This is a genomic window from Carboxylicivirga sp. (genome assembly GCF_982718395.1).
Window position 1 is genome coordinate 1 of the sequence record NZ_CEXQWX010000035.1, and the last position, 42,877, is coordinate 42,877.

The following is a 42,877-nucleotide window of genomic DNA, read 5'->3' on the forward strand; positions in this document are numbered from 1 at the left end:
TTGCAATGTTCTCTGTCGAAAATGCAAAATACAGCCTGTTAAATGGTGTTGACATGCGAAAAGCTCTGGCTACCAGGCTGGGAATTGAAGAGAACAAAATTCGCTTTATCAATGATGCTACTGCATTTGCCATTGGAGAATACTTTAATGGACAATTGCAAGGTGCAGAAAAAGCTTTAGCAATTACACTTGGTACCGGATTCGGATCTGCTTTTCTATGGGATGGTAAGCCGGTTATTTCAGATAATACGGTGCCTGAAGGTGGAGTGCTTTGGAATGAGCCTTTTGCGGATGGCATTGCCGACGATTATTTTTCAACCCGTGGATTAATCTCCCGCTTCAGTGATCAATCAGGTGTAGTTGTGGAGGGCGTCAAGCCAATAGCAGAGTTATACAATACAAACAGCCATTCCAAAGATGTTTTTGATGATTTCGGGACGCAATTGGCAGTATTATTAAGCCCTTGGTTGAAACGCTTTGATGTGGAAAATCTGGTGATTGGTGGAAATATTTCAAAAGCATTTTCATTGTTTGAGGGCAGTTTTATTACAGAGCTAGATAAAGAAGGAATAAAAATAAAAGTTGCTCCTTCAATTCTATTGGAAGATGCCGCATTTGTTGGAGCAGCATCGTTGATGAATGATCAGTTTTACAATTCTATAGAAGAACAGTTAGAACAAATGTAAATAATATGAACAAGGAAACATTAAGATATAAAACACTCTTACCTGTCATTACAACCTTCTTTGTTGTAAGTTTTGTTGATTTAGTTGGAACAGGGGTGGACGAATTAAAACAAAGTACCCAGACACCAACCTACTTATTACAGCTCATCCCTTTTGTAGCATTTATCTGGTACTTTATATTATCCGTTCCTGTAGGAATCTGGCAATCGCGCGTTGGTAAAAAGGAAGTATTAAGCATCTCATTAATAATTACAACCGTTGGTTTATTTGTGCCACTTCTTGGAAATTCCTTGCCTGTTATTTTACTTTCTTTTTCCTTGCTGGGAATCGGGAATACAATTATGCAGGTTTCTGCTAACCCACTATTGATTGATGTGGTGCCAGAATCAAAAGCGTCTGGGTTTTTAAGTTTTTCGCAGTTTATAAAATCACTGGGCTCTATGGCCGGGCCTTATATCGCAGCAGTTGTAGGACCATTTTTAGCAGCTACCATTGGTTTCGGAGGGGAAGGAGCCTGGAGATTTGGGCTGTACCTGTTTGGAATTGTCTCATTCCTGGTTTTTTTATGGCTGAATGCTACTGATATTCAAGAGTCAAGCCAGAACAAAGAAACGGTCACGCTGTCATCGTGTTTCAGACTACTTAAAAATAAATACATAGCATTAATGGTACTGGGTATTTTTGCTGTAGTTGGCATAGATGTAGCCATCAATTCGAATATCGGTAGTTTTCTTCATCTCAAATTAGGTGTTGGTGAAGAAGCTTCAAAGTATGGTAAAACTGTTTATTTCTTTGCAAAGATGTTGGGTACATTGGCAGGAGGTATTCTTTTATTGAAGTATAATGCGAATAAATTTTTGCGTTTTTCAACCATTCTTGCCATTTTGTTTGTAATCGTTTTAAGCTTTGTTCAGAACCAGTTAGCAGCATGGATATTGGTTGGATTGGTAAGCATTGGTGTTTCAAATATTTTCCCTTTGATTTATTCCATAACAGTAGGGAATTACCCTGAACGATCAAACGAAATCTCAGGTCTGATGATGATGGCAATTTCAGGAGGTGCTATATTCCCAATGCTTGTAGCTTTTGCAATGGAAATTAACCTAAATGGAGGCCTATGGATCATTCTTGGACTCCTGATATTTATACTCGTTCTGGCAGGTATTAAATCTCAAAAATAAAAACTCATTAATACTAAAAAAGATGAAATCATTTATATGTTCAAACATATCAACAAAGTTATTCTACTTGTTTCTGGTTTCAATTTCATTGTTAGGTTTTACTTCATGCGAAAAGTCTAAAATCCCTCTGGATTATGTGAATCCTAACATTGGAACTGCACATAGCCGATGGTTTTTTTACACACCGGCTGCATTGCCATTTGGAATGGCCAAACCCGCACCATCAACCAACGGTCACTACGGTAATAAATCAGGATGGGAAGCCGTTGGTTATGATGATCGGCATACTTCCATCGAAGGATTTGTAAACATTCATGAGTTCCAATTGGGTGGTATTTCATTAATGCCAACTTGTGGTGAGTTAAAAACACAGCCGGGTAAACTGGAAGATCCGGATTCGGGTTACCGTTCGCGCTTCAATAAGGCCACCGAAGTTGCCAAGCCCGGGTATTATAAGGTTAAGCTCGATGATTATGATATTAAGGTAGAACTGACTTCTGCAAAACGTGTGGCGTTTCATCGCTATACTTTTCCTGAAAATCAACAAGCACACATTATTTTTGATATTGGCAGACGACAGGGAGAGAGTGGAGCTGTGATTGATTCCAAAGTCTATAAAAAAGATGATACAACCATAGAGGGGTGGGTAAGGACACTTCCTGAATATGTCAAAAAGTATCAGAATGGTTCGTTTGTAGATATGTATTTCTCGGCCCGATTGGATCATAAGATTGAGGAGTTCGGCACTTTCATCGGTGATACAGTTAAGCCAATGAATGCAAAAGTTAAAGGAGTCGGGTCAGGCGCTTATGTTACATTTGATACCGGGAATGTGAAGGAAGTTGAAGTACAGGTCGGGTTATCCTATACTTCTATTGAGAATGCACGAAATAATCTGGAGGCAGAATCGATGCCTTTTGATGTTGCCCAAGAGAATGCTCAAAAAGTATGGACAGAAGAATTAGGCAAAATTGCAGTTTCAGGTGGCGAAGAGGACGATAAAGTAAAATTTTATACTGGTTTATATCATGCTCTGTTGGGACGCGGTTTAGCCAGTGATGTTAATGGAGCCTATCCAAAAAATGATGGTTCAATTGGTCATATTCCGTTGGATGAAGATGGCAAGCCTGAATTCAGCTTTTACAATACCGATGCCGTTTGGGGCGCCTTCTGGAACCTGACTCAATTATGGACTTTGGCCTGGCCCGAATATTATAATGACTTTGTACAATCGCATTTGTTGGTTTATAAAGATACAGGCTGGTTGGGCGATGGCTTGGCAAACAGCCGATATGTTTCTGGTGTTGGTACCAATTACGTTGGATTAATAATAGCAGCGGCCTATAATTGCGGCATCCGAAACTATGATGTGGATCTGGCTTTTGAAGCGGCCTTGAAAAATGAACTGGAGTGGAAAGGCCGTCCTTTAGGTGCCGGAAAGTTGGATGTTGAAGAATTTGTTAAAAAAGGAACCATTGCGCACACCGATGAAGTAGGTGAAATACCAGAGGCCACCATGTTTTCAGCCTCTCATGTTTTGGAATATTCGTTTAGTGCCAACGCTGTAGCAAATATGGCTGCAATGTTGGGTAAAGAAAAAGAGTATGAACAGCTGATTAAATTGTCAAAGGGTTGGCAAACACTGTTTAATGATCAGAATGGTTTTATTCACCCCATTGATTCTGTTGGTGAATTTATCGCTGATTTTAATCCTTTTCAGGCTTGGAGAGGTTTTCAGGAAGGTAATGCCTGGCAATATAGTTTTTATGTGCCTCACGATTGTGAAGCTTTGGTTAATCGGATTGGAAAAGGGCGTTTTATCCAGCGCCTTGACTCTGTGTTCTTGTCTTCTCGTGAAATGGCTTTTGGTGGAGGAACGGAAATTGATGCATTTGCCGGAGTTGAAACATTATACAACCATGGAAACCAGCCAAGTTTGCATATACCATGGTTATATACTTGTGCAGGAGTACCGGAGAAGACACAATTCTGGACCCGAACCATATGTAATGAGTTTTACGGTACAAACCCTATACATGGCTATGGTTATGGTCAGGACGAAGATCAGGGGCAATTGGGTGCCTGGTATGTGATGGCTTCCATTGGCTTATTTGATGTAGCCGGATTGACAGGTGAAAATCCAGAAATGCAGGTTGGAAGTCCGGCTTTTGATAAGATAGATATTCGCTTAAACCCTGAGTTTTATAAGGGCGATTATATCCGTATTAGATTGCATAATAACACTCGTGAAAATATGGTGGTTGAATCCATTAAGATTAATGGTGAGACAATGGAAAGTAACTTAGTTCCCTTTAAGCACCTGGTAAATGGTGTAGAAATTGAAATCAATAAGAAACCTTCAAAATACTTATACAATGATTAGAAAAAGTTTAAAAGTGAATTGGCTTTGGATATTGGTTGCATCCCTTTTGTTTAGTTGTGCCCCAAAGCCTAAAATTAACCAGGAGTTAAAAACGGCAATAGAAACCAACGAGAGTTTCGCGTTTGTTAAGCAAAAAGCCCTGGAGGTAGTCAAAACCGGATTTAATGCCGGCGATGGATATGGAGAAGTTTGGATTCGGGACTATAACACCTTTATTGAATTATCAGCAGAGGTTTATCCGAATGAGACACTCAAGGAAAATCTGCGGGTATTTTTCCGCTTGCAAGGAGATGATGGTAATATATTAGATGGTTTTATACCACAAAGCAAAGCGGTACAAACCGAAGGAGGTTACCAGTATTTCTATAGTGATCTGGAGCCCGATTATTGCGGTCATAAGAACACAGTGGAAACTGATCATGAAGCATCATTGGTGCAGGCAGTTTACAAGTATGTTACGAAAACGGGTGATGTAGATTTTCTAAATGAGAAAATTGGCGATAAAACCATTGCCGAGCGGCTGGAGTGGTCCATGCAGTTTTTGCTGGATCATCGCTGGAGTGAAGAGCATGGATTGATTTACGGTGCCACCACGGCTGATTGGGGCGATGTTCAGCACAGTCATCCATGGGGAGTTTATATAACAGATGATACCAAATACTGTCTGGATATTTACGATAATGCCATGATGATTATTGCCTTAAATAACATTATGGAACTGTTGCCGGAGACAAGCAAGAAGTGGAAACCTGTCAGAGACAATATGGTAGTAAATGTGGAGAAACACTTGTGGGACGAGTCGAATCAAAAGTATATACCGCATGTTTATCTCGATGGCTCACCATACCCTGATGATTTTAATGAGAATGAGATATTCTATCACGGAGGAACAGCTGTTGCTATAGAAGCTGGACTATTGAATAAACGCCAGATTGAGGTGTCACTTGAAAAAATGATCGCCAATGTAAAAGCTTCGGGAGCCGGATCAATAGGCCTGACCATGTATCCGCCATATCCGGATTGGGCATTTGAAAACGAAGGCATGTACCCTTATGGTTATCAGAATGGCGGTGACTGGACGTGGTTTGGTGCGCGAATGATTCAGCAATTAATCAATAACGGGTTTTATCAGGAGGCCTACGATAATTTACTGCCAATGACCGAAAGAGTTGTTGCGAATGATGGCTTCTTTGAGTGGTACACAATTGATAATGAACCAACAGGTTCAGGTACATTTAGAGGCTCAGCGGGCGTGCTTTTCAAAGCAATAGAGATGTTGGAAGAATTAACGAAGGAGTAATGAGTAAGAAAAGAGAAACAAAGCAGTTTTTATTGCCGACTGTCAAAGAGGACACCTCAACCGGGGTCTATGATATATACCCCAGCATGAAGTTGGAATCTGGCGTAATAAGTAATGAAGTACGTCAGTTAGCATCAGTTCTGAAGGATCATTCAACTTTAATCATCGACGGTTATGTAGGTGTTTTTTTTGATGAACTGCTTCAATTATTAAGCAATGAATTCAGGCAGCTTGGCAAAAGTGTTAATGCCATCGCCGTTGAACAGGCTTTGAAATCAGGGTCTGAAGTTTATCAAATGATTGAGCCTTTTTTAGGAGGAGATGATCCAATTTTCGGAACACGCACAAGTCTTGATCTGATTGATTTCTTTGACAATGACAAACTATCGAAGATCAAACCGGACAACAATTTTGATATCAACATTATTTATGGTGCAGGGGCTGGCTTAACGCAGCATAAAGGCGCTTTGATTTATGTTGATCTGCCAAAGAATGAACTTCAGTTCAGAGCCCGGGCTGGTTCGGTAACTAACCTGGGTGCATCAGCTCCGGTGTCCATCAAACCCATGTACAAACGATTTTACTTTGTTGATTGGGTGGTGTTAAATGCTCATAAAGCATCAATTCTCGATAGCATTGATATAGTCATTGATGGGCAACAAACCAACGAAGTTGTTTGGATGAATGGTGATGAATTACGCGCCGGACTTAAATCCATGTCACAAAATGTATTTCGTGTGCGTCCATGGTTTGAACCAGGTGCATGGGGCGGGCAATGGATCAAGGATAAAATCAAAGAACTGAATCAGGATGTGATCAACTATGCTTGGTCCTTTGAATTGATTGTCCCCGAAAACGGACTTTTGTTTGAAAGTGATAGCAAGTTATTGGAGGTGTCATTCGACTGTTTAATGTTTCAGGAGCATAAAGCTATAATGGGACAACATGCCGAAAAGTATCAATATGAATTCCCTATACGCTTTGACTTTCTGGACACTTTTGATGGTGGGAATTTATCAATCCAGTGTCACCCTCAACTAGAATATATTCAAAAGCACTTTGGTGAAACCATCACTCAGGAAGAGACCTATTACATTCTGGATGCCGGTGCAGATGCTAAGTGTTACTTAGGCTTTCAGGATTCGATTGATCCAGAGGAATTCGAGAAAGACCTGAAGTACAGTTTTGAAAAGAAAGAACCGATTGATATCACCAAACATGTTCAGATACATGACTCTAAGAAACATGATTTGTTCCTGATTCCACCAGGCACTATTCATGGATCGGGTACGGATAACCTGGTGCTGGAAATTAGTACCACGCCTTACATCTTTACCTTTAAAATGTATGATTGGCTTCGAGTGGATCTGGATGGAAAACCACGACCGATAAATGTGGATCGAGGTATGGAAAACCTGAATTTCGATCGTAAAGGACAGTATGTGAAAGATAATCTGATATCGAAACCAGCATTGCTGAACAAAACAGAAGCATACGAACATTACCATCTGCCAACGCATAAAAACCATAGTTATGATGTTGAGCGCTACTCAATCAGTGAACAAGTTGAGATACAGACCGGAGATAAATGCAATGTACTGTCTTTGGTTGAGGGTAGCAGTATCATTGTAGAAACAGCAAACGGCAGCCGTCAGCGTTTTAATTATGCTGAAACTTTTGTTATTCCGGCAGCGGCAGGATCTTATAAAATCATTAATGAATCAGGTGCAAATGCTGTTGTTGTTAAAGCATTTATGAAATAAATAAGGCTCAATATGATTGTTAGTGGGTATTGGTCGGCCTCAAGCAAGAAGCCAAATAACAAGGTGAGATTGACGTTAAAAACGGTGCTGTTTGAGCGTTAGCGAGTTCAGCGTTTTAGCCAATGAACCGTAGTTATTTGAGCTGAGAGCTTGTAGCCGTGATTTTCTTTTGCTTCTGTTTTCTTGTATCAAAACAAGAAAATGAAGTGGGGTTTGGGGCAAAGCCCCATAATTGAGAAATGAAGTTACCCATTGTATTTTGTATAGAACCATAAATTAAATTGTATGAAAATTAATATATCCATAATTGTTTTGGCTATGTTTCTGTTTAGCTCTTGTAAACAAGAGACAACAGTTGTGTGGCAAATAGGAGATAACAATGGTTCAGGTTCTGACTTTGCACTGTATCCCGGCGATTATAATGATTTTATTGCCAGTGATTTTGGTTGGGAAGATAAATACTTTCTGATCGGCCATTCAAAGGCAAAGGAAAACTGGCCATATATTATTCCCGGAACAAGTGATACTTGGGGAGGAACCTGGGGAACGTCAGGATGGCGCTCAAGTACCCTGAATATTCTATTTGGGGTTGATAAACTACCATCCAGAGGTGACTTTAAGTTAACGATTGATATGCTGGATTGTAACCCCGAGGATTTACCATTATTTAAAGTGTTGGTGAATGGTAAAGCCTGGAAATACAGGGTACCAGAAATCAGTTCAGGCAGCCCAATTGATTCAATTCCCTCAAACTCGGAATATTTGCTGGAAATACCTCTTCCTTCGGGACTAATAAAAACCGGAGGTAATGAAATCAGTATGACCACACTGGAAGGATCGTGGATCAAATTCGACCAAATTAAGTTGGAAGGTCCTGCCGGAATTCAGTTAACCCAGCCAGATCAGGTGCATATCAGAAAGGTGGAAGTTGCAGACTACGAGCTTAATGGAAACCAAGCATTACTGGTTGATGTTGAGCATCTGGAAGAACGACCGGAGTTAACCGTTTTATTGGATGGTGAGAAAATATTCAAAGCTGATGTTGAGCAAGGACGTTACATATTTGAAGCTCCCATGCCGGCAGTAGAAGTGAATAAAACAAGTAGCTATGAAATTCTGGTTAATGATGTGAGCATCTCAAAAGGGAAGGTGGAGCGATATGCAGCTAGAGATGTAACACCCGCCGACTATGTAGACACAAAAATGGGAACCGGTCATTCACGCTGGATGATTGCTCCCGGTCCGTGGATGCCATTCAGTATGGTAAAACTAAGTCCTGACAACCAGAATCCAAGCTGGCAGGGAGGTTATGAACCAGTATTTGAATCCATTGGAACCTTCTCTCATATTCATGAATGGACAATGGCCGGATTGGGAACCATGCCAACTAATGGCCCCTTGCAGGTTGAGGTGGGTGATGAAAAAGATGCCGACAGTGGTTATCGTTCGCGCATTAATAAGGAAACCGAGAAAGCTCCGATTGGTTATTACAGTGTTGACCTGACGGATTATGATATACATGCCGAGCTGACATCAACCACCCGTTGCGGTTTTCAACGATATACATTTCCAAAAGATCGTGATGGTTCGCGTGTTTTGCTCGATTTGGTGATACCGGCCGAATATTCCTATAACTGTTTGGATGCCTACATCAAAAAAACAAGTGATTACAGAATTGAAGGCTATAGCCATCAGATAACACCAGATACCTGGAGTGGAGGAATATCACAGGAATACATTGTTCATTTTGTGGCTGAATTTGACCAGCCCATCAAAGGCTTTAAGGTTTGGACAGAAAATGGTGTGCAGGAAACAGATGAATTTAAAGTAACTGCGCCCAAAGATGCCGGGGCGATAGTGGAATTTGATACCCGCGAAAACAATGTTGTACAGTTGCGGACTGGGATTTCCTATGTAAGTATTGAAAATGCACAACAAAACCTTGAAGAGGAAATTATCAATGCTCATAACTGGGATTTCGAGTCAGTTCGGCAAAGTAATGTTGATACATGGAATGATATCTTTGCCCGAGTTAAGATTGAAACAGACAACCAGTTAGAGAAGAAACGCTTTTATAACAGCATGTATCGTTCCATATGCAGCCGCAATATTTTTAGCGATGTTAATGGCGAGTGGCGCGATGCTGATGAGCGAATTCAGAAAATGGAAGACCCTTCATCTCCTGCATTAGGTTGTGATGCCTTCTGGAATACTTTCTGGAACTTGAATCAATTCTGGAACCTCGTTACTCCTGAATGGAGTAATCGATGGGTAAACTCACAACTTGCTATGTACGATGCCAATGGGTGGCTCGCAAAAGGTCCGGCAGGTATGGAATATATACCCGTTATGGTGGCCGAGCATGAAATTCCAATGATTGTTGGTGCTTACCAGATGGGCATTCGGGATTTTGATGTTGATAAAGCTTATGAAGCTGTGAAGAAAATGCAAACAACACCTGCACAGGAAGTAGGTGGTGGTTTTGCAGGAAATCGTGATCTGATACCTTACCTGAAATATGGTTACGTTCCTTATGATTTAGGGCGGTTCTCCAATTCATTGGAATATGCCTATGACGATTGGACTGTGTCTCAGTTTGCTAAGGCATTAGGAAAAAAAGCAGATTACCGTAAATTTAAAAAACGTGGGAGCTATTGGCGAAATGTGATTGATACCGAAATGGGCTATGCACGAATGAAAGATTCGAAAGGGCAATGGAAAGAGGATTTTGATCCTTATAAATCAGGAGCCAACCACCATTATGTGGAAGGTAATGCCTGGCAGCTGACTTATTTTGTGCCGCAAGATGTGCCTGCACTGGCTGATGTGATTGGTAAAGATCGTTTTATTGAGCGTTTGGATTGGGGCTTCGAAGAGAGTGATAAGACACGATTTAACGGGATGAATGACCAATACTGGGATTATCCTGTAATACAAGGGAACCAGCAATCTATGCACTTCGCTTTCTTATTTAATTGGGTTGGAAAGCCTTGGTTAACACAAAAATGGAGCAGAGCCATTATGGATCGCTATTATGGCTATGGAATCTCCAACGCCTATTTAGGCGATGAAGATCAGGGACAAATGAGCGCCTGGTTTGTGATGGCATCTCTTGGTCTGTTCCAAACCGATGGTGGATGTAGTGTTGACCCGGTATATGAAATAGCCAGCCCCTTGTTTGAAAAGGTAGAGATTGAGCTTGGAAATCGATATGGGAGAGGAGATACCTTTATTATTGAGGCCAAAGGAGCTTCCCGACTCAATAAATATGTTCAATCTGCTCGTCTCAATGGAAAAGAGCTTAATGATTTTAAATTTCCGGCAAGCGAACTGTTAAAAGGTGGCAGACTGGAACTGGAGATGGGAGATAAGCCCAATAAAAACTGGGGTGTCAATTAACTATTGTTCGTTAAGTAGTATCACTCGTCGTCCGACTAATTATGCGTCAACTAAATCAGTCGGGCAAAGAGTATTGTAATGATATACTTTATTACTAGTCCGATAAATATTTGCATATCGTTTATATTCATCGGACTAGTAGTTTAAAGTTGATAATGGCAGTATAATATATATCAATCCGGTTTTGCACCTTGGTCGATATAATTTGTATCGACCCTTTTTTATAATACCACGTTACAAATTGTATCAATCATTTTATCTCGACGATACGATACAATCTGTATTTCATTGTTTTGGTGCTGAGTGGAGTCGGTACAATTTGTACTTGCTTGTTTTAGTGTTTGGTGGGGTCAGTACAATTTGTACTTGGCTGTTTTGGTGTTGAGAGGAGTCGGTATAATTTGTACTTGCTTGTTTTAGTGTTAGGTGAGGTTAATACAATTTGTACCGGCTTATTTTAGTGTTGAATGAGACCAGTATAACTTGTATTTGGAAAATGGAATGTTTGGCAATTATCTGAACTAAAAAAGCCCGAACATTCAAACGTTCGGGCTAATACTTTTTAAGTAGTAATGACTTATAACGAATTGTTTTTCACGAAATCGATAATTTCCTGTAAGTATCCGAATGCTACACCTACAACCGTATCTGCAGCACCATAATAAACCACTACTTTTTCATCGTCATTTAAAGCTGCACAAGGGAAGACAACATTAGGTACATCACCAGCCAGTTCATATAGCTCAGCAGGTGCTAATAAATAAGGCTGTGTGCGGTAAAGTACTTTATCAGGTTGCTCTAAATCCAGAAGTGCAGCACCCATCGAGTACCTGAAACCATTACAGGTATTGATCACACCGTGGTAGAACATCAGCCATCCGTCCTTCGTCTTAATAGGCACCGATCCTGCACCGATTTTGGTGCATTGCCAAGCGCTATCTTCAAAAGGAGTTACCTTCATCACACAGCGATGTTCACCCCAATATTTCATATCCGGACTATAACTCAGGTAGATATCTCCAAAAGGCGTGTGTCCATTATCACTTGGGCGACTCAGCATACAATATTTACCATTTATCTTTTCAGGAAATAACACGCCATTACGATTAAAAGGTAAAAAGGCATTTTCACACTGAAAAAACTCTTTAAAATCAAAAGTATATGCAATGCCGATTGTTGGTCCGTGATAACCGTTACACCAGGTAATCCAATAGCGGTCTTCAATAAATGTAACGCGAGGATCATACTTATAATCTGACTCGATCATTTCTGTATTACCAGCCTGCATTACAATCGGCTCATGGTTGATGTCCCAATTGATACCATCCTTGCTAAAGCCGGCAAAAATGTTCATCTGAACCGCTTTGTTATCACAACGAAAAACGCCGGCATAACCATCGCCAAATGGCACCACCGCACTGTTAAATATACTGTTCGAGGTGGGGATATGATAGCGACCGATAATCGGATTTTTGGAGTAGCGCCACATCACTTCACTACTGTCTGCAGGACGCTCTTCCCAAGGTATAGATACTTGATTTTGCATATTTTAAAGTTTTATATTTTTTGTGTTTTAATTTCGATTTAGTACCCAGTTCAACTTATTAAACTTAGAGACTATTCATCCTCTTGCTCCATCTCTTTTAACTCCTTCTCGCTATAAATAAATGGTACGAATTTACAAACGAGTAAAGCCGGAATGGTACCAACTAAAACCAAAATAAAGTAAGGTTTGTAGCCCATCATATCGCTCAAATCACCACTAATCATAGACGGAATCATAACGCCTAAATTCATAATGGCACTCGCGAATGCATAATGAGCCATTTTATACTTACCAGGAGCAATTTGTTGCATCATAAAAAGGGTTAATCCTACAAAACCAAATCCATAACCTAACCACTCCGTTAAAACGGAGGCATATACCCACGCAATGTTTTCAGGTCTGAATAATGATAACAGGAAATAACAAACAAACGGAACATTAAATGCCATCGCCAGATACATCAAAGAGCGTTTTAATCCACGCCCAGAAATAAAATACCCGCCTAATAATGAACCGGCAACAAATGATATACTTCCTGCCCCATATACTGAAGCAACAGTGGAAGTATCAAGTCCTAACCCTCCATCTGCATAAGAGGTCTTTAAAAACAAGGGCACTATTTTTAAAGCCAGTCCTTCAGCAAATCGGTAAAGGATAATAAATACGATATGCCAGATAATCAGCTTCTTTTGAAAGAAAGTTTTGATAACATCCCATAAGGTATCAAAACCGTCTTGTAAGGAAGTTACCTTATGAGTAGCACTTCCACCGGATGGAAGCATTTTTAGATGGTAGAAACCTAAAAATATCATTAATCCGCCACAACTAACCATTGCCCACATCCAGGCATTAACGGCTCCCATTGTTTTTGTTAATTCACCTGCCAGATATGCAAATCCAGACATTGATAAGAATTTGGCAATATTATAAGCTGCTCCTTGCCAGCCAATATACCTGGCCTGATCTTGAGATGAAAGAGCATTAATATAAACACCATCAGTGGCAATATCATGTGTAGCGCCACTAAATGCCAATATTGAGAAGAGCGCTATAGAGTACTGAAAGAAAGAAGGTAGCTGTAGTGAAAAAGCAATAAACATTAATGATATGCCAGTCAGCCATTGTGTTGCAAATACAAAATGCTTTTTAGTCTTGAACATTTCCAGTACCGGACTCCATAATGGTTTTAACGTCCAGGGTAAAATTATTAATGAGGTCCAAAAGGTTATTCTGGCATCACTTACGCCTAAGTCTTTATACATTAAAACTGAAGTCATCGACACAAGGGCAAAAGGCAAGCCCATTGCGAAATATACAGATGGTATCCAAAAGGCAGGATGTGCTTGTTTAGTTTTATTCATTAAATAAGAATTTAGTCTTTATAAAGATGACGGGTAAAAAGACATGTGCCCTTACCCGATCCGTAATTTTTTCTCTTTTATATGTAAGATGAAGCAAGCGGTTCAATATTATTATAAAAAATCGATGGTATTGTTATCAGGTTTGGCGATATTGCAGTACGTATGTTTAACTAATCAAACAAATGTTTATGGATGTTAGCTTTTTTGAAGCCAACTTACTGAATTTGGGCAGTTTACTGCACCTTATTTTTCGTTTTACATTTAACCTGATTGTTGCTTTAATTTTAGTGCGGGTTCTTTATTACCAAAATAATCGCAGAAAGGATTACCTATTTACTTTCTTATTAATAAGCACAATCGTTTTTCTCCTATGCATTTTGTTGGAGAATGTTAACCTGCAGTTGGGATTTGCTCTTGGGCTGTTTGCTATTTTTGGTATTATCAGATATCGGACTACCCAGATCCCGATCAAAGAGATGACCTATCTGTTTATTACAATTGGTGTATCGGTCATTAATGCACTTAGCGGTTCGTATGTAAGTTTTATTGAGTTATTTGTAACCAACTTGTTGGTTATTGGTGTTACATTCGGATTAGAGCGTATTTGGTTGTTAAAGCACGAATCCAGCAAATTAGTTATCTACGAAAAGATCGAACTTATAACACCGGCACGATACGAAGAAATGCTTAATGATCTTAGAGAAAGAACAGGCTTAGATATTCATCGGGCTGTGGTTGGAAAAATCAATTTCTTACGTGACACCGCTGAGGTTATTATTTACTATTATAACACAGAAGTGAGTAATGTAACAGTCTATGATGAAGGAGATGACGATGATTAATTTAAGACATAAAAAAGCCGTCACATGACGGCTTTTCTTTTTATCTCGTTATCAAATTGATGTCATCCATTAGCTTATCTTTATACGATTTTCCTATTGGAATTATTTTTGAACCACCTTCGTAATTTATAATTACGGAGTTGTCTTCAATTACCTTTATCTTATTAATATTTACAATGAAAGAACGGTGTACTCGAACATAACGTTCAGGTGGCATTTTCTCAGAAATAGCCTTCATTGTAAAGTGAATGGTAAACTTGTCTTTAAAAGTATTAAGAACAACATAATTTTCTAATGCTTCTATCCAAAGTATATCATCGTACTTTACCCGAACCAGCGAACTGTTGTTTTTTACAAATATCTCATTGGTCTCGCGTGTTACAGATTCCTTTTCTTCAAATCGCTCACGAGCACGCTTAACAGCTTTAATAAAGCGGCCATACTGAACTGGTTTAAGAAGGTAGTCCGTAACATTGTATTCATATGAATCAATTGCATATTTTTCTTGCGACGAATAAACAATGACTTGGGGTAATTCATCCAAAGATTTTAGGAAGTCGATGCCGCTCATCTCAGGCATCTCAATGTCTAAGAATATTAGATCAATTGCCTCTATATCTTGTTTTGACAGGTAATTAATGGCACTCACTGCACTATCAAAAGTTCCCGCCAGATTCAAACCATCCGTTTTCTCAACAAATTCTTTAATAATTTTCGTCGAGAGTTTGTCATCATCAATAATAATGCAATTCATAGACTCTGATTTTCTTCAAAAATAAAAAAATATCATCATTAATAATTGTATCTCATTGAAAAATTTAACGTTTAAAACGAAGTATTGTTTCTTTTATTGAACTCTTCAATCAACAAGTCACTTTTTTTAATCGATTTTTTAAGCCATTCCAGGTATAGCTCATTAAACTCGTTTTCGGGAAGTTGCCATTCTGTATTTCCAGATCTTAACTGATTGGTAATGTGCTGTAGTGTAATGGCCGCACATACTGAAATATTAAGGCTTTCTGAAAAACCATACATAGGAATTTTCATAAATTCATCTGCTTCCTCCATTACAACATCTGATATACCTTCTTTTTCGTTGCCGAAAACAAAAGCTGCTTTTCCTGCGGAGATATCAAACTCATTAAGATTAACATCATCTCTGTGGGGGCTTGTTGCAACTATTCTATAGCCTTCAGATTTAAGTTTTTTTAAAGCTGAACGAGTGTTATTATTTTGTTCATTGTATTGGTGTAAATGCAACCATTTAGTTGCACCAATTACAACTTGCGGGTTGATATTAAATGTATTATTATTTTCTATAATATGAACATCTTGAACCCCAAAGCAGTCACATGAGCGAAGAACAGCACTGGCATTTTGTGTTTGATAAATATCCTCTAGAACAACAGTGATGTGTCTGGTTCTTTGCCTTACAACCTCAGACAATTGATTAATTCTCTCTTCGGTTGAAAATTGCTCTAGAAAATCTATCAGCTGATCGATCATAATTTTGAAATTTATACAACTGAAAATAGCAAAAAAAAAGAGTGCCAAAGCACTCTCTTAATATTTTTAGCTTGATTAAGATTAGTTGATAGAGTCACTTAATTCGCTACCAGCCTTAAACTTAACAACTTTTTTAGCAGGAATTTCAATTTCTTTACCAGTTTGTGGGTTTCTACCGGTACGAGCGCTTCTTTCAGAAACACCAAAAGAACCAAAACCTACTAAAGCAACACGACCACCGTCTTTTAATGCATCACCAGTTACTTTAATGAATGCGTCTAAAGCTTTTTTTGCATCAGCTTTTGTTAATTCTGCTTCGCCAGCAATTGCATCAATTAATTGAGCCTTGTTCATAATACTCCTTAATTTTAGGGTTCTATAAATAAATTCTTAAACTTTCCTCTACAAATATAGAGTATTTCCGGTGTTTACCAAATGTTCAGCAAAAAAAGAATAGGAAAAATCAGCACTAAAAAGACATATTATAATAGCTACTCCTTTTTTTTAGTATTATCTGTTTTTTTATTGATGAAATGCTTGTCTCATTATTTAAATTCTCTATATTTGCACCCGCATTTAAGGAAATGCATTTAATAAGAATACTGGAGAGATGGCAGAGTGGTCGAATGCGGCGGTCTTGAAAACCGTTGTACCGCGAGGTACCGGGGGTTCGAATCCCTCTCTCTCCGCATAAAAAGGAGTTCGTTTGACGAACTCCTTTTTTATTTACTTAGCTATTCTTGGATAAAAACACTCCAGTTGGCAGCATATTATCAGGCGGTGGTGTACCATTCTTCATTTTATATGCTTTTCTTTTACATTGTCCCTGCAGTTCACCTTTACAATACCTGTTAATAAAGCCACGGCAGGCTAACTCGTTTGTAGGACTATAGCGGATTAGAAAACCGCATTTGTCAATCATATCACATGCTTCCATTTTAGAGTAGTTTGAGTTAATTATTGGTTTAGTGAAAATACATGAATTTAAATGATTTATTATCGGGTGTTGATTTTTTAATGCTGAATAGTTGATGAATGCATGTGTTTTGATTATTAATTACAGGAATTTGTCTTCAAACGTTAAAGGTGTTATTTTCGGTCTGAGAATTTTGAGCTTATAATGGACACAGTTGATTTATCGAAATATAGTAACGATTGGTTTGATGAAGGTGCGGGAACATTAAAACGTAGCATTTGGTTTATGGTTAATGCTATTTTTCTTATTAATCCACTCAACCCTTTATCAGGCATTAAGGTATGGTTACTTAAGAGTTTTGGTGCTAAAATAGGAAAGGGTGTTGTAATTAAACCTGGTGTAAATATTAAGTACCCCTGGAATCTTGAAGTTGGAGATTATTCATGGATAGGGGAGCGGGTATGGATTGATAATTTGGATAAGGTTGTTATTGGTTCTCATTGCTGTTTATCGCAGGAAGCTTTGATACTTATTGGTAATCATAACTATAAGGAATCAACTTTTGATTTACAGGTTGCACCGGTAATCATTGAAGATGGAGTTTGGTTAGGAGCGAGGTCTGTTGTTACAGGTGGTGTTACATGCGAAAGTCATTCTGTCTTATCAGTTAATAGTGTGGCTTCCAAATCACTTGAATCATATTCAATATATAGAGGGAATCCCGCTGTTAAGGTTAAGGACCGAACTATATCTTAGTGTCAGTCTTTGTCATTAACCAATCTGGTAGTTTTCCGGGAGATGCTTTTCTTCCATAAAAGAAATCATCCATTTTTACTGCCCAATATCTAAAGTTTGGAAATTGCCGGATGCACCACCGAACCATTTTATGCATTAAGTTATTGGGATGAGAATATGGGCATGTGCTCATACAGCGACCACAATCGGTGCCGGCTATACACCAATAATTAAAGCACTTTTCCGAATCAATCTGCCATCGATTCACACCATTAATTAGTTGAGCATTCCGACCTGAAATGGCTGATGCCGGGCAGTTTACAGCACATTTTAAGCATCTAGTACAAAAATCTTCGTAACTATCGTCATAATGTCTTTCGACAACAGGCAATGGCATGTTAGTGGTTACAACCCCAACTCTTACTCGTGGACCAAGTTCCGGAGTCATTAATAATCCCATCCGGCCAATCTCACCCAAATTAGCATCTCTTGCTACCAATGGAGCAACAATTTGGTAATTACCATCAATATGGGCTCTTGCATCAAACCCGCAATTACGAATAAATTGTGCCAGCTGCACAGCAATAATGCCTGCATTCAAGTATTGTGTTGCAGATTCCATGATGATGGATGCCTTAGGAGCTGCATGAATCATTTCATGATCCATCTCAACTGTGAAGGCAATACCAATCTGATGATTTTGATTAATTTTTTTACCAAAACGATCACCGCGACCGCCAACAGAGTACCAGTGATAATCTTTCATTTTAGTAAAACCGATAGATTTAACTCCTGATTTATCAGCCCATGATTTTATGAAGCGACCGCATTCTTCCTGAGATAGATTAAGCGAATGATCTTTTGCTTTACCTTCAACGTAGTTGTGAAGACCATCAACAATAGTAAATATGGATTCGGTTGCTTCAAAGGAAAGGGAATTATGGAATTTAGATTGCTTTCCTAAGAGACCGGGTAACTTTCTGAAATTATCGTCATTTTCTTTATGTGATGGAAATTCTTTGTAGTAACTGTCAAATCGGTCGGTACCTGGTTTTAACTCGTTTCTGGCAAACATGATTGTTCGCTCATCAATATTTCCTTTGGGCTGGTTCTCTTCCCTTTTTCTAAATAAGAATCTGGGAGCAAATATGTACAATCCTATAACGACAAATAAAGCATTAATGCTTGCAATTATCCAATTAACACTGGCAGGTAAATAGTATGGCACTATAGTGATTGTTAAAAAAGGCAGCATCAGAGTAAGAGCTTTAAAGGCTGCTCTTCTCTTTCGTTCATAAAAGCTTGTGATGACCATCAGAAGCAAGAGTGAGGTAAAGATTGCGCCCAATATGGAGAGAAGGATTGGTTGAACGATCATTGTTATTTGTTGATTGTAAGTTGGTGTTGCTGTATTGCTTTATGGGTATTGTCTGGCAATTTTATAGACCGGTTTTTTCAAACATAGATTCGAAATCCTGACGAGAAATATAAGGAACTGTGCCACCAGCAATCGTTGTTGATAAGGCTGCATTCTTGCAAGCCAATTCAATGGTTTCAGCTGTAGATTTATTCTCAATGAGTGCAGCAAGATAGCCAGCTGTAAAAGCATCTCCAGCCCCGATACAATCTATCGGATTGCTATTATGAAACGATTCATAGTGTTTAATTTGTCCATTGGATATTAAGCGTACCCCTTCGCTTCCAAGTGTATTGGCAATTGTGTTTTGACTGAGGTTTACCAGATCTTTCATTGACATTTGATTACCAGTCAGTAATTTTTCTAATTCAACCGCATTAGGAAAGAAAACATCCACGTAAGGCAGCAAGGTACTTAAATTAGTGTCCCATTTTTCTTCAACATCCCATTGCGGATCTAAAGAAGTGTGCGTTCCTATGGACTTGATATGCTTATAAAAATCGGGTAGCTTATTTCTAAAGTGAGGGAGTACATAAGGATTTGAGAGATGAAAACGTTTACTCTTTTTTAAGAGTTCATCTGTAATGTCTTTTGGTTTAAGAGAAGCCATAGCACCTGCGTGCGTTATGTTTGCCCTGTCTTCATCTTTATTCATCACAACAGTGACACCAGTTTTTAAACGGGGTTGGACAACCAGGTGATCGGTACAAACATCATAATTGCTTAACAAGGACTTAAATAGTGTACCAAAATTATCTTCTCCAACAGCACCTACATATGCTACTTTTATTCCTAAAGTTGCTAAATGTGCCGCAGTAATGCCGGCTGAACTGCCCAGAGCAATATCAAACTGATCAGCCAATACTTCTTCTCCAAAGTTTGGAAGTTTATTAAAGTGATTAAATATCAGATCGATATTGCAATCACCTGCTACTATAATATCATATTTATGCATTCTGGTCAATCCTTAAATTTTACTACACGGTTTTGAGATATTCAACTTCTACTGATTCAATTTTCTGGAGTTTTGTTACGATTCGTTCAACCATGGATTGCCGGCAGCTCCATTCAATAGAGCATCGTAGGTTAAAATCCTGATTAATAATATTTGGGTTTTCATCTTTCATGATCTTCATGATATCATTCATTACCCCATAATCAAAGTTGACCCGATAGATATCGTTAACAGTTTTTTCAACAATCGTTGTATTGTTCAATGCATCAATGGAGGCTTCCCTGTAGGCATGAATTAAGCCACTGGTTCCAAGTTTTGTTCCTCCAAAATACCGGACAACAACTATTAAAATATTAGTTAAATCATGCGAACGAATCTGTCCATGTATAGGTTTTCCAGCTGTTCCGGATGGCTCCCCATCATCATTAGCTCTGAACTTACTCTCATCCAAACCAAGTTGCCATGCGAAGCAATGATGCCTTGCATCGTAGTATTTTTTCTTGATATCTGCTACGTGTGATTTTATTTCTATTTCAGAATAAACAGGAAAAGCATAACTTATAAATTTGCTTCCTTTTTCTTTATAAATGCCTTCCGAAGCAGTTGCAATTGTTTTATATTTATCTGCTTTAATCATTGATTGTTTAACTCATTATTTGACCGTGAAAATAGCAAAAATTTCAAAGGAGGCTCTGGTGTTGATTATTGTTAGTTTTAATCATTGTAAAGGATAATGGTAAAGCTATCGTATATGAATGTATGCATTTGTACCTCGAAATTAATAGTCAATTGTTACCAGGTTGATTTTATTAATTTTAGCACTATACACAAAAAAAGAAGATAACATGATTAGACTAAAGTTTGTGGCTTTATTGCTGCTGCTTAGCTGTGGACTGTCCATTGCTCAATCAAAAGAAGAGGAATCTTCATTCCCAACTAATTGGTATGAAAAAATTAAGGTCAGTGGTTATACTCAATTAAGATACAACGACTTGTATAAAACTAATCCGGAAATGGAAAACCCGCAGGGTGACAGGACCTATGGAGGATATGATGGTTTTTCACTTCGCAGGGCACGCGTAAAACTGTCTGGTCAAATTCATCCGCGCATGTATTTTTACTTTCAGGCTGATTTTGCTTCTGATGGTAAAAACCTTGGACAATTAAGAGATGCTTATTTTGATTATTTTCTCGATCCACAGGGCGAATGGCAAGTACGTGGGGGGCAAAGCAAGATCCCATTCGGGTTTGAGAATTTGCAATCATCACAAAACCGCCTGGCACTAGACCGAAATGATCCATTAAACAGTGCGGTCAAAGACGAGCGTGATATGAATATTGGATTGCATTATGCGCCAAAGAAAATTCGGGATCTTTTTAAAACAATAAAGAATCAAGGTTTAAAAGGTTCAGGTGACTATGGGATGGCTTATGTAATGTTTTATAATGGCCAGAGAGGAAACAGTATAGTGCCGGATGCTGAAAAGTTTCCACACGTTGCCATGCGTTTTGCTTATCCATTTGAATTAGTTTCAGGACAATTTATGGAGTTGGGTATTCAAGGATATACAGGTCAGTATGTTATGACATCTGTTACTGAAGGTGTTGTTGTTAGAAATGACGATGGCACTCTATCAAGTACTTTCGCAGAGGGACAACTTTTTAGAGATCAGCGCTTAGCGGGAACAATTGTGTGTTATCCGCAACCTTTTGGTTTTCAGGCTGAGTATAATTTTGGTGTTGGTCCTGAGTTTGCCTATGATGCAACAAGTGAAACGGGATCAATTGGGAAAGAAAACCTTCATGGTGGTTATTTACAACTCATGTATAGAATACAACATAAAAAACAGGAGATTTTCCCGTTTGTGAAAGGTATGTATTATGATGGTGGTAAAAAGTTTGAGCAAGATGCCCGAAGCTACTCCATGAAAGAACTCGAATTAGGAATTGAATGGCAACCCATCAGTGCTTTTGAAGTTGTAGCCATTTATACATTGGCTGATCGCCGTTATGAAGATATGACGGATTTTATGGGGGGCAATAATGGAAATCACCAAAAAGGACAGTTGTTGCGTCTGCAGTTTCAAGTTAATTTCTAATTGTATCAAGATTGAATATGAAATATATTTTTTACATCACTTTGATGAGTTTACTATTAAGTTCTTGTAAGGAACCAACGAATAGTCGTTTGGTGATTAACGAAGTTGATTCGTCTGTTAAAACAAATATTCTTGAACAAATGGAAGCTTCAAGGCAGTGTTGGAACCGAGGCGATTTAGAAGGGTATATGCAGGTTTACTGGCAATCAGACTCGTTGTTATTTATGGGTCTAAATAGCATGACAGGTGGATGGCAATCAACATTAAAGAATTATAAAAAAGGATATCCTACAAAAGCACACCGTGGTGTTTTAACCTATACTTTTCAGCATTTTAACCAGTTGGCACCTGATTGTGTTCTGGTTATTGGTAGTTTTTATCTGGAAAGGGAAGTAGGGAATGCGCAGGGAAACTTTTCTTTAATCTGGAAAAAGATTGATGGAGAGTGGAAAATCATTTTTGATCACACCTAAAGTTTAAAAATATTATTCTGATGTTGAAACAAAGGTCCGTCATCATGTTGATGAAGGGCCTTTTTTTTATCTTCGCGATAAATAAAAAAGGAGAAATGAGCAATTTCAAGGAAGATTTGATGAAAGTGAAGGCATTTGTCTTCGATGTGGATGGTGTTTTATCATCTCAACTAATTCCAATGCATCCAAGTGGTGAACCAATGCGAACAGCGAATATTAAAGATGGGTTTGCTTTACAATTGGCCGTTAAGGTAGGGTATCCTGTGGCTATTATTTCAGGAGGCAATACGCAGGCTGTTAAAAAGCGCTATGAAGATTTGGGATTAAAACATGTTTACCTTGGAGTTTCTGATAAATGGCCGTGTTTCGAAAAGTGGATGGAGGAAACAGGAATTAAAGCAGACGAAGTGATGTACATGGGCGATGATTTACCTGATTATCCGGTTATGAAGCGGGTGGGTATTCCCGTTTGTCCGGCTGATGCGGTTGAAGAAATCAAATCGCTCTGTAAATATATATCTGACAAAAAAGGAGGAGAGGGTGCTGTTCGCGATGTGATGGAGCAAGTATTGCGCGCACATGGTAAATGGGCTTTGGATTATATCTGGTAAACCATTAACTTCAACCCAAACAGTTGGCCAGTATGGATTATTTAAGACTCATCCGTTACAAAAATTTATTGATGATTGGTTTAATGCAATACGCATTACGTTATGGTTTGATTTTACCAATCTTAAATCATTTCGAGGTGAGTCCAGTATTGTCTCATTTGCGTTTTGCACTGGTGGTATTATCAACGTTACTGCTGGCTGCATCTGGTTATATTATCAATGATTATTTTGATATTCGAATTGACAGGATCAATAAACCGCAAAAGATTCTGGTAGGAAAAAGAATTACCCGACGGACTGCTTTGTTCCTGCATGTTTTATTAACAGTTTTCGGAATTCTCACAGGTTTGTTTATCGCATACGTTGCGCGAAAGGAAACCTATGCCATTATGTTTATTGCAGTGCCAGTTTTATTGTGGTACTACAGTACTACCTTTAAGCGCCACATTGTAATAGGTAACCTGTTGATATCTTTTTTGACAGGTATTATTGTTTTGTTGGTGGTATCAGTTGAATTTGCCATGTTGGTGAGGGTTCACGGACAGGCAATCGTGCGAACCGAAGCATGTTCTCTGGCCTGGTTTTGGACGAGTGGATTTGCTATTTTTGCATTTCTGACCAATTTTATAAGGGAGATTGTGAAAGATACAGAAGATATTAAAGGAGATAGAGCTGTTGGTTGTAAAACTTTACCAATTGCCTTAGGTATTCCTTTAACAAAAGTTTTTGTGTTAATCTTGATAAGTGTTTCGTTAATGGCTTTGTGGCTAATATATTTTGGCGTTGATGCCGTTAGTCATATTCCCTATGCACTACCATATTTTATTATTGGGTTTACGGTTCCTCATCTTCTTATGATGTATAAATGGGTTAAGGCTCAAACAAGTTCTGATTACCACTTGGTTAGTTCTATTAGTAAAGTCATAATTCTATTAGGAGTAATCTTTATTGTTCTAACAGGTCAGATGTTTTAGAACACATCTTTTATCTTCCATTTGAAAAGACATTAGTTAAGTGTGCAATTATTATATATTTGCCATTCGTTTGAATTTTAAAATGAGAGATTATCATTAAAATGCCTGAATATAAGATTCTATTAGCATCGCAATCGCCCCGGAGGAAAGAGCTAATGTCGCAATTAGACATTGCTTTTGATGTGTTGGTAAAAGACAGTGGAGAGGAAGTATATCCAAATGAATTATCTTATTCAGAGGTGCCTGTCTATCTGGCCAGGCAAAAAGCGCAAGCATACAAGGACGAATACAGGAATGGCAATGTTTTGGTTATTACAGCAGATACGATTGTATGTTGTGATAACGAAGTTTTGGGCAAGCCCAAAGATAAAAAAGATGCTGTCAGAATGTTGCAAATGCTTTCAGGCAATGAGCATGAAGTGATCACCGGTGTCGTTTTAACCACAGCGGATAACCAACACACTTTTACCGTAAGTACCAAGGTGTTTTTTAAGACCTTAACAGGTGATGAAATAGAATTCTATATCGAAAACTATAAACCTTTTGATAAGGCAGGAGCTTATGGTATACAAGAGTGGATTGGTATGATTGGTATAGAACGAATTGAAGGCTCATACTTTAATGTGGTTGGACTACCTGTACAGAGATTATATACTGAAATTAAGAAAATTATAAATGTCCTATAAATCAACAAAAATGATTAAAAGAATAGTATTGACATTGGTTGTTGCCTTGTTTTTACAAACAATGGCGAAAGCTGATGAAGGGATGTGGATTCCAATGTTGCTCAAAAAATATAACATCGAGCAAATGCAGGAGATGGGATTCAAGCTAAGTGCGGAAGATGTATATAGTGTTAACCAGGCTTGTCTGAAAGATGCAGTTGTTATTTTTGGACGCGGATGTACTGGTGAGCTTATTTCAGATAAAGGTTTAATTGTAACCAACCACCATTGTGGCTATGGTCAGATACAATACCATAGTTCGGTTGAAAACGATTATCTCACCAATGGTTTTTGGGCGATGTCGCAAGAAGAAGAGTTGATTAACCCTGACTTGACCGTTACTTTCCTTAAGCGAATGGAAGATGTAACGAATAGGGTGTTGGAAGGTGTTGATGATGATATGAAGGCCGATAAGCGCCAGGAGATAATTAATAAGAATATTGCTCAAATTAAAAAGGAAGCTATAAAGGATACGCACTATTCAGCTGTTCTAAAACCATTTTTCAATGGAAATCAATACTTCTTATTTATCAACGAGATCTTTAAAGATGTTCGTTTGGTAGGAGCTCCTCCATCGGCTATTGGTAAATTTGGCGGTGATACCGACAACTGGATGTGGCCACGTCATACTGGTGATTTTTCAATGTTCAGAATTTATGCCAATAAGGATAACAAACCCGCTGAGTATTCAAAAGACAATGTACCGTATAAACCGGCTAAGCACTTTCCTATTTCATTGAAAGGTGTTAACGAAGGCGATTTTACTATGGTATTTGGTTATCCGGGAAGCACATACCAGTATGTGCCATCATATCACCTGGAGATGCTTACTGAAACAATTAATCCAAAGTTAATTGATGTTCGAACGGAGAAACTGGCGATAATGAATCGTTACCAGGAGGCAGATCCGGCGGTACGTATTAAATATGCTGCCAAGAATGCACGTATTTCAAATAGCTGGAAACGATGGATTGGTGAAAATCGCGGATTGGAAATTTTGGATGCTATCAATAAAAAACAACAGTTCGAGGCTGATTTTAATGAATGGTCAAAAGCAGAAGCACCTGAGTATGCTGAGTTATTGAATAAATACAAGGCTGTTTATAAAGATTACACCAATTACAACCTGACCTATGGCTATTACCGCGAAATGATTCGATCAAACGGAATGGAGATTGCTCACTTGGCCAGTCAGATTGCAGGGTTAAAAATTATTTATGAGGCTGATGATGCAAGTGAAGAAGTAGCTCTGCAAGTAAAAAAGAAACTGACTGAAAAGGCTGAATTATTCTTTAAAGATTATTACAAGCCATTGGATAAAGAGCTTTCGGCTAAGCTGTTGACCATGTATTCAGAAAATATTGACAAAGCCTTTCAGCCAGATATTTATAAGGTGATTAATGGTAAATTCAAAGGAGATATCAATAAATATGTTGATCGTTTATTTGCCAAGTCGATTTTTGATGATAAAGAAGCAGTTTTGGCCTTTATTAATGATTTCACTGCCAAATCAATAAAGAAATTGGAAAAAGATCCGGCTTATGTTTTAAACAATAGTTTCAAGTCGGTATACGAAGATAAGGTGTACCCTCAAATGAAGCAATATTCGTCGGAGCTGGCCGAATTAAATAAAGCTTACATGGCTGCACAGATGAAGTTCGAATCTGATAAAGTATTTTATCCAGACGCTAATTTTACCTTGCGTGTATCTTATGGTCAAGTAAAAGGATATACCGCTCGTGATGCGGTTTACTACAAGCATTTTACAACTCTCGAAGGTATTATGGAAAAAGATAATCCGGATATCTACGATTATCGAGTGCCCAAGAAATTGAAGGAATTATATAAAAACAAGGATTATGGTCGCTATGAAGTGGATGGAACTATTCCGGTTTGTTTTGTGGCAACTAACCATACCACGGGCGGAAACTCAGGTAGTCCTGTTTTAAATGCCGATGGACATTTAATTGGAATTAATTTTGATCGTGCATGGGAAGGTGTGATGAGTGATTTGATGTTTAACCCGGAACAGTGTCGAAATATTTCACTTGATATGCGTTATGTGTTGTTTATAGTAGATAAGATGGCAGGTGCCGGATATCTTCTGGATGAAATGACGATTGTGGAATAAGCAATCCGAAGGATATAGAAAGGGGTGACGCATTGCAGTCACCCTTTTTTCTTGCTATTTATTCAAGTCCCAAAGTAAGGAGTGAATTAATTTTGTCGTTCGCTGCTTCATGAATTCTTTTGAGCCATTGTTAAGTGTATTTAAAAGCTGAATTGTGAATAGTTTGCTTAAAAAGTCGCTGTACATTCTGTTTGATTCTTATTAAATTGTAGGGAGCTTGTAATTAATTAAAAATCAAATGGTATGTTAAAAGACAATGTTTTAAAGAAATTGAATGAGCAAATTCAATTGGAGCACTATTCTGCCAATTTATATCTGTCCATGTCCTCATGGTGTAATGTCAATGGATTAGGTGGTTCAGCTAAATTTTTGTACGCGCATAGCAGCGAAGAAATGATGCACATGCATAAACTGTTTAACTACATCAATGAAACTGGCAGCATGGCATCGGTAAGTGCAATTGAAGCCCCACCAATTGATTTTAAAAATTTAAGGGATGTGTTCGAACGAACTTTTGAGCATGAGAAACATGTTAGCTCAAAGATTAATGAATTAGTGGAGTTAACATTTGCAGAAAAGGATTTTTCCACTTTTAATTTCTTACAGTGGTATGTGGCTGAGCAGCACGAAGAAGAAGCACTCTTTATGGGGATTCTTGATAGAATGGATGTTATTGGTTTTGATGGTCGCGGGCTTTATATGGTAGATAAAGAAATAGGTAAACTAACAACTGTAACTCCTGAAGGGTGAAAAAACTAATAAAAAATCCCCGTAACTCTTATCTAAATTACGGGGATTGATATTTTAAATATCTTGCTTTTTAGAATCCAAGTCCGAATTTAGCCCAGTATTTCTCCTCTAATTCTTTCCATCGTAACATAGTTGCTCCGGTAAAATCCTTGGTGTATTTATTTAGCAACTCTTGTGCTTCTTTTTTCTTTCCTTCCTTGATGAGCTTGTCAAGCCTGGCCTCCAATTCCTTAGTTTCAGTTTGGCCTTTTTCTTCAAAGTAAGCCACCTCATCTAATAAGCCTTCTTTTGTACTTTGCCACTCAAGTGTTGCCAGTTTATTGGCCTTACGGTATTGCCAGATAGCGGCATCTTCACGGTAACGCTTTTGCCCGCAATAATTAAAGCTTTCAGGTAATTCTGTAGTTCCCGAGTAGATAGGTACACGCGGCGATTGCCCCGGATTATCGAAGCTGAACCATGCAATACCACCAATTTCGTCAGGTAGCCAGGCGCGCAACTGAATGATTTCGGAATAGGAGCACCATGACACGGCTACTGTGCGCTGAAACTCGATGGTCTCCTCTTTAAGAGCATTGTAGAGGTTACGCTCGTTACGTCCTAACCAAGGATTGGCAATTGGCGATTTAATGGTATCAACACCAATTTCCTCCTTTTTATCGTTGAACTTCTTTTTAGCAACTAATAAATTTTGTGTCATGTCATATTCAGTTCCTTCATAAGTTTCGCGGTAAAGTGCCATAATATCCTGTACCGATACTTTTTTATCGGGCTTAACCGAGAATGGAATTTCATCTGCTTCAAAGTCAAGATTTAAAGAAGGAGCCAAGGCATTTAAGATAAAATACTCACGAATTTTAAATGGCTTTTCAACACCTCCGTATACCTTCCAGAATTTAAATGTTTCCTTGCCATCCCATCGATCCAGCTTTTTAGCAGCCGAGAAGATGTTTTTAGAAGCCATAAAATGATCTTTATCCTTCAGGTTTATTTCTCCAATGCGCGCAATATTGGCTGAAACACCAACATGACCTTCTGGTATACGCTGAGCTGCCCAAACGCCGCCAATCATATCCGGACCTTCGCCAACGATTTCCAATTGCCAAACCTCATATTTGTCGGCAATTGTGATGCACTCGCCCCAATCACCATAGCCGTATTCTTCAATAAGCTCACCAATTAGCTTAATGGCACCACGGGCTGTAGAGCATCGTTCAAGGGCAATACGTTCCAGTTCTTCAATCAGGAACATGCCATTTTCGTTAACCAATTCTTTTGGCCCCACAAAAGTAGTTTCACCAATAGCCAGCTGCTTTTCGTTTAAGCAAGGGTAAGCGGTATTCAGGAAATTAAAGGTCTTTTTAGCCTGCGGAATAGTGCCCACTTGCTTTACCTTACGCATATCCCAGGGTGTTTCCGTCTTTAGTTTTCCTTTGTAAATAGGGGTTGTGGTATCATTATCAAATGATTGACCTTTTTCAATGCTTAGCCAGGTTCGATAACGGCCGTCGCATGTATGAGAGGTGATCACCGAACCATCGGTAGTGGCTCCTTTACTCACCATTATACTGGTGCAGCTTTCACCAAAATACGGATCATTAACCTGATCGAATATACTTTGCGCCTGCATGCCAAATATCGAACCAACAAGCATGATGACTAATGAAACTTGTTTCTTCATGAGAATTTAATCTTTTTAAACGTGTTCTATTGAGGCTAAAAATAATAAAAGGTACATTTATTGTTGCTAACAAAGGTCATGTATAGGATTTTGACCAGTTAATTCTGAATGTTAATTTTTTTGTATCGATCACACTCATGAAAACTAAGTTTTTTTTAATCGTAACTATAATATCTATAGCCTTATCCAGTTGTTCATTACTAAAGTTTCAACCCCAGTTTGCCAGTGAATCTCTTCCAAAACAAGATTTAAACACCCGTTTAGCAGTTCGATCGTATTATAAAAGTTTTAGTGGAAAAGTGATTCAGGCAGCTGATTCTATTGTGACTCTTTCAGATGATCTGTCAGTGAAGGCTCAGGCCATCAAGTGGAAAGGAGCAGCAACCTCCGCTTGTGCACGAACAGCTTTTCAAACGGATGCTGAAATATCGCTGGTTGACACCTGGATATTAGTCCGGCAAATGGATGAATATTTAAATAGATATGGAGTCGAAAAATTTGGTTCCCATAGTCATATTGCAACAGATGCAACAAAGGAACTTTATGAACAGATCGATGAAATTGCTAAGCGTAGTAATACAAAGAGTCATTATCAATCATTGGCCGAATTTGTAAAAAGCTATCCTTTACCTGATGATATATATGAGTGGCAATTCTCAAAAACCGACGTACGACCGCTTTTGATCGAACATCTACAAATTCCCGATTCATTATATACCTCTACCATTGGAACAGGTGCAGAGGTAATGAATGACTTTACGGATCGGATTAGTGTTTATAACGATCAGATTAAATCTCAACTGGCGTGGGAAAAGGAGCTACTGTTATTGACATTCGAGAATGATAGTTTGGTGGAACCATATCTTGCACGAATCGATTCATTGTCGCAAATGCTTAATCGTTTAGCAATTGTAGCCAAGGAATCACCAGAGATGATGGGTGTGATAGCAGTTCGTATGCGAGAAGAATTATCGCCCATCATGTCTGATTTTAATACGGGGATGCGTTCAAATATTAATGAGTTATCGAAAGAGCGTGAATATCTGCAAAATTACCTGAACCAACAGCGTGAACTTTTACGTGACGATATGACTCAATCGGGCAAGGTTTTGATTCAGGAAACAACCGATAATCTTATTCGTTTTATGAGGCAGATATCCTGGCTGATTGTTTTTGTTGTTATTGTGCTGGTTGCTGTTATCTTTGGATTGCCGTTTACTTTAGGGTATTTATTGGCAAAGGCACGATTTAAAAACAAAAATGCGAAGCCAGATAAATAATACCAATTATTCTATGATAATAAGATCTGGAATATACAGGTGGAAGTTTAGTGTAACGAACCATAAAACCAATGAAGAAAATTATTCATTTAATGCTAATGGCCGGCTTATTAATGGCCTGCACGGCAAAAGAAGAATCAAAAAACTACCCATTTTACCTGGGAACCTATACCGATGGCGATAGCAAAGGTATCTATAAAGGAGTGCTAAAAAGCGATGGTACATTTGATTCCTTGCAACTAGTAGCTGAAACAACCAACCCTTCATTTTTGTGTTTTGCCAACAGTCAGCAGACACTATTAGCAGTAAGTGAAGTGGACATAGAAGGAACAGGCACCGTTGAATCATATCAAATTACGAATGGAGGATTATCACACTTATCAACATCATTGAGTGGAGGAGCGCACCCTTGCCATGTGCTTGCCAGTGCTGATGGGGATGTGTTGATGGCGAATTATTCTGGTGGTAATATTGGTTACTTGCGAGTGGATGCTTCCGGGAAACTGAGCGACTTGCTCGCAGTAGGTCAGCATAGCGGGAAAAGCATTACAGATCGGCAAACCGGTCCGCACGCACATTCAGCATGGATGCTGAATGAAAATGAAGTGGTAGCTGTAGATTTGGGAATTGATCAGCTGATATTTTATAAAATCAAAGATAATCAGCTTCTTAAGATCGATAGTTTGCTGGTGGAAGCAGGAGCGGGACCACGCCACTTAACTTTTCATCCGTCAAAAGAAGTGATGTATGTGATTAATGAGTTAAACAGCACTGTTTCAATTATTGCGAAAACTAATGAAAGTTGGCAGCTTATCAATTCTGTATCCACGCTTCCAGAGGAATATATTGAGGTTAATTATTGTGCTGACATTCATATTTCGAATGATGGACGTTTTTTATATGCTTCAAATCGCGGACATAATTCATTGGCTATTTATCAGGTGGATAAGTCGGGCAAGTCCTTAAAACTGATAAGTCATCAACAGGTGAAAGGCAACTGGCCGCGTAATTTTTCATTAACTCCTGATGGTGAGATGTTAGTTGTAGCGAACCAACACTCTAACAACCTCGTGGCATTTAGGCGAGACAAGCAGACTGGCCTATTGTCTTTTGCAGGCGAAATAAGGGGAGATAGTCCGGTTTGTGTGCTGTTTGAATCACTATAGCTTAAATCAGAAACTAACAGACATGATTTAACGACCGGTACATGTCATTATTTGACCGATACTTTGTATTTAAGGAGTGACACTTTTTATTTAGGGAGTGACACATTGGATTTAATGACTCATTATAGCTTAGCACCTTTTCCAAAGTTTTAAAACTTTGGAAAAGATCATCTATTCGATCTGCAAAATGATCTACTAATCTAATGACCTAATAACCTCTTAATCTACCAACCAATTTAACTAATCAACCTTTTCCCTATCTTTGCCGACTAATTATTTTGAAGCAATGCAATATCACTGGGGACACAACAAACGATATAACGATTATAGCTCATATATTAAGCGAACGTTTGGAGAGCGGGTACAAAAGGTTTCCATTAATGCGGGCTTTACCTGTCCAAACCGGGATGGATCAAAAGGAACCGGTGGGTGTGCATTTTGTAACAACAGTACTTTTAATCCTTCATATTGTGGTCCTGAATTGAGTGTTATTGAGCAAATCGAAAAGGGCACATCCTTTTTTCGCCCTAAATATCAGACACAGCAGTACCTGGCTTACTTTCAGGCCTACAGCAATACCTATGGCGAAACAAGTTATTTGATCGAACAATATCAACAGGCTTTAAGCCATCCCAAGGTTACAGGTATAGTCTTGGGGACTCGTCCCGATTGCATCTCTGACGATTTGTTGAAAGTATTGAAGGAGTGGCGAAAAGAATATTATATTGCCATTGAGTTGGGTGCCGAATCAACATCGGATACGACTCTTAACTTAATAAATCGTGGGCACTCTTATGCAGAAACAATTGACGCAGCCAATCGCATTTCAGATGCAGGTATTCCTGTGGGTTTGCATATGATCTTGGGCTTACCGGGAGAAGGTCGCGAAGCATTGTTAACTCATGCCGGTGAAGTATCGAAATTGCCCATTAGCTTCCTGAAATTACATCAATTACAAATAGTTAAAGGCAGTGAGTTTGGGAAGATATATCTGGATCAGCCGGAGTATTTTAATTTATTTACAGCCGCAGAGTTTATCGAATTAGTGGTTGACTTTCTGGAGCTGATGAATCCGGCCATTGTTATGGAGCGTTTTATCAGTCAGGCTCCGCATGACTTATTGATCGCACCACGTTGGGGATTGAAAAATTTTGAGTTTGTTGCCAAAGTAGAGAAACGGCTGGCCGAACGAAATACCTGGCAGGGGAGAAGGTATCAACAGTAAGATAGAGTATGTGGTTAAGGGATCCATCACTTGGCACCGATGAACCCTTATTCAATTATCTTTCGCTGCCAATTTTAATCACCATACCCATTTTGCTCATTACGTGATCATAACCGCCTTTGCTATGTGGTACTGTGCATTCACTGCAATCTTTTATTCCATTCTTATACTTAAAGTTTCCACCACACTGATCTTTTAGCATATATAAAGGACAGTAGCAAAACAAGCAGTTAAATTCTTCGATATTATTTACTTTATGACAAGGGAAAAACTCACATTTGGTGTGTTGTGTAAATTTATAGTTTTCGGTTTTTAGTTTTTTCATTGCATTTTTATTGCCAAGATTTACAAGTTTTTTCCGCAGATTTTCATTTGCCAATATGGATGGAAATATTTTCAGCGTTATCTGCGGGCTATAAAATTCCGCGTGCGGAATTAATGAATTGTTCGGATTTATATACCTGAATTTTTTCTTCTTATTTTAATACGCATAGCTCCTTTGATAGGCTTTTCGGCAACCAATATCAGGTAGCCACCTCCACCTGCACCGGCTAGTTTCCATGCCAATGCATCCTCTTTGTACTTTGCTATGGTCGAATTGATTTCGTCATTTATCATTGCAGGGAACATGGTGGTTTGTGCATCAAAAGAGTTTTTAAAAGCCTTTGCAAAATCCTTTAGGTTCTTTTCTTTAATGGCTTGCCAGGCATTATCTGCCGCTGTAGCCAATGCCTTTACATTTGTTTGGTTGATGTATGTCTCTTTCAACAAATCCAAACCGTTTTTTCGTGGCCATAAAAGCACCATATAAATATGTTCTTCCAACCAGGATAATATAGACTCATCGTGGATGGATTCAAACTTTGTTGGCCAATAAGCATTATCATAGTGATGCCTTACCAAACCAGGCATGCATATGCCAATAGAATCTTGCGCACCAGAAATCAATTCAGAACCTGGCGAGTTTTCGTATTTAAACAGTATTTCGGCCAGCTTTTCAGGGCGATCAATAGGCAGGAAGTATGGCCATATCTTTTTCGCGGCATTTCTGGTCGATGTTGACATGCCACAACGCTCATTATATTCAATAATGGGCTCGAGAGATAAGGTAATAGCCCATCCCGGGTAGTGTTTGGAAACATATGGTTGATCGATCCATGTGCCGGCCAAGTCAATGCGATAAGGTAAAAGACAATTGTCCGAAGTTCGAATATCAGTAGTTGATCGCTTTGGTAAACCAGCTTCAGGAACACGTTCAAGTACTTTAAGTTCAATGCCTAATTCATTACACAAAGTTTCTTTAGCAGGAGAGTATCCATCTTCATTAACCACAAAGAAATCTGGCTTAAGTTGCTTTACTTCGTTTTCAAAATCCATAATACCCGAACCTGAATTAACAAAGGCATCTTTCACATGCTTAATAGCCTTAATCATATACAGACGTTCAGCCTCACAGTTAATCGTTTCTCGTCCTTTAAGGTCTCTGATCGTGCTGTCAGAACCAATTCCGACATACAATTCCCCATGTTGTGCAGCTTCTTTAAAAAAAGCTACATGACCGCTATGAAGCATATCAAAACAACCGGATACAAAAACTTTTTTACTCATTCTGGATTTGCTTAGAGATTCGATCTCAAATATAATTTATCGTTTTCGTTTAAAGAAATCCTGAATAATATCCTGACACTCGTTACTCATGATGCCAGAGCATATTTCAGTTTTTGGATGCAGCAAAGAAGGTTGACATCGGGCAAAACCTCTTTTATCATCCCTGGCGCCATAAACAACTCTTTTTATCTGTGACCAATTAAGCGCACCGGCACACATGACACATGGCTCAAGCGTAACATAAAGGGTACATTCGTTCAGGTATTTGCCGCCCAGAAATTCAGCTGCTGAAGTTATGGCCAGCATTTCGGCATGAGCTGTAACATCATTGAGTGTTTCAGTCAGGTTATGAGCCCGGGCAATAATTTGATTATTGCATACAACAACAGCCCCCACTGGTACTTCATTTTTCTCTTTAGCTTTTTGTGCTTCCAAAAAAGCTTGTTTCATGTAATATTGATCTGAAAAATTGATTTCACTCATGAAAGTTAATTGACTGATTGAACGATTAATTTGTTGACAAAAATCATGTATTGAAGCAACGTGGCTAAAAAACTACAGCCTAAAGCACTCAACATCTTTTTTGTATCCTTTTTCTTACTATTTTCGCAAAGATAATTTTAAACGTCAATATCGTTGCATACATTTGGCAACTGGCAACGATAAATATGTAATTACAATGTATAGGACACATACGTGCGGAGAATTAAGAGTTGAGCACATAAATCAGTCGGTAACCCTTAGTGGCTGGGTGCAAAAGGTGAGAAACCTTGGAGGAATGACCTTTATCGATCTGAGAGACAGATATGGGATTACCCAATTAGTTTTTAACGAAGAAACGCATAAGGAACTTTGTGAACAAACTTCTGAACTAGGACGCGAATATGTGATCCAGGTGCAAGGTCAGGTGGCTGAGCGTAGCAACAAAAACAGCAAAATTCCAACCGGTGATATTGAGATATTAGTGGACGGTCTGACGATATTAAACTCATCAGAATTGCCTCCATTTACCATCGAGGACGAAACAGATGGCGGTGACGAATTGAGAATGAAATATCGTTACCTTGATTTGCGTCGTAATCCGGTTCGTGAAAATCTGGTATTGCGCCATAAAATTGCTTTTGAGGTTCGTAACTACCTGAATAAAGAGGAGTTTATTGAAACAGAAACACCTGTTTTAATTAAGTCAACGCCTGAAGGAGCTCGTGACTTTATTGTGCCTTCGCGTATGAATGAGGGGCAGTTTTACGCATTACCACAGTCGCCGCAGGTATTTAAGCAATTGCTGATGGTGAGTGGTTTCGACCGCTATTTCCAGATTGTAAAGTGCTTCCGCGATGAAGATCTACGAGCAGATCGTCAACCAGAGTTTACACAGATCGACTGTGAAATGTCATTTGTTGATCAGGAAGATATCCTGAATACTTTTGAAGGAATGACCAAGCATTTGTTTAAGACTATTAAGAATGTGGACATTGATTACACATTCCCACGTTTGTCTTATGCTGATGCTATCAAATATTATGGTTCAGATAAGCCGGATACGCGTTTCGATATGAAATTTGTTGAATTAGCTGAGGACGTAAAAGGTTCAGAATTTAAACTATTCAACGAAGCGGAGTATGTAGGTGGTATTTGTGCCGAAGGTTGTGCGAGCTACTCACGAAAGCAATTGGATAAGCTGACTGATTTTGTGAAGAAGCCTCAGATTGGTGCTGGTGGATTAATTTATATCAAATTTAATGGCGATGGTTCTGTTAAATCATCTATTGATAAATTTTTCTCGGCCGAGCAGTTAAAAGAGATCGGTGCTAAATTTAATGCTAAAGAAGGTGACTTGGTATTGATACTTGCTGGAGCCTTAAATAAGACATTAAATGCCCTTTGTGAGCTTCGTCTCGAAATGGGTGAACAAATGGGCTTACGTGATAAGAATAAGTTCTCTCCATTATGGGTGGTTGATTTCCCATTGTTGGAGTGGGACGAAGATTCAAAACGATTCCACGCCATGCACCATCCGTTTACATCGCCAAAGGCAGAAGATATGAACAAGCTGGAAAGTGCTCCGGGTGAGGTTCGTGCCAATGCCTATGATTTGGTAATTAATGGTGTTGAGATTGGTGGAGGTTCGGTTCGTATCTTCAACGACGAGTTGCAACAAAAAATGTTTAAGCTTTTAGGTTTCACCGAAGAAGAAGCAGAAAACCAGTTTGGTTTCTTAATGAATGCCTTTAAATATGGTGCACCTCCACATGGTGGCGTGGCATTTGGTTTCGACCGTTTGGTTTCTTTGTTTGCTGGTTTGGATTCCATCCGTGATGTTATCGCATTCCCTAAAAACAATTCGGGACGCGATGTGATGATTGATTCACCATCGCCAGTTGCAACAGAGCAATTGGATGAGCTTTGCATTGCATTAAATATGAAAGAAAACGTGTAATCGTTATAAAATAAATAGGAAGGGGCATCTGGTTCAGATGCCCCTTTTTTAGTGGTATTGCCGAACGATTCTTCTCTGCTGCCGCAAGTCTCGGCGATACCGAATAATGCTTCGGCAGAGTCGCTGAACGATTCTTCCCTGTTGTCGAACGACAATTCCCTGCCGCCGCAAGCCTCGGCAATACCGAATAATGTTTCGGCAGAGTCGCCGAATGATTCTTCCCTGTTGCCGAACGACAATTCCCTGTCACTGCAAGCCTCAGCAATACCGAATAATGTTTCGGCTGTATCGCCGAATGATTCTTCCTTTGTGCCGCAAGATAATTCCTTATCGCCGCAAGCTTCGGCGATGTCGAATAATGCTTCGGCTGTATCACCGAATGATTCTTCCCTATTGCCGCAAGACAATTCCCTGTCGCCGTAAGCCTCGGCGGTGCCTAATAATGCTTCGGCGGAGTTGCCAAATTATTCTTTAATAACGTCGTTTTTTGCTAAATAAAAAACACTTATATTTGCGCATCTAACCGGTTTAGTGAAAGTTTAGTGAAGCCATCATTAAAGACCATAGCCGAACAATCCGGCGTTTCAAAAACCACCGTTTCCTTTGTGTTAAACGGTCGCGGTGATGAGAAAAATATCAGCGCAGAAACCCAAAAGCGGATACTGGATACGGCGCGGCTGCTAAATTATGTACCTAACCATCTGGCGCGTAGTTTAAGTACAGGACGTTCGTATACGATCGGCTTTATTGTGCCCGATATCTCCAATCCTTTTTTTGGAAAGATTGCCCGTTTGGTGGAGGCCAAAGCCGAACAGCGGGGCTATTCAGTAATGGTGGCCAGCACCGATGAACGAGAGGAAAAGGAAAAGAAGATACTCGATACTTTTACTAACCGGCAAATTGATGGGGTGATTATCGCTCCGAGCACCAATCTTTCGGCTGCCACATTGAGTAATATTCCGTTGGTGTGCTTCGATCGGATTTTTGGTGACATGGAAGTGGCCGGGGTATCCATCAATAACACCGAAACTTCTCAGCAATTAACACAGAGCCTTATTAACAACGGTCATCGACGTATCGCGTTAGTTGCCCTGACTTCTTACCTGCCCAATATTCAGCAGCGAATTGAAGGATACAAACAAGCTTTGGAGATAAATGGTCTCACAATTGATCCGCGATTAGTCGTTGAAGTGGATGAGCATAACAAAAAAGAAAGTGTGATAAAGGTGATGAATGATTTGCTTGATTCAACGGATGCACCCACTGGTTTTTTGTTTTTGAACAATGTGTTGGCTGCTGAGGCCATCTGGACTGTTAACAAATTCCATACAGAACGAATTAATCAACTTCACTTTGCTTCATTCGATAATCTGGACTTGTTTGATTATGCACAGCCTAAGGTTGTTTCTGCACTTCAGCCTGGTGAACAGATTGCGGAACGGTGTGTGGAGTTACTGTGTTCGCAGATTGAGGAAAATGTAAAAAAGAAAGGTTTTTGCCTTTCAACTAAAATAATTGAACGATAAAAATTTTAACTATTTACTAAATCGGTTTACTAAGATATGAGTAACATCTATAATGACAAAAGAACAGTGTTAACGCTTGATGCAGGCGGGACTAATTTTGTGTTTAATGCTATGCAAGGCGGCAAGAGCCTGATTGAGCCAATCAAAAAGCCGGCCAACGGCGATAACCTGGACTTGTGCCTTAAATCCATGATTGATGGATTTAAGGAAGTGATTAATAACCTGGATCAAAAGCCGGTAGCAATCAGTTTTGCTTTTCCCGGTCCGGCTGATTATCCCAATGGCATCATTGGTGATTTAGGTAACCTGCCGGCTTTCAGAGGCGGTGTGGCATTAGGCCCTATGTTGGAGCATCATTTTAATATTCCGGTTTTTATTCAGAATGATGGGGATTTATATGCTTATGGCGAGGCGCTTGGTGGTATCTTACCAGAAATAAATACCGAACTGGAAAAGTGTCAATCGACCAAGCGTTATCAAAACATAATTGGCTTGACTTTGGGTACCGGATTTGGTGCCGGATTAGTTCATAAAGATCAGCTAATTGGTGGTGACAATAGTATTGTGGCCGAAGTGTGGAATATCAGTAATTCTATTTCACCGGAGCGCAATGCTGAAGAGGGTGTGAGTACGCGTGCCATTATTAATGTATATAATGAACTATCAGGCAACACGGCCTCGTTAATGCCTAAAGATGTGTTTGATATTGCATCGGGCGACAAAGAAGGTGATAAAGATGCTGCTCTTAAAGCTTTTGCAGTCTTTGGAAAGCACATTGGTGATGCAGCAGCTAACCTCATTAACCTGTTTGATGGTATTGTAGTTATCGGAGGTGGCTTAACGGGTGCCAGCAAATTTTATATGCCGGCTGTTATGGAGGTGTTACGAGGTAAGTTCGATGATGGTCAGGATCGATTGGTTCAAAAAGTATATTGCTTGGATAATTCGGAGGAACAGGAAGCCTTTTTCAATACCGAAAGTCATAAAATTAAAGTACCTTTTACTGATAAAACAATTGACTATTCACCAGAGCAAAAGGTGGCCATTGCAACCAGTAAACTGGATGCCAGTGAGGCAATCGCCATAGGTGCTTATGCTTATGCATTAAATCAGTTGAATGAGTAATGTTTAATATTATTGACAAAAAAAGCAGATCAGTTGTCTGGAAACAAATTAACGATTTTACAAATAAACGAATAACCATATAAGAAATGTTGTATCCATTAAAGTTTAATCCCATCCTGAAGGAGATGATTTGGGGTGGTAAAAAGATTCCTCAGAAGCTGAATGTTGAGGTAGGAGATGATGTAAAGGTTGGTGAGAACTTTGCTGTGTCAGGTTTAAAAAACGATTTGTCAGTTGTAAGCAATGGCGAACTGGCTGGTAAAAACATGATGGAGCTGATTGAAACCTACAAAGGAGATTTGTTGGGGGAGAAAGTTTATAATCAGTTTGGGACTAAATTTCCTTTGTTGATAAAATACATCGATGCCAATGATGATTTATCTATCCAGGTGCATCCTGATGACGAATTAGCTAAGGTAAAGCATGATTCTTTTGGTAAAACCGAAATGTGGTATGTGATCGATACTGAGAAAGATGCGTCTTTAATATCTGGATTTACCAAAAAAACAAGTGCTGAGGAGTTTGAGAAATTTCATTCTTCGGGTGATTTGATGCAATTGATGGCCAAGCACCCGACAGTCGAGGGTGATACATTCTTTATTCCGGCCGGTAAAGTACACTCAATTGGTAGTGGTAACCTGATTGCGGAGATTCAGCAAACATCGGATATTACCTACCGCATTTACGATTTCGATCGTCGTGATAAGTTTGGAAAACCTCGTGAGTTGCATCACGAATTAGCAATGGATGCCATGAACTTTAGCGATGATGCGTCAGGAAAAGTAAACTATGATGCAAGAGTAAATGAGTCGGTTAATATGGCCACTTGTCAGTATTTTACCACAAACATGCTAAAAGTAAGTGGTGATGTGCAAAAAGACTACAGTAAATTAGATTCTTTTGTGATATTAATGAATGTTGGCGGCAAATGCAGTATTAAGGCCAACGATGTTACAATTGAGTTGAATGAAATGGAGGCGACATTAATTCCTGCTTCGATTAATGATGTTACGCTAAATGCTGATTCAGCAAAACTATTAGAAGTATATGTCTAAAATATATGGATGCGATCTTTATTTACATTACGCTAATAAAGATCGCATCCTTTGTTTCAAGACCTTATTTTATTCAGAAAATCTTTTATTAGCTAAGCGCATCAAAGCGCTAAGTGAGTGCTTTCTTTTCTGTTGTCACTAAATGTCAATTCAGCAAAACCGTTAGAAGTACATATTTAATCAAAGAAACCTTAAGGTCTTATATGAGATTACTCTTCTTCAGGCGATAAATACTTGTAAACAACTCCTGCAAGTATAGCACCAATAATAGGTGCCACCCAGAAAAGCCATAATTGCCCCATGGCCCAGTCACCAACAAACAGAGCTTGTGAGGTACTCCGGGCAGGGTTCACAGAGGTGTTGGTTACCGGAATACTTATCAGATGGATGAGCGTTAAGGCAAGTCCAATAGCCAGCCCCGCAAAACCAGCCGGAGCTTTAGAGTGAGTTGCTCCCAAAATTACCAGCAAAAACATAAAGGTCATGACTACTTCACAAACCAGGGCAGCAATTAAACCATAACCACCGGGTGAGTGCTCGCCATAGCCATTGGCAGCAAAACCGCCTAATTCAAACCCCGATTTACCGCTGGCAATAAGGTAAATAATAAGTGCTCCAAATGTAGCACCCAGCACCTGAGCAATGATGTAGGGAATAATGTCTTTAGCTTCAAAGCGTCCTCCGGCCCATAGACCAATGGTAACGGCAGGGTTAAGGTGACATCCGGATATATGTCCGATGGCATAAGCCATAGTAACCACTGTTAGTCCAAATGCAATTGAAACACCAACAAATCCAATTCCTAATTCAGGGAAGCCAGCTGCCAATACGGCACTACCACATCCACCTAAGACAAGCCACCAGGTTCCAAAGAATTCTGCTACTAATTTCTTCATAATTCAACTGTTTGATTAGTAATAAGCAGCAATTTAGAAGGATATTATTAAATAATCCAATTGACAATGTGGGAGATATGCATAAAAAAACGGTTCCTATCGCAGAAAGCAATAAGAACCGTTGACTTGTTGGATTGGAATTAAAATGCTTAATATGTGTCTTGCAGGGTTCTGATCAGTAATTTCTCCTTTAAATTATCAATGTTGCTGGAGGTTTCAAATACAATTGTTTTGCTTTCACCTGGCAGAAGATCAAAATAATTATCAGAGAACCACCCATCGACTTCATCATAACTGAAATAAACGTTTTTGGCCAACTTATCGGTCTTTATTGTAATTTGATAACCTTTATCAACATTCTTCACACTTGAAGAGATAGCTGGCTTAGTTAGGTTCAAGTCTTTAGCTTCTTTAAAATAGCTGGTTGTTTCATAGGCCAATGTGCCACCAACTGATAACTTCGTAGATAAAACAACATTTGTTGCATCAATACCATTTAGTAATTCACTCAACGCCTTTTTGAAGATGATATTAGAGGTATTGGCTTTAACTGTCACTTGGCCCTGATGTTTCCACAACGATTTGCCGTTAAAGTCAAGTATCTCTAGCGTTAATTTTCCTTGTTGATCATCAAATTCATCAGATACACTGTAAATAAGAAGGTCCTTTGTTTTGGTATCAGGAACTGCCATCACAGGGGCAAATGCTTTGCGCGTGAAGTATTGCAAAGCTTTCCAATTGCCATAATAATCAATGCTCGACCACGAAGCTACCGGCCACACATCGTTTAATTGCCAGTACAAGCTTCCCATCGTAGTTGGCATGTTAATGCGATGCCCTTCAATACCGGTTCGGATACCTTCGGCTTGCAACAATAAGCCAACATACAGGAACGATTCAAAATCTTTAGGATTTCGGTAGTAATTGTCCATATACCGCTTAATGGTTCCGTTGCCAATAAAGGATCGCTGGTGCGATTTCATTACTTCCGAGTTAATGTCGTAATCATCAGGAATACTGTATTTCTTAACAGTTTTCAGTTCAGGAAATGACTGAAAACCATATTCGCTCACAAAGCGGGCAGTGCCATCGTGATAGGTGATGAAAGGAACATCCTGGAAC

At 39.0% G+C, this 42,877-nt stretch carries 38 protein-coding genes and 1 tRNA gene; 24 read left to right on the forward strand and 15 right to left on the reverse strand.

Annotation, left to right across the window (positions count from 1 at the left end; all coding sequences use genetic code 11):
• The 6 genes from AC4MRQ_RS08710 to AC4MRQ_RS08735 form a co-directional block, all read left to right on the forward strand.
• On the forward strand, positions 1 to 686 hold a 686-nt coding region (locus AC4MRQ_RS08710), incomplete at its 5' end, for an ROK family protein (protein ID WP_491197279.1).
• A 5-nt stretch (positions 687 to 691) separates the two neighbouring features.
• Positions 692 to 1,867, forward strand: a complete 1,176-nt coding sequence (locus AC4MRQ_RS08715) for an MFS transporter (RefSeq protein ID WP_491197280.1) — start codon at positions 692 to 694, stop codon at positions 1,865 to 1,867.
• Between the two features lie 22 nt (positions 1,868 to 1,889).
• Positions 1,890 to 4,250, forward strand: a complete 2,361-nt coding sequence (locus AC4MRQ_RS08720) for a GH92 family glycosyl hydrolase (RefSeq protein ID WP_491197281.1) — start codon at positions 1,890 to 1,892, stop codon at positions 4,248 to 4,250.
• Positions 4,243 to 5,550: a GH36-type glycosyl hydrolase domain-containing protein gene (locus AC4MRQ_RS08725; protein ID WP_491197282.1), complete on the forward strand. Its 1,308-nt coding sequence runs from the start codon at positions 4,243 to 4,245 to the stop codon at positions 5,548 to 5,550. Before AC4MRQ_RS08720 ends, AC4MRQ_RS08725 begins: the two co-directional genes overlap by 8 nt.
• Positions 5,550 to 7,313: a class I mannose-6-phosphate isomerase gene (locus AC4MRQ_RS08730; protein ID WP_491197283.1), complete on the forward strand. Its 1,764-nt coding sequence runs from the start codon at positions 5,550 to 5,552 to the stop codon at positions 7,311 to 7,313. The genes AC4MRQ_RS08725 and AC4MRQ_RS08730 overlap by 1 nt, the downstream gene beginning before the upstream one ends.
• A gap of 285 nt (positions 7,314 to 7,598) precedes the next feature.
• Positions 7,599 to 10,712: a GH92 family glycosyl hydrolase gene (locus AC4MRQ_RS08735; RefSeq protein ID WP_491197284.1), complete on the forward strand. Its 3,114-nt coding sequence runs from the start codon at positions 7,599 to 7,601 to the stop codon at positions 10,710 to 10,712.
• Between the two features lie 577 nt (positions 10,713 to 11,289).
• Here the strand turns inward: AC4MRQ_RS08735 and AC4MRQ_RS08740 are convergent.
• Together AC4MRQ_RS08740 and AC4MRQ_RS08745 are read right to left on the reverse strand one after the other, a co-directional pair.
• Positions 11,290 to 12,258, reverse strand: coding sequence for a glycoside hydrolase family 130 protein (locus AC4MRQ_RS08740; protein WP_491197285.1), 969 nt, complete (start codon positions 12,256 to 12,258; stop codon positions 11,290 to 11,292).
• 71 nt (positions 12,259 to 12,329) lie between these two features.
• Positions 12,330 to 13,619 carry an MFS transporter gene (locus AC4MRQ_RS08745; RefSeq protein WP_491197286.1) on the reverse strand — a complete coding sequence of 430 codons (1,290 nt, stop codon included), beginning with the start codon at positions 13,617 to 13,619 and terminating at the stop codon, positions 12,330 to 12,332.
• A gap of 188 nt (positions 13,620 to 13,807) precedes the next feature.
• On the opposite strand from AC4MRQ_RS08745, the gene AC4MRQ_RS08750 reads away from it, so the two are divergent.
• Positions 13,808 to 14,461, forward strand: coding sequence for a DUF4956 domain-containing protein (locus AC4MRQ_RS08750; protein WP_491197287.1), 654 nt, complete (start codon positions 13,808 to 13,810; stop codon positions 14,459 to 14,461).
• Between the two features lie 40 nt (positions 14,462 to 14,501).
• On the opposite strand, the gene AC4MRQ_RS08755 is transcribed toward AC4MRQ_RS08750, so the two are convergent.
• The 3 genes from AC4MRQ_RS08755 to AC4MRQ_RS08765 all read right to left on the reverse strand — a co-directional run bounded on the left by AC4MRQ_RS08755 (position 14,502) and on the right by AC4MRQ_RS08765 (position 16,321).
• Positions 14,502 to 15,215 (reverse strand): LytR/AlgR family response regulator transcription factor, encoded by a 714-nt coding sequence (locus AC4MRQ_RS08755; protein WP_491197288.1) that lies wholly within the window; start codon positions 15,213 to 15,215, stop codon positions 14,502 to 14,504.
• Positions 15,216 to 15,286: 71 nt separating this feature from the next.
• The gene (locus AC4MRQ_RS08760) at positions 15,287 to 15,967 is read right to left on the reverse strand and encodes a TrmH family RNA methyltransferase (protein WP_491197289.1); all 681 of its coding nucleotides are present in this window, start codon (positions 15,965 to 15,967) and stop codon (positions 15,287 to 15,289) included.
• Between the two features lie 81 nt (positions 15,968 to 16,048).
• Positions 16,049 to 16,321 carry an HU family DNA-binding protein gene (locus tag AC4MRQ_RS08765; protein ID WP_491197290.1) on the reverse strand — a complete coding sequence of 91 codons (273 nt, stop codon included), beginning with the start codon at positions 16,319 to 16,321 and terminating at the stop codon, positions 16,049 to 16,051.
• 250 nt (positions 16,322 to 16,571) lie between these two features.
• On the opposite strand from AC4MRQ_RS08765, the gene AC4MRQ_RS08770 reads away from it, so the two are divergent.
• A tRNA-Ser gene (locus AC4MRQ_RS08770) sits at positions 16,572 to 16,656 on the forward strand.
• A 41-nt stretch (positions 16,657 to 16,697) separates the two neighbouring features.
• On the opposite strand, the gene AC4MRQ_RS08775 is transcribed toward AC4MRQ_RS08770, so the two are convergent.
• A complete protein-coding gene (locus tag AC4MRQ_RS08775; RefSeq protein ID WP_491197291.1) occupies positions 16,698 to 16,904 on the reverse strand; it encodes a hypothetical protein in 207 nt (68 codons plus the stop codon).
• A 183-nt stretch (positions 16,905 to 17,087) separates the two neighbouring features.
• Here AC4MRQ_RS08775 and AC4MRQ_RS08780 point away from each other — a divergent pair, with 183 nt between their 5' ends.
• A complete protein-coding gene (locus AC4MRQ_RS08780) occupies positions 17,088 to 17,639 on the forward strand; it encodes a WcaF family extracellular polysaccharide biosynthesis acetyltransferase (protein ID WP_491197292.1) in 552 nt (183 codons plus the stop codon).
• Here AC4MRQ_RS08780 and AC4MRQ_RS08785 read toward each other — a convergent pair.
• The 3 genes from AC4MRQ_RS08785 to AC4MRQ_RS08795 form a co-directional block, all read right to left on the reverse strand.
• Positions 17,629 to 18,846, reverse strand: a complete 1,218-nt coding sequence (locus tag AC4MRQ_RS08785) for a 4Fe-4S dicluster domain-containing protein (protein WP_491197293.1) — start codon at positions 18,844 to 18,846, stop codon at positions 17,629 to 17,631. The two genes, AC4MRQ_RS08780 and AC4MRQ_RS08785, sit on opposite strands and share 11 nt — an antisense overlap.
• Positions 18,847 to 19,057: 211 nt before the next feature.
• Positions 19,058 to 19,990: a carbohydrate kinase family protein gene (locus AC4MRQ_RS08790; protein WP_491197294.1), complete on the reverse strand. Its 933-nt coding sequence runs from the start codon at positions 19,988 to 19,990 to the stop codon at positions 19,058 to 19,060.
• 22 nt (positions 19,991 to 20,012) lie between these two features.
• A complete protein-coding gene (locus AC4MRQ_RS08795) occupies positions 20,013 to 20,627 on the reverse strand; it encodes an IMPACT family protein (protein ID WP_491197295.1) in 615 nt (204 codons plus the stop codon).
• Positions 20,628 to 20,835: 208 nt separating this feature from the next.
• On the opposite strand from AC4MRQ_RS08795, the gene AC4MRQ_RS08800 reads away from it, so the two are divergent.
• From AC4MRQ_RS08800 to ftnA, 7 genes are all read left to right on the forward strand, one after another.
• The gene (locus AC4MRQ_RS08800; protein WP_491197296.1) at positions 20,836 to 22,089 is read left to right on the forward strand and encodes a porin; all 1,254 of its coding nucleotides are present in this window, start codon (positions 20,836 to 20,838) and stop codon (positions 22,087 to 22,089) included.
• A gap of 44 nt (positions 22,090 to 22,133) precedes the next feature.
• Positions 22,134 to 22,562 (forward strand): YybH family protein, encoded by a 429-nt coding sequence (locus AC4MRQ_RS08805; RefSeq protein WP_491197297.1) that lies wholly within the window; start codon positions 22,134 to 22,136, stop codon positions 22,560 to 22,562.
• Between the two features lie 95 nt (positions 22,563 to 22,657).
• Positions 22,658 to 23,173: a KdsC family phosphatase gene (locus AC4MRQ_RS08810; protein WP_491197298.1), complete on the forward strand. Its 516-nt coding sequence runs from the start codon at positions 22,658 to 22,660 to the stop codon at positions 23,171 to 23,173.
• Between the two features lie 32 nt (positions 23,174 to 23,205).
• On the forward strand, positions 23,206 to 24,147 hold the full coding sequence (locus AC4MRQ_RS08815) for a geranylgeranylglycerol-phosphate geranylgeranyltransferase (protein ID WP_491197299.1): 942 nt from the start codon (positions 23,206 to 23,208) through the stop codon (positions 24,145 to 24,147).
• Positions 24,148 to 24,248: 101 nt separating this feature from the next.
• Positions 24,249 to 24,833 (forward strand): Maf family nucleotide pyrophosphatase, encoded by a 585-nt coding sequence (locus tag AC4MRQ_RS08820; protein ID WP_491197300.1) that lies wholly within the window; start codon positions 24,249 to 24,251, stop codon positions 24,831 to 24,833.
• 10 nt (positions 24,834 to 24,843) lie between these two features.
• Positions 24,844 to 27,003: a S46 family peptidase gene (locus AC4MRQ_RS08825; protein ID WP_491197301.1), complete on the forward strand. Its 2,160-nt coding sequence runs from the start codon at positions 24,844 to 24,846 to the stop codon at positions 27,001 to 27,003.
• A gap of 243 nt (positions 27,004 to 27,246) precedes the next feature.
• Complete coding sequence (ftnA, locus tag AC4MRQ_RS08830; RefSeq protein ID WP_491197302.1) at positions 27,247 to 27,753, forward strand: non-heme ferritin; 507 nt, start codon at positions 27,247 to 27,249, stop codon at positions 27,751 to 27,753.
• A 70-nt stretch (positions 27,754 to 27,823) separates the two neighbouring features.
• Here ftnA and AC4MRQ_RS08835 read toward each other — a convergent pair whose 3' ends face one another.
• On the reverse strand, positions 27,824 to 29,434 hold the full coding sequence (locus tag AC4MRQ_RS08835) for a dipeptidase (RefSeq protein WP_491197303.1): 1,611 nt from the start codon (positions 29,432 to 29,434) through the stop codon (positions 27,824 to 27,826).
• A 137-nt stretch (positions 29,435 to 29,571) separates the two neighbouring features.
• On the opposite strand from AC4MRQ_RS08835, the gene AC4MRQ_RS08840 reads away from it, so the two are divergent.
• The 3 genes from AC4MRQ_RS08840 (at position 29,572) to mnmL (ending at position 33,105) form a co-directional block, all read left to right on the forward strand.
• Entirely contained in the window at positions 29,572 to 30,714 is a 1,143-nt protein-coding gene (locus AC4MRQ_RS08840) for a hypothetical protein (RefSeq protein ID WP_491197304.1), read from the forward strand.
• Positions 30,715 to 30,785: 71 nt separating this feature from the next.
• Complete coding sequence (locus AC4MRQ_RS08845; RefSeq protein WP_491197305.1) at positions 30,786 to 31,880, forward strand: lactonase family protein; 1,095 nt, start codon at positions 30,786 to 30,788, stop codon at positions 31,878 to 31,880.
• A 286-nt stretch (positions 31,881 to 32,166) separates the two neighbouring features.
• Entirely contained in the window at positions 32,167 to 33,105 is a 939-nt protein-coding gene (mnmL, locus tag AC4MRQ_RS08850; RefSeq protein WP_491197306.1) for a tRNA modification radical SAM protein MnmL/YtqA, read from the forward strand.
• 55 nt (positions 33,106 to 33,160) lie between these two features.
• On the opposite strand, the gene AC4MRQ_RS08855 is transcribed toward mnmL, so the two are convergent.
• From AC4MRQ_RS08855 to AC4MRQ_RS08865, 3 genes are all read right to left on the reverse strand, one after another.
• Complete coding sequence (locus AC4MRQ_RS08855; RefSeq protein ID WP_491197307.1) at positions 33,161 to 33,430, reverse strand: cysteine-rich small domain-containing protein; 270 nt, start codon at positions 33,428 to 33,430, stop codon at positions 33,161 to 33,163.
• A gap of 128 nt (positions 33,431 to 33,558) precedes the next feature.
• A complete protein-coding gene (locus AC4MRQ_RS08860) occupies positions 33,559 to 34,713 on the reverse strand; it encodes an FAD synthase family protein (RefSeq protein WP_491197308.1) in 1,155 nt (384 codons plus the stop codon).
• A 36-nt stretch (positions 34,714 to 34,749) separates the two neighbouring features.
• Positions 34,750 to 35,196 carry a nucleoside deaminase gene (locus AC4MRQ_RS08865; protein ID WP_491197309.1) on the reverse strand — a complete coding sequence of 149 codons (447 nt, stop codon included), beginning with the start codon at positions 35,194 to 35,196 and terminating at the stop codon, positions 34,750 to 34,752.
• A gap of 196 nt (positions 35,197 to 35,392) precedes the next feature.
• Between AC4MRQ_RS08865 and aspS the strand changes: the two genes are divergently transcribed.
• The 5 genes from aspS (at position 35,393) to AC4MRQ_RS08890 (ending at position 40,859) form a co-directional block, all read left to right on the forward strand.
• Positions 35,393 to 37,153 (forward strand): aspartate--tRNA ligase, encoded by a 1,761-nt coding sequence (gene aspS / locus AC4MRQ_RS08870; RefSeq protein WP_491197310.1) that lies wholly within the window; start codon positions 35,393 to 35,395, stop codon positions 37,151 to 37,153.
• Between the two features lie 57 nt (positions 37,154 to 37,210).
• On the forward strand, positions 37,211 to 37,576 hold the full coding sequence (locus tag AC4MRQ_RS08875; protein ID WP_491197311.1) for a hypothetical protein: 366 nt from the start codon (positions 37,211 to 37,213) through the stop codon (positions 37,574 to 37,576).
• A gap of 119 nt (positions 37,577 to 37,695) precedes the next feature.
• On the forward strand, positions 37,696 to 38,679 hold the full coding sequence (locus tag AC4MRQ_RS08880; RefSeq protein WP_491197312.1) for a LacI family DNA-binding transcriptional regulator: 984 nt from the start codon (positions 37,696 to 37,698) through the stop codon (positions 38,677 to 38,679).
• Between the two features lie 36 nt (positions 38,680 to 38,715).
• Entirely contained in the window at positions 38,716 to 39,804 is a 1,089-nt protein-coding gene (locus tag AC4MRQ_RS08885) for an ROK family protein (protein ID WP_491197313.1), read from the forward strand.
• A gap of 86 nt (positions 39,805 to 39,890) precedes the next feature.
• Positions 39,891 to 40,859 carry a type I phosphomannose isomerase catalytic subunit gene (locus AC4MRQ_RS08890; RefSeq protein WP_491197314.1) on the forward strand — a complete coding sequence of 323 codons (969 nt, stop codon included), beginning with the start codon at positions 39,891 to 39,893 and terminating at the stop codon, positions 40,857 to 40,859.
• 209 nt (positions 40,860 to 41,068) lie between these two features.
• Here the strand turns inward: AC4MRQ_RS08890 and aqpZ are convergent, their stop codons facing one another.
• Together aqpZ and AC4MRQ_RS08900 are read right to left on the reverse strand one after the other, a co-directional pair.
• On the reverse strand, positions 41,069 to 41,755 hold the full coding sequence (gene aqpZ / locus AC4MRQ_RS08895; RefSeq protein ID WP_491197315.1) for an aquaporin Z: 687 nt from the start codon (positions 41,753 to 41,755) through the stop codon (positions 41,069 to 41,071).
• Positions 41,756 to 41,904: 149 nt separating this feature from the next.
• Positions 41,905 to 42,877, reverse strand: a 973-nt coding sequence (locus AC4MRQ_RS08900; RefSeq protein ID WP_491197316.1) for a glycoside hydrolase family 2 protein, incomplete at its 5' end; no start/stop codon positions are given.

What these genes read in the sequence shown, in the direction of transcription:
- AC4MRQ_RS08845 (WP_491197305.1), top strand. Translation starts at nt 30,786, where the DNA reads ATGAAGAAAATTATTCATTTAATGCTAATGGCCGGCTTATTAATGGCC.
- AC4MRQ_RS08750 (WP_491197287.1), top strand. Translation starts at nt 13,808, where the DNA reads ATGGATGTTAGCTTTTTTGAAGCCAACTTACTGAATTTGGGCAGTTTA.
- AC4MRQ_RS08805 (WP_491197297.1), top strand. Translation starts at nt 22,134, where the DNA reads ATGAGTTTACTATTAAGTTCTTGTAAGGAACCAACGAATAGTCGTTTG.
- aqpZ (WP_491197315.1), bottom strand. Translation starts at nt 41,755, where the DNA reads ATGAAGAAATTAGTAGCAGAATTCTTTGGAACCTGGTGGCTTGTCTTA.
- AC4MRQ_RS08860 (WP_491197308.1), bottom strand. Translation starts at nt 34,713, where the DNA reads ATGAGTAAAAAAGTTTTTGTATCCGGTTGTTTTGATATGCTTCATAGC.
- ftnA (WP_491197302.1), top strand. Translation starts at nt 27,247, where the DNA reads ATGTTAAAAGACAATGTTTTAAAGAAATTGAATGAGCAAATTCAATTG.
- AC4MRQ_RS08810 (WP_491197298.1), top strand. Translation starts at nt 22,658, where the DNA reads ATGAGCAATTTCAAGGAAGATTTGATGAAAGTGAAGGCATTTGTCTTC.
- AC4MRQ_RS08800 (WP_491197296.1), top strand. Translation starts at nt 20,836, where the DNA reads ATGATTAGACTAAAGTTTGTGGCTTTATTGCTGCTGCTTAGCTGTGGA.
- AC4MRQ_RS08755 (WP_491197288.1), bottom strand. Translation starts at nt 15,215, where the DNA reads ATGAATTGCATTATTATTGATGATGACAAACTCTCGACGAAAATTATT.
- AC4MRQ_RS08775 (WP_491197291.1), bottom strand. Translation starts at nt 16,904, where the DNA reads ATGGAAGCATGTGATATGATTGACAAATGCGGTTTTCTAATCCGCTAT.
- mnmL (WP_491197306.1), top strand. Translation starts at nt 32,167, where the DNA reads ATGCAATATCACTGGGGACACAACAAACGATATAACGATTATAGCTCA.
- AC4MRQ_RS08855 (WP_491197307.1), bottom strand. Translation starts at nt 33,430, where the DNA reads ATGAAAAAACTAAAAACCGAAAACTATAAATTTACACAACACACCAAA.
- AC4MRQ_RS08865 (WP_491197309.1), bottom strand. Translation starts at nt 35,196, where the DNA reads ATGAGTGAAATCAATTTTTCAGATCAATATTACATGAAACAAGCTTTT.
- AC4MRQ_RS08720 (WP_491197281.1), top strand. Translation starts at nt 1,890, where the DNA reads ATGAAATCATTTATATGTTCAAACATATCAACAAAGTTATTCTACTTG.
- AC4MRQ_RS08835 (WP_491197303.1), bottom strand. Translation starts at nt 29,434, where the DNA reads ATGAAGAAACAAGTTTCATTAGTCATCATGCTTGTTGGTTCGATATTT.
- AC4MRQ_RS08890 (WP_491197314.1), top strand. Translation starts at nt 39,891, where the DNA reads ATGTTGTATCCATTAAAGTTTAATCCCATCCTGAAGGAGATGATTTGG.
- AC4MRQ_RS08790 (WP_491197294.1), bottom strand. Translation starts at nt 19,990, where the DNA reads ATGCATAAATATGATATTATAGTAGCAGGTGATTGCAATATCGATCTG.
- AC4MRQ_RS08795 (WP_491197295.1), bottom strand. Translation starts at nt 20,627, where the DNA reads ATGATTAAAGCAGATAAATATAAAACAATTGCAACTGCTTCGGAAGGC.
- AC4MRQ_RS08825 (WP_491197301.1), top strand. Translation starts at nt 24,844, where the DNA reads ATGATTAAAAGAATAGTATTGACATTGGTTGTTGCCTTGTTTTTACAA.
- aspS (WP_491197310.1), top strand. Translation starts at nt 35,393, where the DNA reads ATGTATAGGACACATACGTGCGGAGAATTAAGAGTTGAGCACATAAAT.
- AC4MRQ_RS08730 (WP_491197283.1), top strand. Translation starts at nt 5,550, where the DNA reads ATGAGTAAGAAAAGAGAAACAAAGCAGTTTTTATTGCCGACTGTCAAA.
- AC4MRQ_RS08735 (WP_491197284.1), top strand. Translation starts at nt 7,599, where the DNA reads ATGAAAATTAATATATCCATAATTGTTTTGGCTATGTTTCTGTTTAGC.
- AC4MRQ_RS08765 (WP_491197290.1), bottom strand. Translation starts at nt 16,321, where the DNA reads ATGAACAAGGCTCAATTAATTGATGCAATTGCTGGCGAAGCAGAATTA.
- AC4MRQ_RS08760 (WP_491197289.1), bottom strand. Translation starts at nt 15,967, where the DNA reads ATGATCGATCAGCTGATAGATTTTCTAGAGCAATTTTCAACCGAAGAG.
- AC4MRQ_RS08780 (WP_491197292.1), top strand. Translation starts at nt 17,088, where the DNA reads ATGGACACAGTTGATTTATCGAAATATAGTAACGATTGGTTTGATGAA.
- AC4MRQ_RS08820 (WP_491197300.1), top strand. Translation starts at nt 24,249, where the DNA reads ATGCCTGAATATAAGATTCTATTAGCATCGCAATCGCCCCGGAGGAAA.
- AC4MRQ_RS08715 (WP_491197280.1), top strand. Translation starts at nt 692, where the DNA reads ATGAACAAGGAAACATTAAGATATAAAACACTCTTACCTGTCATTACA.
- AC4MRQ_RS08725 (WP_491197282.1), top strand. Translation starts at nt 4,243, where the DNA reads ATGATTAGAAAAAGTTTAAAAGTGAATTGGCTTTGGATATTGGTTGCA.
- AC4MRQ_RS08815 (WP_491197299.1), top strand. Translation starts at nt 23,206, where the DNA reads ATGGATTATTTAAGACTCATCCGTTACAAAAATTTATTGATGATTGGT.
- AC4MRQ_RS08745 (WP_491197286.1), bottom strand. Translation starts at nt 13,619, where the DNA reads ATGAATAAAACTAAACAAGCACATCCTGCCTTTTGGATACCATCTGTA.
- AC4MRQ_RS08740 (WP_491197285.1), bottom strand. Translation starts at nt 12,258, where the DNA reads ATGCAAAATCAAGTATCTATACCTTGGGAAGAGCGTCCTGCAGACAGT.
- AC4MRQ_RS08840 (WP_491197304.1), top strand. Translation starts at nt 29,572, where the DNA reads ATGAAAACTAAGTTTTTTTTAATCGTAACTATAATATCTATAGCCTTA.
- AC4MRQ_RS08885 (WP_491197313.1), top strand. Translation starts at nt 38,716, where the DNA reads ATGAGTAACATCTATAATGACAAAAGAACAGTGTTAACGCTTGATGCA.